Origin of the sequence: Bermanella marisrubri (assembly GCF_012295615.1) — a bacterium.
GTDB classification, from domain to species: Bacteria; Pseudomonadota; Gammaproteobacteria; order Pseudomonadales; family Oceanobacteraceae; genus Bermanella; species Bermanella marisrubri.
This window is the reverse complement of the sequence record NZ_CP051183.1, coordinates 1,608,700-1,666,370: the sequence shown is the minus strand read 5'-3', so window position 1 is coordinate 1,666,370 and position 57,671 is coordinate 1,608,700. Positions and strand designations below refer to the sequence as shown.

The window sequence follows — 57,671 nt, the reverse complement described above, 5'->3', positions numbered from 1 at the left end:
GCAACGTTAAATTCGACAGCTTGCAATCCAGTACTTAGTGTTAAACCGCTCATCATGCTTACTAATGAAAAAGCCAGTTTGGATCGATCTATGTTCGCCAAAATTTTTCTCCTCGCTCAAGCACCAATTGCATTGGCGCACTTTGTCTGGCGCGCGAGGATACATGATCTTTCAGAAATATCGAAAAGTATTGGGCTAAAATGTGAAACCCAAACAGCTTTGTCTAAATAATAAACACCTCTGCTTGGCTTTCGTACAAAGAAGTGAACGACTAGGCTATTGCGGATAACCTGTTATGCGTTTTATTTGCTTGTATAAGGGCTGCAAGCGCTTATACATTTTAAGATAAACACTTTTATAAAGTTCATTATATAAACGACTCGTGTTCAAATCTGGATAAAAAATGTCGCCCACTGAAGTCATTTTATCGATAGCAACATCATAGTTTTCGTAAAAACCCAACCCGACAGCAACATTGATTGCAGCACCCAATCCAGACGTTTCATAAGTACTTGGTCGCTCCGCAGGCAAATTAAAAATATCTGCTGTCAATTGCATCGCCGCATCACTTTGACTACCACCACCGCTAACCCTTAACTTAGTAATACGCGTTCCGCTACGTTTCTCGATACGCTCTTTACCCTCACGCAAGCCATAAGCCAACCCTTCAAGGATTGAACGGTACAGGTGTGCTCTTGTATGAACGTCTCCAAAACCGATAACAGAGCCCTTTGCTTCCGGACCAGGAATGCGAGTACCAGGCGACCAATACGGTTGCAACATTAACCCCATAGAACCAGCAGGCACTGAATCCACCAGCTCATCGAACAACATCTCCGGCGGCACACCTCGCTCTTCGGCAATTTGACGCTCGCGCAATCCAAACTGATTTTTAAACCAACTGACCATCCAAAAACCACGATAAATCATAACTTCCGTATTATATGACTCAGGAATGGCTGCAGGGTAAGGTGGAATAAATTTGACTGGCTCAATGTAACGCTTAGTGGTGGTATTGATGGTTGCCGTTGTGCCGTAGCTTAAACAAGCAATATGCGAATCATTTCCACCACTACCTATGACTTCGCATGCTTTATCAGACGCACAAGCGACGACGGGGACACCCGCTTTCAATCCCAAATGTTCAGCTGCGTGAGGCTCCAACTCTCCAACAACCTCACCCGGCTTCACTAGCTCCGGTAACATTTCTTTTCGGACATTGGCCACCTGCCACTTCCAATCATGACGACCTGCCCACGCATGCTTTTTATAGTCGAATGGCAAGTACCCTACTGTACTTCCGACGGAGTCTTTGTATTGTCCCGTCAAACGATAATTCAGATAGCCACTTAGCAACAAAAACTTATGCGTATTGCGCCAAACATCCGGCTGATTTTGCTCTATCCAAGCGGCTTGCGCTTTGCGCTGAAAGCCCTCAACAACATTGCGCAAACCTAACACTTTAAATAAAACGCCCCAAATGCCTTTAATGGGCTTTTCAATTTCTGCGTGACGCTGATCTAACCAAATAATTGCTGGCCGCAATGGTTTTCCATATTCGTCCACATTGACCACTGTTCCACGCTGGGTCGTAACACCTAAGCCAACAACTGTGTCTGCCGAATAGTCAGTACTACTCCAAAGTGCCTTACAGGCTTCTCCTGCACTTTTCCAATAATAATCTGGGTCTTGCTCAGCCCAGCCAGGGTGCTTTGAAAAATAAGGCTCTATTTCTACTTTACCCTTGGCCAGCAGATCGCCATTTAAACTGAATAACAAAGCACGTACGCTCTGAGTGCCATTATCAATGGTCAGGATGGTTTGTTTATGCATGATTTATAATTATTTTTCAGGTGTAACAGAATAATAGGCGTGCCAAATATCTTGATATCGTTGCCACTCTTGCTGCCATTGCTCTTCATTCCAAGGTAACTCAGACTGACAAATCATTTTAATTTGATCTTTAAAATCGCCACCGCCATTAGCAAGCAACAATCCAATTCGCGTACGTCTCAATAGAAGATCATCTAAATGCACTACAGATTCGTATCGACAGCTATATCGCAGTTGCGCCCATAAACTTTGGGTTCCAGGGATAACCGCCAATTCGCCGGGCTTTGCGCAGTCAAAAAAGCGATCTATGTGACATCCGTAAAACCCAACGAGACGTTTTTTCCAAAACCCATCAAGTTGTTCTAATTCTTCAGGCTCTTGCTCGAGATTAGTAAAAATTCGGGCACCTGTATCCTTGTATTGGATATCCGGCACATATTTTTTGAGCATCTTTAATACATCCAGAGCGATCAACCTAAAGGTGGTTAACTTGCCTCCACTAACACTAACCAACCCATTATCGTCCCAGATACTATGATCACGTTTTTCAGATGATGGATTCAGACTCTTGCCACTGGAAACAATGGGCCTAACCCCCGCCCAAGTTGCAATTACGTCTTCTTTTTCTAGCCTTGAACCCGGAAATAAGGCGTTCGCAGCTTTCAGTAAATAGTGTATTTCGAACTCATGAATATGAGGCTCTTTTAAATCCGCTTCAGGATGATCTAAGTCTGTGGTTCCTATCACAGTGGTCCCTTCCCAGGGATATATAAACATACTGCGATCATCTTCGGGGTGCTTGAGTGTTATGGCCTGAGCAACAGGAAATCGCCAATGAGGAATAACTAAATGACTTCCTCTCTGCGGACGTATTTTCTTTTTCGCTCCTTGATTTCGTCTTAGCTGATCAGCCCAGGCTCCGGTTGCACTGACAACCGCTTTAGCAAAAAACGAATAAGTTTTACCAGAGCACTCATCAACACATTGCACACCTTTAACCAATTCGTCTTGCTTAATTACATCAATCACGCGTGTGTAATTCAAACATACTGCGCCATCTGCTTTTGCCTCATCCATCACTCGCATTACCAAACGGGTATCATCAGTGACCGCATCTGCAAACTGAGTTGAGCCAATAAGCGCATCGCGACGGATATGAGGTAACACATAGCTGGTTTCTTCTGGCGATAAAAACTTACGATATTTTTTTCCAGCAAACATATCGTAAAGCGCCAATAGCGCATTAAAAATGAAAGGACCAGGGAATTGTTTTTTATAGTGCGGCCAACTGTAGGCCATCAAGTCTACCAAACCAGGCGCTTCATTCATTAGGCGCTCGCGTTCTTTCACGCTATGACTAGTGAGACGTAAGTTTCCAGAGGCCAAATACCGCAGCCCTCCGTGCACCATTTTTGATGACCGACTAGATGTTCCCCAAGCAAAATCCTTTTGCTCGAGCACAAGAACCCTCAATCCCTGCCTAGCAGCCTCTCTAGCAACCCCCATCCCGGTAATGCCTCCACCGATCACAACCAGATCCCATTGCTCGCTCAATTGCTCAATAGTTTGCTGGGGGGATTCAGAAATGGGTTGGTCTGACATAGCTGCCTGCAATTTCATTACGATTCCTTTTCTAGCATAGTACCTGGATTAAGTAGCTGCTTATCATCAAAATGCTCCACCATGCCTTTTATCACTGCCATGCCTATATCACCCTTTTCAGCTTTTAAGAATGGTGCATGATCTTTACCCACGCCATGCTGATGACTGATGGTCGCGTGGCCATTTGCAACAGATTCGCTAGCTGCTTGCTTAATGGCTTTCCAATAGGCCATAGTTTGTTGGTAGGTCTCACCATTTGGAAACACATAGGTGGTGTAAATACTGCAACCTTGAGCGTACATATGAGACAGGTGCGTATAAACATGCGGTGTAAAACCAAATTGCTCGCCAGCCATCTTTACAGCCGCTTCCATCGATTCCATTTGCGACGTTACTCGATGCCAATCAGTAGCCGTTTCGAATGTATCAACACAGTAGCCAGCCAACCATAAATTTTCTCTAAGATAAGGGAACTTAAATCGATTTTCGGCCCACTTCTTCCCCATCATCGCAGGCCCTTTTACCCCTCCAAACCGAGAGAAAACCGACATAGCTTGTTTCAGAGATAACGCATTTTGCTTTTTATTGCCTGTAACACCAAAGGTAATCAAGCATTTACCATCTTTGTTACCGCGAAATGATAAATAGCGTTCTAACCATTTAATTAATGATTCATGACCCGCCAAACGAAGCTGTGTTTCTGTTTCTAATGCATTACTAACACGCAGCATAGATAGTGGGATTTTATTCTGAACAATTTCTTTTACAGATTGCTTTGCGCTTTCAAAGTTTGGAACAAAAACAGCAAAAAAGCGCTCCTCCTTAGCAAGTGGTGTGACGCGCACTTGGACCTCACTGATCACACCCATACGACCTTCACTACCCAGCATCATCTCGCGTAAATCTGGACCTGCGGATGATGCCGGAATAGTAGGGATTTGCCATCGTCCTTTTGGTGTAACCATGATGCCGCCTGCAAACATTTGCTCTATACGCCCATAACGCAGCGATTGCTGTCCACTTGAACGTGATGCGACCCAGCCACCAATAGTGGATAATTCCCAGGACTGAGGAAAATGCCCCAGTGTATAACCATGAGCACGCAGTTGAGATTCCACCTCTGGACCAGGAGTACCAGCACCAAACGTAGCTATCTGACTATCCTCGTTCAAATCAAGCAAGCGACTCATGCGCCCCATATCAATGGTTAAAACTGGCTGAACGGACTGCAATGGATTGATATGCCCAGCTACACTGGTTCCCCCGCCATAAGGAATCACTTGATAATCATTCTTCCATGCATAATCGAGAAGAGTCTCTACTTGTTCTGTAGTCTCAGGAAAAGCAACGCCATCTGGAAATACGCCAAAGTCTCCGCTACGCATCGCCAACCAATCTGGCAAGCTTTGTCCTCGCGCATGACGCACTCGATCTGCATTATCTTTACTGACCAAAGGATGATCTTGAAGTCGACTCTCTGGAACCTGTTCACACACAGACGCAAAATCGGCATCCGGCAAGACAGGACCTGGTGTGAGCTTAGACTGTAAAAACTCCATACCAGATTCGGGTGTTGTCATGGAGAATGAATCATCCCCCCATCCGTTCCAACGACGCATATAGATCCCCTTCAATACTAATAGACGAAATTATTTTCTGTGATTATCATAGCCGTCAGTGTAACTTTGGCTCATTTGGATACACTGACCAAAAATGCCAATGCCAGATCAAATAAAGTCATAATAAACATAAGAGAGCTTTAATACACTATGGAGCATTTAGGCTTTGCTTCCTCAGGGGCGGTTTTACAATATTTAAAAACAGCAGCCGACTATGGGTTGGATGCTCGTGCACTGATTGCCCAAGTCGGTATCAACTCTGACCTTCTTGACAACAAACTAAAGCGCATTAGTGGCGAATCTTTTCAGGAATTGTTGGCGCTTTTAATTGAGAAAACTCAAGACCCATGTTTCGGTCTGAAGAGTTCTCGTTATGTCCAGCCGGGCTCATACAGCGTTCTAGGTTATATGTTAATGAACTGCAATGGGCTACAAGAAGCCTTAGAGAAAACCCCAACTTATGAGCGTTTAGTTGGCGATATGGGAACAAGCCAAATTAACCGTTTAGCGGACGACAATACAGAGATGCGCTGGATTTGTAATTACCCCAATCCAAAGGTTCGTCCACATATGATTGCGAACGTGCTAGGTTCGTGGGTTAATTTTGCTCGTTTTTTAGTTGACAAGCCAAATGGCAAGCCAAAGGCAGTGTATTTCGAATTTCCGCAGCCAGACGCCACAAGCCTGCGCCAGTTTCAATCCATGTTTAATTGCCCAATTTACTTTAACCAATCCAGCAGTGCCTTAATCATTGATGATCACTTACTATCGCTTCCAATGCGACAGCCCGATCAGCAATTACTCAAAACATTAGAGAATCATGCTGACATTTTAATGGCCGACATTAATGATAAGCAGCCGCTACCAATGCAAACAAAAAACGTAATTAGAGGCCTACTTCTTGAGGGGATTCCACGCAAAGAGATGGTGTCAAAGAGATTAGGATTGACCGAACGAACTTTACAAAGAAAACTTCAAGCATTTGAATGTAGCTATCAACAATTATTAGATGAGGTGAGAGAAGAACAAGCTAAAGAGCTACTTATTGAGAGTGAACTGTCTATACAAGATATTGCAGCTAGGCTTGGCTTTAGTGAACCTCGCTCTTTTCATCGAAGCTTCAAAAATTGGACAGGGATGACACCAGGGGAGTTCAGGCAGGCAAAATAAGTAAAACTCTTAAGAAGAGTTTTAGATTAATATCCTTTTCAAGGATTCATATAATTGAGTTTGATCCACTGGCTTACTTAGAAAATCGGCCATACCTTCGACGTAGCAACGCTGCTTATCTACATTGTCCGCATTGGCAGTCAAAGCAATAATAGGCACATCAAAGTCTGGAATCGCTTTTAGTGCCCGCGTGGATTGATAACCATCCATCACCGGCATCTGAATATCCATTAGAATCACATCAATGCTATTGTTTGACGATTCATATAAATCCACTGCTTCTTTTCCATTGTTGGCAAATATCACTTTACAGTGCGTATCCTCCAACAAACCCTCTATCACCATTTGATTCATACGATTATCTTCCGCAATCAATATGTTTTTGCCCGTAAAGTCTGGAATATTCAGCATTTTATTTGCAGGAAGCGCATTACTTTCAGATTTATATGGAATACTGACATAAAAGCACGACCCTTTACCAAGCTCGCTACTCACACTAATGCTGCCCGACATCCGCTCTGCTAACCCCTTACAAATGCTCAACCCAAGCCCAGTGCCTCCGTATTTTCTCGTCGTTGTGATATCGGCTTGAGAAAACGGGTCAAACAAATTGGACAGTTGATTTTCATCCAACCCACAGCCGGTATCACAGACAGATAACAGCAAAGACTCTTGTTGCTTTTTCGTTACGACAATAACTTCACCCTTCTCGGTGAATTTAATCGCATTACTCACAAGGTTGTTAATAATTTGGCGATACCTCACAGGATCAATAACAATCGCAATGTCATTGTCGAGTCGATTATCTACTTCAAAATGCAAACCTTTTTCACGAGCCGATTGCTCGTGCAGTGATTTTATTTCACATAAGAATTCATCGAAATTGACCGCTATCTCATCTAGATCTATTCGATCTGCATCTATTTTAGAAAAGTCTAAAATATCATCTACAATGCTCTTCAAATGAATACTCGCTTTATTGATACTTCGCATGTAATCTTGGGCTTTTACATGAGTTTCATTTGCAACTAATAGATTACTCAGTCCTACTAATGCATTGAGAGGCGTTCTAATTTCATGACTCATATTGGCGAGAAACATAGATTTCTGATCAGCTAATTCTTCAGCATCCGCTTTCGCTTGCCGCAATGACTCCTCTCTTGCGTACATATCTTTTATATCATGCCACTGCACTAACAAACGTTTTTTAGGGCCACCATTTAAGCGCACGATAAACACTCTTACATGAATTGGATTACCATCAATATCTTTATGGGTAAAATCAAATTGAACACGAGCATCTGATGCTTTTTCTACTGATTCATTCACTCGCTTAACTTTGCTTTCTGATCGCTCTCCATCTGGCTGATACTCTGGTGTAAAATGTTCTATCAAACGCATACCAATGAGATTCGTTCGGTTTTCTAGGCCGAGTATTTGAGCACCAGCGTCATTGCAGCTTGAAATAGCACCTACCTCATCAATGACAAAAAATGGATCCTGCGTTAGACTGAACAGAGCCTCGTAAAGACTTTGCAGCTCTCGAGTTTCGGTCACATCTCGACCAATAAACAGAATCCCTTTCACAATATTAAGATCACTAAAGACTGGCACCTTTACAATATCCAGGAGCACCCTTCTTCCATCACTAAGAGAAGATTCAGCTTTATAGAGGACTTGATCAAGCTCTCGAACAACCACAGAGTCTTTCTCTTCTAAAACGCTAAGGACTTCCTTTGAAAACACGCAGTCTTTTTCATCCGTGAGATCACCAACCCATTTTTCGAACATATGGTTATAGACAGAAATTATCAGGCGATCCTCTTGATACTCGCGATAAACAATAATATCTGGGCTACTATCAATAAGCTGAGAAAGTTTTTGGTTGCTCTCGTTAATCAAGCTATTCTGTGAGTTAAGTTGTTCAATCACACTTTTATAATCGGTAATATCTTGATACACACCCAACACACCAAGTACTTTGTCATTGATGCTTTTTAGGGGCATTTTTCGTGCTTGGACCCAAGAAACACCATCGACTCCGATTAACTTTCCTTCGAACGGGGACGAATCAAAACGACCAGCCAGAACCTCTTGATCTTGCTTCTGTATAGCTATTGCATCATCTCGCCAAGGCATATCCAAGTCTGACTTACCTACGATATCCTCAAAGCTCTCAAAGCCTGAGTCACGCAAAAATCGCTTATTGCAACCTAGAAAACGTAATCGATCATCTTTCCAATAAACACCAACAGGAATCAGATCAAGTACGCTTCTTAGTAAATCAGAACCCTCTAAAAGTCGTTGTCTTTCGCGAATATATTCTTTTTCTCGCTTCGTTTTTTTATATTGAAAGTAAACCAAGACAACAACGACAACCACCAAGATCAACACCACTAAGACGGCATATCGATATTTTTCATTCTGGCTTCTTTCAACAATATCCTGATAGTTAAAAATAAAGCCTTCAGACAACTGTCGATCAGAGACCACCCCTAAATCATATAAGTAGTCCTGTAGTTGCTGCCAACGATGAGGGTTACTATGACCCACTTCGGTCACTGGGTAGTTCATCAACAACCTAATTTGACCCGCACTGAATAGATTATATTCGTATGGATTGTCGTAAACCAAAACACGAGGATAGTTTTGCACAATAAAGCGCGAAATCTCTTCTGGATTCTCCAACGCGTATTCCCAGCCACGATTGGTTGCTTTATTAAAAGCGTCAACCATATGAGGGTCTGCTTCAATAGTTTTTGTCAGCGTGTAAAGTGTATCCCCATAAAAGTGAATACCATAATCTCCAGCCTCAATCATGTTTATTTTTAGGTCTTTTTCCTGCGCTGCCCAAATAGCAGAGATTTTATAATCAATAACTACAGGGCAACTACCATCTAGCAGGGAACTCAAAGCAAAACGAAAATCTTCAATGTGTAGATTCTCAATCGACAACCCTTCATTACGAAAAACCGTTTTTAGTTCCAACTCACCAAAGTCGTGAGAACTGCTAATACATGATTCATGAATATCCGTAATACCGGTTATATCATCACGAGAAAGTGAAACATAAACATAGGGGCTTTTCTGATAGTAACTGGCAACCACCGCAACCTGCTCCCCAGAGTCCAGTAGTTTTAAGACATCAGGACCTGCAACCGCAAATTGTGCTCTACCAGACTTAAGCTCGCCAAATGTATCCTTGAAACTGCCATCAGGGTTGATGCGCGGGACTAGTCGTACATCATAACCAGCCTCTTTGTAATAACCTTGTGATATAGCCGCATAGAAGCCCGCGAACTGGAACTGATGGTCCCACTTCAATTGAACCGTTATGGGTGTTAGAAGGTCGCCAAATACCCTAGCACTCGAAATAGCGAGCATGAAAACAAACAGAATTCGTTGCAATCACTTCTCCTAGGATTAATAACGTCTTATATTAATCCTAGACCAGATAGAAGACTCTATGATAGAAAATGGAGTATCAGAGGGTGTGAGTCGGGCGGTCAGAAGCCAATGCTCCTGCCAGATGAGTTTCAATCTTATTGCGCGCTGCATTATCGTCGGCAAATTGGACACCGATACCAGCCGCCTTATTGCCTTGAGCACCTTTAGGTGTGATCCAAATAACCTTCCCTGCCACAGGAATTTTCTCAGGCTCATCCATTAAATTAAGCAACATGAAAACTTCGTCACCCATTTTGTAAGATTTATTACTCGGAATAAACAAACCGCCATTCTTTATGAACGGCATATAAGCGGCGTACAGAACAGCTTTATCTTTGATGGTCAACGATAGAATACCGTTACCGGGACCAAACTTTGGAGGCATGAAACGACCTTCTTATTATTCCTAATGGTTTAACTTTGCCGCAACTGGCCTAACCAGTCAACGAGTAAACGCTCAATTAACAGTGTTGGATTGGGATTAGAGCCGCTCACCACCGCTTTTTTTGACTCATAAATGGCGCTCAAAATGCCGTCGGCTTCGGCGACACTCATGCGCTTAGAGACCAATTCAGTTTGCATGTTCAACTCAGGAATCAATCTATCTTGTACTCCTGACTTGCATCTTTGTACGTCCAAAAGCAGCCCATAAAACCAATCTAATAAATACTCAACAGACCAGTTTTTCCACTTCGATACAACACCCTGCCAGACAACAGAGTGGTTTGCGAGATCCTGCATATCTTGGCAAAACTGCATATATTGAACGTGGACATCTTGTTCGATCATTTCGATCACTTTCAATGGCGCGCCTTGCGCTAAGCGCAAAAGACTATCCAAACCTGATTCTTGCGAGTTTTGCTGAAGCCACATTAGACCATCTTGGAATTTAGGAGTCGGCGCTGAATATTGCTGACAACGACTTTTAATCGTGGCTAACAGCCGACTTGGTTGATGACTGTATAGCAACATGGTGACCTGACTGCTTGGCTCCTCAAGACTTTTCAACAGAGCATTACTTGCATTGATATTCATGACCTCTGCCGGACCCAACAACACCACCTTGCGTTGACCCTGGGAAGCGGTTGTATTAACAAAGTCTGTCACGCGACGAATTTGATCGATTTTAATAGCCTTGCCAGTCTCTTCCGGCTCCACTGTAATAAAGTCTGGATGATTACCTGCAGTAAACAAGCGACAAGAAGCGCACTCACCACACGGGGTTTGCTGTTCACCTTGATGACACAAAACAAGCTGGGCAAACTCTTTGAGGAAAACACGCTTACCGACCCCTTGCTGGCCGGTAAGTAAAACAGCATGACCTAATCGCTGACTCGATAGCTGCTGTGAGAGTGTTTGCCATTGGCTCTGCAACCATGGCAATGCTTGAGCTACTTTCATGAGGGTGCTCCAAGCTCAACAAGTACGGATTCTATTTGTTGCTGAACTTGCAGTAGATCTTGACTTGCATCTATCACTCTAAATCGATCATACAAAGACGCTCGATGCAGGAACGCATCGCGGACGCGATTAAAGAAGACAAGATCTTGGGATTCTATTCGATCACTGGCACTACGAGCCGCCGCTCGGGCTCGACCAATCTCTACCGGACAATCCAAAAGAAACGTAACATCTGGCTGCAATTCTTCTTGCACTAGGGTTTCTAACTGCCGAATCCATTCTGGATTCAATTGACGGCCACCACCTTGATAAGCAAATGTACTGTCCGTGAAGCGATCACAAAGCACCCAACGTCCTGCTGCTAACGCTGGCTTGATTACCTTTTCGATATGCTGTGAGCGTGCTGCAAACATCATCAACAATTCAGCTTTGTCGCTAACATCATCACCGTGAAGTAAAAGATTGCGTAAGGATTCTCCTAAATCTGTTCCGCCAGGTTCACGGGTCACCACATAGTCGATTCCCTGGTGCTGCAACCAGTTTTTTATATATTCGATATTGGTGGTCTTGCCGACACCCTCAACACCTTCAACAGTAATGAATAATCCTGCTTGCATTGTACTTCTCATAGTCATTGAACAGGGTTCAACTCAGGGGTAGATCGATATTCTTTTTCTCTTTTACGAATCTGATATTTTCGCACTGCAGCATTATGTTCCTGCAGCGTTTCTGAGAAATGGTGGTAGCCGTTGCCTTTCGCTACAAAATACAAAGTTTTGCCAGGGGCTGGATTAAGCGCCGCATGAATTGCCTCTCTACCAACAAGTGCAATAGGCGTCGGCGGCAAGCCATTTATTCGATAGGTATTGTACGCTGTTTTTTCCAGCAAGTGCTTGCGTCGAATATTCCCTTTGTATCGATCGCCCAAGCCATAAATAACTGTTGGGTCTGTTTGCAAACGCATGTTCTTTTGTAAGCGCCTAACAAAAACCCCCGCAATTTCATCACGCTCTTCGGGAACCGCGGTTTCCTTTTCGATAATGGAAGCCATAATTAATGCTTCGTATGGACTGTCATAGGGTAAGCCTTCTTGACGATCACGCCATTCCTCCGCCAGCACGGTTTCTAAGCGAATCTGAGCGCGCACTAAAATTTCAGAAGCTCGCGTACCTGAGTGAAAGAGATATGTATCAGGGAAAAAGCGTCCCTCTGGATGTCCTTCTAAACCTAAGTATTGCATCAAAGCATCTGGCTCGGCCGGTACATCTTGCTTGATTTGAGGATGAGCAGCTAAGCGTCTTAATGTTTGCTGCACGGTCTGGCCTTCTACTAGAGTTACACGGTATTCAACAGTGTCGCCAGCAACAAGTAAATTCAAAACATCCCATGATGTCATTTCGGGCGTCAGTTCATAATCTCCGGCTTTAGTTTTGCGCGCATCACCTGTCATCTTTGCAATGATCATAATGGGTCGCACATCCGCAATCACACCCTGTTCTTCTAAGCGCAAGAAAAACCATGATAACGGCTTGCCTTTGGGATAGGTCTTGACCATAGATTCAGCAAGATTAAGAGGACGCTCTAGTTGGTATATTCCATAAATGCAGACGCCCAAGAACCACATCATGAGCATCACTATCACTACACCTAAGCGTTTATTCATTTCCACCCCAAATACGAAACTGTTTTGCCATTTTGATAAGCGATTCATCAATTTCGAATATTTTTTCTTCGACTCGCTTTATCGGCACGACCCCAAGAATAGAATTACAGATAAAAGCCGCGTCCATAGTCTTAAGGTCTTCTTGGTGTATCTTACCAGCTTCCAATTGAAGTGACAGAGTAGAACTTTGATTCATGATGAACTGGCGCATTACACCAGCGACACCCGACTCATAGAGTTCCGGCGTGTACCAAACATCACCCTTACAAAAAAATACATTACTCATGGTACCTTCGATCACGAACCCATTTGCATCAAGCATCAAGCCTTCAAATGTACCGGCATTAACTACTTCTTGGCGCGCCAGTACATTCTCTAGGCGGTTAAGATGTTTGATACCCGCAAGCGTTGGTTGAATACTACAGTGCGTATTGCAATAAATGACATCTATGCCCGCTTCGTATATTGCTTTGTTTAGATTAGGAGGCGTCGACAGACTTACAATACTTTGAATCGGTGCACTAGCGTCATAAGCATAACCACGTGCTGAGGGCGCACGTGTCACCATGACCTTTACAATTCCTGTGGATTGCCTCGTGTGATGAAGAATTGCTGCCACTTTTTCTTCCAACCACTCCTCAGTGGTAACAGAGAGGCTATGCATACCCAGCGCAGCCATGCCTTTTTCTAATCGCTGCGCATGCAAATCACGCTTTAATACTTGGCCATCTTGAACTGAGAGTGTCTCAAACAAACCGTCACCGAACTGAGCAGCACGACTATAGTTTTCCACCTCACCTCTGTATTGATCATTTTCGAGCAACCACATGGATACCGTTTAAACCTTACTGAAAATCAAACTACCATTGGTCCCGCCGAAACCAAATGAATTACTAAGTACGTGGGCAAGCTCAACATCACGGGCAGTATTTGCTACATAATCTAACGCGCACTGATCATCCTGGTTTTCGATATTGATCGTTGGTGGTACAACATTGTGCGTCAAAGCCTGGATGCTGAAGACCGCTTCAATGGCGCCCGCTGCGCCCAACAAATGTCCTGTCATTGATTTGGTTGAGGACACTAATACGTCATTCCCGACAATGCTTTGAATGGCTCGAGTTTCCGCCACATCTCCTTGCGGTGTAGAAGTTCCATGAGCATTAATGTATTGAATATCACTGCCTACAAGCCCTGCATCTTTCAACGCATTGGCCATGGCTTTTGCAGCACCGGCACCATCTTCTGGCGGGCTCGTCATGTGGAAGGCATCATCACTCATACCAAAACCCGTAATCTCGGCTAGAATGTTCGCACCGCGTGCTTTGGCGTGTTCGTACTCCTCAATCACTAAAGCTCCAGCACCATCACCCAAGACGAAGCCATCTCGATCTTTATCCCATGGACGCGACGCGGCTTTAGGATCATCATTACGTGTCGACATCGCGCGTGCTGCACAGAAGCCTGCCATACCGCTAGGAGTACACGCCGCCTCAGCCCCACCGACAATCATCACATCTGCATCGCCATACGCAATCGTACGCGCACCATAGCCAATATTATGAGTACCTGTGGTACAAGCAGTAGAAATCGCAAAGTTTGGCCCTGTAAAACCCCATTTCATAGCTACATGGCCCGCAATCATATTTACGATGGAAGCAGGTATATAGAAAGGACTCACTCGTCGCGGACCAGAGTTAACCAATTGCGTATAATTGTGTTCGATTGTAGCTAAACCACCAATGCCAGAGCCCAAAGCACAACCTACGCGATTCAAATCAACGCTATTTCCATCCAAACCAGACTGCTCTATCGCTTCAGCGCAGGCAACCATGCCGTATTGGATAAACGTATCCATTTTCTTAGCGTCTTTGGCGGAAAGTACATCATCTAATTCGAAGTCTTTAATGGTACCGGCAAATTGCGTTGCGAGATTACTGGCGTCAAAGTGCGAGATAATATCAATACCACTTTGCCCCGAAATTAAACGCTGCCAAGTTTCTTTCGCATTATTGGCGAGCGGCGTTACCGCTCCGATACCTGTTACCACTACGCGACGTTTAGACATATTTATTCTCTCGCCAGTTAGATGTGTCACCAACAAAAAAGCCGCCTGTTTAGGGGCGGCTTTTTTGACTCATCACGCTCGATTAAAGGTGAGCGATGATATAGTCAATGGCTTCCTGAACTGTGGTTAGCTTTTCAGCATCCTCATCAGGAATTTCTGTTTCGAATTCTTCTTCTAGAGCCATTACTAGCTCAACTGTATCTAGAGAATCGGCTCCAAGATCTTCAACGAAGCGTGCAGTACCCTTGGCCTCTTCTTCTTTTACGCCAAGTTGTTCACAAACCACTTTCTTTACGCGTTCTTCAATGCTGCTCATAACTTATCCTGTTTATTATTCAGAGCCTCGGGCTCCCGTAAACGGGGCCATTATACTCCGACCACAATACGGGTAAACCCAACGGGCCAGCTAAATTCTGTACCCGTATTCTTGACATATTCAGCACAAAATCAAGGTATAGACTTCAGATTAATGAATTATTCACTAAAAATTCGACTAATTTCCAACATCATGGCCTAAATTAACCATTAACTGGTTAAAAATCAGCCCATAAATAGGCCGCCATTAACCTGTATGACCTGACCGGTTATGTAACTCGATGCATCAGAAGCTAAGAAAGAAACGGCTGCCGCCACTTCTTTTGCATCACCGTAACGGCCCAGTGGAATATTATTCAACATGACCTGACGTTGCTCATCACTCAGCTCTTCGGTCATATCTGTCGCAATAAAACCTGGGGCAACCGCATTTACAGTAATGTTACGAGAACCGATTTCTACAGCCAACGAGCGAGTAAACCCTTCAATTCCTGCTTTACTGGCGCAATAATTCGCCTGACCAGGGTTACCCATTGAACCAACAACAGAACTAATATTAATAATACGCCCGCCCCTCTGTTTCATTAGAGGCTTCAAGAAACCTTTACAGATGCGATAAACGCCGGATAAATTGGTATTTAAAACCGCATCCCAATCATCTTGTTTCATGCGCAGCATTAGATTATCGCGCGTGATGCCCGCATTATTAACCAACACTGAAACTGGACCCAACTCGGCCACCGCTTTTATGAAACCATCACAACTTTCAACATCATCCTGCCGCAATACGATAGCAGTTCCTTGATCGGCTAGTGCCTCTTTTACTTTATCGACACCAGACTCACTGGTTGCTGTCCCCACAACAAAAAAGCCATCTTCTTTTAACTGCTGGGCTATGGCGTGTCCAATGCCTCGGCTTGCGCCAGTGACAACCGCAATCTTTCGATCCACGATAATTTCTCCCTATGCCAAAATATTCGCGATAGATTCTGAATTGTTGATCACACTTGAAGATAAAGACTTGTCAATTCTCTTATTCAAGCCCGTCAGAACCTTGCCTGGACCCACTTCAAAAATTGATTCGACACCTTGCTCAGCTAACAACTCAACTGTCCTGGTCCAGTTAACAGGAGACGCTATCTGCGCTACGAGATTTGAACGGATACGTTTCGGATCTGTTTCAAGTTCTATACTAGCGTTTTGTAAAACAGGAACACTCGGGGTCTTAATATCAACTTCAGCAATAAAGCCAGCAAAGGCATCCGCCGCTGGTTGCATCAATGCACTATGAAAAGGTCCACTCACCGGCAAAATCATGGCCCGCTTCGCTCCAGCTTCTTTGCATTGTGCCGCGGCTTTTTCTACCGCATCAGCATGACCCGCAATCACCAATTGTCCGGGCCCATTGTAATTAGCAGGCTGCACAATTTTGTAGGATGAAAGCTGAGCACAAATGGCTTCTACTTGATCATCTTGCATACCCAGCACTGCTGCCATACCGCCTTCACCCGCAGGCACAGCCTCCTGCATTAACTGGCCACGGCGACGCACGAGTTTCAAAGCATCGCAAAAGGATAATGCTCCAGCGCAAACTAAAGCCGAATATTCACCTAAACTATGCCCCGCCATAATATCGGCTGCGAGCTTTTCATTTAGCGCTCGCCACAGAGCAACCTCTACCGCAACCAAAGCAGGCTGTGTATTTTCTGTGCTATTCAACTCGTCAGCTGGACCGCTTTCGATTAGGGTTTGTAAATCAAAACCCAGGACCTCATTCGCTTCCGACAATGTGTCTTTAGCAATAGCGTGTTGAGCTATGACATCAGAGATCATTCCAACCGATTGAGAACCCTGCCCGGGGAAGACAACTGCAACTTTAGACATATTTTGTTCCGATACTTCTTAACTTTATTGCTTTATAGCAGTGAGGCGCACTGCACACAAAGTGATGTTTTATTTTCTTACTGGCCATTACTTTATCTATTAGCCAAGGCCTTTAGATCACATCCTGTTCTATGCGACGAGATACTTTTTCTAGCAAAGCCTGCTCATGTAAAGTTAAGGCTTTCTCGATCGCACCTTGAAAAGCACGTTCATCCGCCTTGCCATGACTTTTCACAACCACTCCTTGTACTCCTAACAATACACCACCATTCTTCAACTCGGGCTCAAATTCCTTTTGCAATTTTTCTAATATAGGCAGTGCTAGGGCGCCTATTATTCTTCCATACCAGTTTTTCTCAAAAACCGTACGTATCATTTGCACGACATACAGTAACAAGCCTTCACTGGTTTTTAAGGCGACATTTCCCGTAAATCCATTAGCCACCACTACATCGGCGGTGCCGGTAAATAAATCATCCCCTTCAACATAGCCGATATAATGAACCGATTCAGAACTTTTCAAGTGAGCATTGGCCAAACGAATTTCTTCGTTGCCTTTTATCTCTTCGCTACCAATATTTAATAGCGCAACCGTAGGATTGGGCTTGCCATCCATCGCTTCTGCAAACGCCGAACCCATGATGGCAAACTGACAAAGATTGTCTGAGTCGCACTCTAGGTTTGCACCCAAGTCCATCAAGTAACTATGCCCTTTGGCATTAGGAATACTGGCAATTAACGCTGGCCGATCAATACCAAGCAAGGTTTTCAACACATAGCGGCTATTAGCAACAAGGGCGCCCGTATTTCCAGCACTCACCATTCCGCTGGCCTTGCCATCATGCACGGCATCTAATGCCAAACGCATGGAAGACTCTCGCTTACGCAACGAATTAGAAACTGAATCCGCACACGAAATTGCTTGCTCTGTATGCACGAGCTGAAGTCGACTACAGGTGTCGAATTGATCTAATACAGGATCGATTTTGGCTCGATCGCCAAAAAGAAGGATTTGAAGTTGAGGGTGATGCGATAAAACTGAGAGGACTGCGGGGACAGTCACGCGGGGACCGAAATCCCCGCCCATTGCATCAACAGCAATGGTGACCATGACTATTAATCGTCTTGACCGGCTACAACCTTGCGACCACGGTAGAAACCGTCAGCAGTCACATGGTGACGTAGGTGAGTTTCACCAGTAGTTGGGTCAATAGACAATGCGCGAGTAGTTAGCGCATCGTGAGAACGACGCATACCACGCTTAGAACGAGATTTTTTACTTTTTTGAACAGCCATCAGGGCTCTCCTACTGTTTCTTTAGTTGCTCCAGCACACTAAACGGATTGTTTTTAGGCGCTTCGATTTTTTCTGGCTCAGCTTCTTGGCCTTGTATACCCCTTGCGTGCTCACCACAATTCTCGTGATAGGCGTACATGGGCAGACTCAAGATCACTTCGTCTTCAATCACGTCCAATAACTCTAAGGAATCGTGATCGGCAATGACAGGCTCGTAACATTTAGGTAAATGCTTGGCTTGTTCATCACTGAAGACAATGCCTAACTCGAACTCAGTCTGCAGCTCAACCTCTACCGGCTGCATACAGCGCTGACACGTCATTTTGACCGGAGCTTGGCACTGACCACGAAGCAGAGAAATTCCCTGCTCATCTTGTCCAAATTGCAATGCAACCTGAACATCACCATTGGCATCCTGTAGAAAGTCTTGTAAACGCTCTAGCTTGGATATGGCAAGTGACCCTGAATATTCAGCCTGCTGTTCCACACTTTTGAGCGGATCGACCCGCACTGGAAGTAAACCTTGGTTCATAGTGGGCGCGATAATACTCATGCCTCCGCCGCTTGTCAAAGCCAAACACGTGATTTCCCTGCAAAATCAGGGACTCACGCGCTTTTTTAAGCAATTAGATTGCTGTGTAAGTTATTGTAGCTGAAATCCCATGCCATTCAGCCCCATCATGGACGCAATTCCTTTTCCGATTTGCGTTCCAAATCGACCAACCAAGGCCTCAAATGGCGTTGGTTGAGGCGTGAAATCGACGATGTCTTCAGCGCCGACAAGCTCACGAGCCACGTAACTGCTGCTGCCTAGGCCATCCACGAGACCCAAACCCAACGCCTGTTCACCTGTCCACACCAAACCACTGAACAATTTATCGTTGTCCACTAATCTATCGCCACGACCCTTTTTGACTTGCTCAATAAACTGATCATGAGTGGTTGATAAAACTTGCTCCCAGAACTGCTCTTCTTTCTTGTCAAGCGGTGAGAACGGATCCAAAAACGCTTTGTGCTCGCCCGCCGTAAAGAGGCGGCGTTCTACACCAAGCTTATCCATAGCATCAACAAAGCCAAAGCCAGAACCTACAACACCAATAGAACCGACTAAACTGGCCTTATCGGCATAAATTTCGTCCGCCGCCGCTGCCATATAATAGGCGCCTGAGGCACCAAGATCTGAAATCACGGCGTACACTGGTTTTTGGTGCAGCTCTTTTAAACGCATTATCTCGTCATACACGTAGCCCGATTGCACTGGAGATCCACCAGGACTATTAATACGCAAAATAACAGCCTGAGCGCCCTCCGCTTCAAAAGCGTTTCGTAAACCCGTCACAATAATATCAGCTGATGCCTCCTCTCCGTCAGCAATCACCCCCCTCACTTCGACTAGTGCGGTGAATTTTCCACTGGCGGCCAATTTCGAACTATCAACGTCCGACGGCATGAAAATTAAAATAGCAGCAAAAAGATAAACAAAAGTAAGCAGTTTAAAGAAGATACCCCATCGACGAGAGCGTCGCTGCTCAGCATTGACGTTCATGACCATTTTCTCAATGAGTTTCCACTCTTTATCCGAATCAGGTCGCTCAACCGGATCTTGATACATACCTTATTTCCTTATTTAAATAATTAAAACGGATATAACAATTAACCAATACTTAGCGCAAGCACTGATGCAATTCCTCGATAGAATGTACTACGTAGTCAGGTTCTGCTTGGGTCAGTTTTTCATGGGTATGCGCCCCATGAGTAATGGCAATGGTCGACATTCCCGCTCGCTTACCCATTTCGATATCAAACTGAGTATCGCCGACCATAACCATTTCGGAAACATCCAAACCCAAAACTTGCTGTAGCTCTTCCAGCATTAACGGGTGAGGCTTAGATCGCGTCTCATCTGCACAACGTGTTTCATGAAACGCATGACTCAAACCTGTTTCTTGCAATGCGCGAGTCAAACCTCGACGCGCCTTCCCCGTTGCCACCCCTAACTTGTGCTGTGTAGACCTCAAATCATCAATCATGTCAGTCACGCTATCGAACAAATTAATCGGCGGGCGCTTATCCGACATATAAAACTCAGCGTAAGCCCCCGCAACTTCAGATACTAATTTTTCATCACTTTCATGCTCGGGCCACAGTGTTTGAATTGCTTCTGCCAAACCAAGACCAATAATTTGCTGAATATCAAAATCGGATCGCGATGCGACTCTCAGCTTATTGGCAGCGTATTGCATCGCCATCACAATGCCGCCCGTAGAATCAGCCAGTGTTCCATCCCAATCAAAAATAACCGCTTTGTATCTCATTAATGTTTTGCATCCAAACTACTTAAAAACTGCTCAAAGGCTTCATCAAGCGGAGCTTGAATTGTCATTTTCTCGCCCGTCTCAGGATGTTTAAAACGCAAAGATTGCGCATGTAAAAACAACCTTCTAGCCCCCTGCTGCCTTGCCCCTTGCAACTCTTCATCCGTGGCATACTTTTCATCACCCACAATGTTATGACCCGAAAACTGGCAGTGAACACGTATCTGATGAGTGCGCCCAGTGACAGGCTCAGCATTAACCAAGGTATAACCTTTAAACTTACGCTCAATTGAGTAACGGGTGTGACTCGGCTTGCCATCCTGAGCAACTTTTACCAATCGCTCGCCAGACTTAAGCTCATTTTTCTTTAATGGCACTTCTACATCTTTGAGGTGCTTGGGCCAATTACCATAAACCAAAGCCAAATAGCGCTTTTGCATTCCCTGCTTTCGCTGCAACATTTTATGGAAGGCCACCAGAGCAGTGCGACGCTTGGCAACAAGGATCACTCCAGACGTATCTCGGTCGAGTCGATGGACCAACTCCAATCGCTTAGCTTTTGGCCGCAAATTACGCAGCACTTCGATTAACCCCAGACTAATACCACTACCACCGTGTACGGCCATGCCCCGGGGCTTATTCACCGCAAGAAAATAGTCATCTTCAAATAGAATACTTTGCTCAATTCCCTCAGCCATATCTTTACTGATTGGTGCTGCATCACCCTCAGCTTTCACCTTAACCGGCGGAATACGAACCACATCACCCAACTTAACCTTATACTCAGGTTTGATGCGGCCTTTATTGACACGAACCTCGCCTTTTCGAATGATTCGATAGACCAAGGATTTTGGCGCACCCTTGATGCGAGACATAAGAAAGTTATCTATGCGCTGGCCAACATAGTCCGCTGTTACTTCCTCAAACTGCACGCCACGCTTAGAATTTTCGGACATATAAAACTCGTACCTAAGAAAAACCGGTTTGACGATATGGCAATCTTTGCTATATTCAGCCATTCCGGTGAATACTCGGGGCAGTTCCCCGACTTAAGAAAGGCCGGAATGATAACGTAAACTGGGGGAGTTAGGTAAAAACTTCCCGGAATTTTGGATTTCAGTGGCCAAATTGCCACTGAAAACGAAGAAATATACGTTCTGATTACGCAAGAGGGTCTTGCAGAATCAGCTTATGTTTCGTGTTGGTGTCAGGCGCATAATAAAGATTAGACCTCACACCCCTGCGTGGAAGCAGTCGTTCTAAACACAATTGGTATAGATATCCACGCGAAGCACGCATAAATATTTTGATTAGGCTCAACCCCGCGTTTCAGACGCCAAACATGAGCTCTAGAAGTAAAAATGAAAAGAATGTTAATCAACGCGACTCAGTCAGAAGAGTTGCGCGTTGCGCTGGTTGATGGTCAGCGCTTATACGATTTAGATATAGAACCTACTACCCGTCAGCAGAAAAAAGCCAATATCTACAAAGGTAAAATCACCCGAGTAGAACCAAGCCTAGAAGCGGCTTTTGTCGATTTTGGTGCTGAACGTCACGGCTTTCTTCCACTTAAAGAAATCTCTCGCGAGTACTTCAAGCAAAGCACTTCTGGTCGCCCAAACATCAAAGACGTAATTGAAGAAGGCCAGGAAGTAGTTGTTCAGGTTGATAAAGAAGAGCGCGGCAACAAGGGAGCAGCACTGACCACCATGATCAGCCTTGCTGGTCGTTATCTTGTGCTTATGCCAAACAATGCTCGCGCGGGCGGCATTTCTCGCCGCATTGAAGGTGACGAGCGCAACCAAATTCGCGATGCCATGCGTGATGTTAATGTACCGAACAATATGGGCGTCATTGTACGCACAGCAGGTATCGGTCGCGCATCTGAAGAGCTGCAGTGGGATTTAGACTACCTTTGCCAACTTTGGGACGCCATTAAAGGTGCGTATGATCGTCGTGATGCACCTTGTTTATTACTACAAGAAAGCAATGTAGTTATCCGCGCTATTCGTGACTACCTGCGTCAAGACATCGGCGAAGTTCTGATTGATGATCCTGTGGTATATGACGAAGCCCTAAGCTTTGTGCAAGCTGTTATGCCTCAGTACGAGAATAAAATTAAGCTTTACCAAGACTCAACACCATTATTCAGCCGATACCAAATTGAAGCGCAAATCGAAACCGCTTATCAGCGCGAAGTAAAACTACCGTCTGGTGGCTCGATTGTTATTGATACCACAGAAGCACTTATCTCTATCGATATCAACTCCTCTCGCAGCACTAAAGGCAGCGACATTGAGGACACGGCACTTAATACAAACCTAGAAGCAGCCGACGAAATTGCTCGTCAGTTACGCTTGCGTGACATTGGTGGTTTGATCGTTATCGATTTTATCGACATGACATCAAACAAAAACCAACGTGAAGTTGAAAACCGCATGAAAGATGCCCTAGAAATTGATCGCGCGCGCGTTCAAGTAGGCCGCATCTCGCGCTTCGGTTTACTAGAAATGTCTCGTCAACGTCTACGCCCTTCTCTTGGCGAAACCAGCGGCCACGTATGTCCTCGCTGTGACGGAACGGGCACAATCCGCGACATGCGCTCTCTAGCTCTATCCCTACTTCGCTTAATCGAAGAGGAAGCAGCTAAAGAAAACACAGCCCAGGTACGTGCCGTGGTACCACTAGAAGTTAGCTCTTTCTTAAGCAATGATAAACGTCAAGACATCATTGCAATCGAGAGCCGCCATTCAGCGGAAATATCGATTATCCCGAACCCCAACTTCCAAACGCCGCATTTCGAAGTACTGCGCGTTCGTGAAGGTGAGAGTGTTGCTGATCAAGTTAGCTTTGAAATCATGTATGAAGAAGAGCTGGCTACAGAGGCGACTCCGCCAGTACGTGAAACGGCTGCAGTTAAGGCCGTTGCAACAACACGCGCGCCTTCACCAAAAGAAACCAAAGAACCCGGCTTGTTAAGCAAAATCGGCTCTGCGATCAGCGGTCTATTCAGCTCAGAAGAAGAGCCAAAGAAGAAGACCAGCAATAATCGTTCTAACTCGAACCGCAGCAATTCTGGCAATAAAAATCGCAACAACGGCAATCGTAACAATAATCGCCGCAACCAAAGCGATAACCGCAACCAGAGCAATGGTGGTCGCAACAACAATCAACGCAACGGTAAAACCAACAACCGTCGCCAAGAAAACACAAGCAAGCCTGACGCGGCCAACAAACAGGACAAAAAACCGAATAACAACTCGGAAAAATCCAACGACAAGCCAAAGCAACAGGCACGTCGTCGCAACCGCAGCAACAAGCAACAAGCGCCATTAGACGACAAGGTTGCTCGTAAAATTGAAGCAGTAGAACAGCCGAAATCAAGTACAAACAAAGTCGAAGAGCCGAAAGCAAAGGCGAAGCCTGACGCTAAAAAACAAAGTGAGGCCAAGCCTACAAACAAGGCCAACTCGACTCCGGAAAAAACGGAAAAGGTTGAGACTAAGCATTCGACACAGGTACAAACAGCCGAGCAGCCGAAAGCGGAAAAAGACTCAACAGCAAAGCCAGCAATTGAGAGTAATACGATCACTGACAACGTGGGTAGCGAGCAACCATTCGCGACCGAAGAGAGTTTCGTAAAAGAAGCCCCACAAGCAGAATCGACTATAGCAAGCCCCGCTCAAAGCATTGCAGATACAGCAACTACTGAGACGCCTAAAGCTAAGCAGGAAGAAGCACAGGTTGTTGAAAGCAAACCTGAACCTGTAGCGGCTGAAAAATCAGAAGCCCCAAAGGCTGAGCCAGTGCAAGAAAAATCAGAACCTAAGGTTGAGACTGAGCAAGTAGCAGCAGAAAAGCCAGACACAAATAGCGAGACGGAAACAAAAACTGCGGATACTGCACCGAAGCGCGCGCCAAACGATCCACGAGAAGTTCGTCGCCGTCAACTGGAAGCTCAAGCTCAAGCTCAGCAAGAAGCTGAAAGTTAAGCAAATATAGCGTGCAAGAACTTCTTGCATGCTTTATTTTACATAAAAAAAGGTGGGAAATTCCCACCTTTTTTATTTCCATAGCAAAGCACCAAATCCCTCAAAGATTAAGCAAACATCCTTGGTTCTTGCTCTAACTCAATACCGTATACCTGCTTAACTTTCTGCTTGATCTGCTTTGTCGCATTGGCAATATCTTCTGCCGTCCCACCCTGATTAATTAACACCAATGCTTGCTTGTCATGAATGCGAACATAACCAAAACTATGACCTTTCAATCCTAACTGATCGATTAACCAGCCGGCCGGAAGCTTCACTCCAACCTCCTGCACATAGTGAGGCATACTTGGATATTGTTGCTCTAAATCCCTGAACTTCTCATTACTCACGACTGGATTTTTAAAAAATGAACCGGCATTGGGTAGTTCACTGGGGTTAGGAAGCTTTTGATTGCGCACATCAATTACCCATTGCGCTAATTGCAATGGTGTTGGCAGCCCTTGTTCTTCAGTCATCTGATTAAGTGGTGCGTACTCTACTTTCACATCAGCTTGTTTATTCAATCGAAAAACCACATTAGCAATCACATAGTGACCATCACATTCATTTTTAAAGATGCTCTCTCGATAGGCAAACTGACACTCAGTACGATCAAACTCCTTCAATTCACCCGTTCTCAAATCAAATGCTTCTACTTTGCAGATAAAGCGTTCGACCTCAACACCATACGCACCAATGTTTTGAACCGGCGCAGCGCCAACGGAACCCGGTATCAAAGCCAAGTTTTCTAAACCATAATAGCCTTGGCTTAGCGACCACATGACAAACTCATGCCAATTTTCCCCTGCCGCTACTTTTAAATAAACCGACACATCATCTTGCTTTACAACATGAACACCTGCGCTATTTACCAAAAGCACCAAGCCTTGCACCCGTGATGACATAACCACGTTACTACCACCGCCCAATACCTTAATATCAAGGGATTTTTCTTGAGCATAGTCAATAGCATATTGAATATCTTCATCGCTTTCAGCCGAACAAAAATACTCAGCAACGGCATCTACCTGCAAGGTATTGTGCCGCTTCAGAGAAACATCACAGCGTACCTGCATTTTAGCGAGCCACCTTTTCAATTAAATCTGCACAAGCGTCTTCTAATAAGTCAATTACGTATTCAAAGCCCTGCTCTCCACCGTAATAAGGATCAGGGACCTCGCTATCATCAAATGAACCGAATTCAGTTAAAAACAAAAACAGCTTTGCTTTACCTTCTTCAGGCTGTAACGACTGAAGGTTTTCAAAATTCTGTCGATCCATGGCAAATACGTAGTCAAAATGATAGAAATCTTCTTGCGTCACTTGTCGCGCACGCTGGCCTTTCATGGAAATTCCGCGCTTGGCTGCAGCCATTTGCGAACGATCGTCTGGTGATTTACCAATATGATACGCTGCTGTACCCGCACTATCGATTTCCCAATCTAAGCCCTGCTGCTGACACATATGCCGCATAATGGCTTCGGCCGTGGGTGAACGACAAATATTCCCTAAGCAAACAAACAGTACCTTCATTGCCGCATTACCTCCAAATCTACGAACGGCTCCAAGCGCAAGCGGAAGAATCTTGCCTCTGCTGGAACACAAAACCACTAAATAAACCAATAAAGCCAAGATTTTAACGCATTGGCAAAGAATATGCTTTGCACCAAGTAACGAAACCTCAAGTATACGATCATGCAAGCAAAGCACGCCAACTTACATTCAGTATCGACATCCAAGTTTAACTTGAAAACCACCCAACCCAAAGAAGAGGGAAAAGCTCGCTTTTTAATGGGGTTAAACAATCGGGTAAGCAAGATGGATAAGCGACTTCATCGTGTAGAAGCGCATCTTTCAATTATGTATAAACAGCAGATAACCATGAAGCATTTAGCGCTGACCCTTGTATTAGCCCTACTCTGCTTCACCAGCGCCGCACTCGCCATAAGAGAGTTTATGCCACTTCAAATCTCAATACCCGCAACCAGTATTAGCGAAACTGAGGTAAAGCAGACAGAACAATTGGAGTCATTTTACTCATGGCCACTAGAAAAAACCAAGAACCTACAAGACGTTGAATATAATCGAGTCGGTAAGGGTATTTATATTCAAACAAAGCTAGGTGACCCTGTCGTAGCCGTGGCAGATGGTGAGATCATATATAGCGGCAAAGGCATTCAACATTTAGGTAATCTTATCTTAGTGAAGCACAAAGACAATTTGATCACAGTTTACGGAAACAATTATAGTAACTATGTTAAACAAGGACACAAGGTAAAGGCGGGGGATCTTATCGCCGCTGCTGGAGAACGCAAAGGTCGTAAAAGCGGGTTATATTTCGAAGTAAGACATAACGGCGAGGCACAAGATCCTTTCTTGTACCTGAAAAATTAATAAACCAACTAGCTTTTTGCGAGCTTTTCATCAACCGTCAGGGGTCTAGCTTCTTCTGCCAGCATGACGGGAATGCCATCTTTTATTTGATAAGCTACACCATCGAATTTACAAATAAGTTCTTGAGCGTCTTTATCATACTTTAACGCGCCCTTACACATTGGACACACCATAAGACTAATGAGTTTTTTATCCATCACAACCCCTTAACTGGGATAATTTTTCACTAAACCGAGTATAAAATACTAGATCCAATTTCGCATCAATTGATAACGCCCACATGTTCTCATGCGCAAAATTAGCGACCTTGACCGCATCTTTTTCTGTCATCAACACAACGGGTGCCAAATCACGAAAATCCGCCTCATTATAAGCGTGATGATCTGGAAAGGCTTTTGATTGAAACTCCACCCCTAACGCTTCAAGCGTGTTAAAAAATTTTTGCGGATTACCAATTCCAGCTATAGCGCTACACTGCCCCTGCAATTCCAACGAATCGACAGGACGCTCCTCATTGGTTTTCACATTAACCCAAGCTCGTGGATGAAAAGAGAATTGATATTCCACTTCTTTTACATGTCCGCTAGCCAGAACAAAATCAACGCTATTAATGCGTTCGTAAGGCTCTCGCAATGGCCCAACAGGCAAAACATTACCGTTCCCTAAACCTCGTACGCCATCCACTACGCAGATTTCAATATCCCTTGCCATGTCGTAATGCTGTAAACCGTCATCTGAGACAACAATATCCACCCCCTGCTCCATCAGCCGCTGAATTCCGCGAGTTCTAACAGGATCAATCACCACAGGCACCTGTAGGCTTTTTGCAAGCATGAAAGGCTCGTCACCTGTCCATGACACGGTATCATGCTGCTCAATCAGATGAGGAAACACATTACAGTCACCACCATAACCACGGGAAATAATCCCTGGTTGGTAGCCTTGTTTCTTGAGAAAACGCACTAGAGCTTGAACTATCGGTGTTTTCCCCGTACCACCAACAGTGATATTGCCGACCACAATCGTCGTAACCGGAGATGTTTTTTCTTGCTCCATCGCTTGGCGGCGTTTACGTTTCACAACCCAGGCGTACAACCAAGCCAAAGGCAGCAAACAGAGTGTCCATCGACTAGTGCCGTACCAGGCCTTGTTAAAAAGACGCTCAAGCATTAGGTAAATTGCATCTCATAAAGATTTTTATATGCACCGCCACGCGCTAGCAGCTCTTCATGACTACCTTGCTCGACGATTCGACCCTGATTAATAACCACAATAGAATCCACTTTCTCAATGGTACTTAATCGGTGTGCCACCACAATGCTCGTACGATCCTGCATGAGTGTTTCAAGCGCTTCTTGTATATAACGCTCAGACTGCGTATCCAAGGCACTAGTCGCTTCGTCCAAAATTAAGATCGGAGCGTCTTTCAAAATTGCTCGAGCAATGGCTAAACGCTGCCTCTGCCCACCAGACAACATTACACCGTCATCGCCGATAAGGGTTTGCATACCCTCAGGCATTTCCTCTATGAACTCCAAAGCATGAGCAGCTTTGGCAGCTGCGTATACCTCATCCTCAGTCTTGTTGGCTAGGTCTCCATAAGCAATATTGTTATAGACAGTATCATTAAATAGGGTAACTGATTGGCTCACTAAAGAGATCTGTTCACGTAAATTAGCCAAATCAAATTCATTTAAATCGCGACCGTCGAGTTTTATTTGCCCTTGATTGGCATCATAAAAACGCGTCAACAAACTTACAATCGTCGACTTCCCACTTCCAGACTGTCCAACCAAAGCAACGCTCTGCCCTGGTTTAATATGTAAGTCGATAGCGTTCAACACCTGTTCATCGCTATCTGGATAAGAAAAGCTCAACTTAGATATCTGCAACTCGCCATCCGCGCGGTTTACTCGATAACTACCATGGTCAGGTTCTGGTATTTCATCCAACACATCAAACATACTTTTTGCTGCCACGATGCCTTGCTGAATTAGAGAATTAATACTCGCAAGCGTACGCATAGGCTTGGCAAGCGTACTGGCTGCCGTAACAAAAGCCATAAAGTCACCAAAACTCATATCAGCAATAATTCGAGGATCGAGCGCAACCCAAATCAAGCTGGCAATTGCAAATGCCACAATCATCTGCATTACAGGAACACTTATCGCCTTTACACCTAAAAACTTAATGGTTTGCCGGCGATTTCCGTCACTTGCCTTAGCGAATCGGTTGCGTTCGTAGTCTTGACCAGAAAAGATTTTAATTTCTTGATAAGCATTAATAGACTCACCTGCGACCTGTGTCACTTTTCCCATGCTGCCCTGAACATTACGACTATAGCGCTTAAAATAACCATTGGCTTTGCTAACAACAAAAGCAATGAAAGGTGCAGCAATGAAAAAGACCATGGTGAGCTTCCAGTTCATCCAAAGCATATAAGCAAGCAAACCGATTACTGTTAAACCTTCTCGAATTAAACTGGTAACAGCGTTGGTAACTGAACCGAATACTTGTTCTGCATCAAAAGTGATTTTAGAAATTAAATGCCCTTTTGCATGCTTGTCATAAAAGTCATTTGGTAAAAGCAGATAATGGTTAAATACGTGAGTCCTCAGGTTGTGCACAACGGTTCGACCAACTTTCGCCAGAAAATAGTCTCCTAAGAAGCTACCAACACCACGAAACAAATAAATCCCAAGAATCATTAAAACCAATAAGAAACGCGACCACTCGGTTGGGTTGTGATAAGTCGCTTCAATGACCACCATTAGATGCGCCAACATGGGTGCACTTGATGCGTACAGTGCAAAACCAAAGATGGCTACAAAGAACATGAGTTTGTATTTTAAAACATATGAAAAGAGGCGCTTATAAAGCGCCCAATCTGAAGAGCTCGGGGTTTCAGTCATGACTATTTAGCTTGCTTACTGGTGATACTCAAACGGGAAAAGCCCAACTGCCCTGCCGCATCCATCGCTCTCACCACGGATTCATGAGGTGTCGATGCATCTGCAGTGATAATGAAAGGTATATCGCGATTGTCGCCCGCCATTTTCTGTACTGCCTGCTTAATGGTAACCAACTTATTGCTAAGTAGAGCTTGTCCATTGATGCTGTATTGACCACTTTTATCGATCACTACTTCAATCATCTTTTTAGGTGCCTCACTGGCCTCACCGCTGGCCTCCGGTAAGTTAATGGCCAAGTGGTTTTCTTTTGTGAAAGTGGTGGACACCATAAAGAAAATCAGCAGCAAAAAAACGATATCGATCAACGGCGTAAGATTAAGACTTAGCTCATCTTTGCTTTGGCGTTTAAAATTCACAGGCTACCCCTCAGCGGCCTCAGATACTTCACGATCACCGTGCAGCACATCCACCAGCTTCATGGCCTCTTGTTCCATAAACACAACTATTTCATCAATACGACGAGTAAAAATGCGATAACAAATCAGTGAAGGGATTGCCACTATCATACCTGCTGCCGTAGTAATCAGAGCTTCACTAATACCGCCCGCCAACACAGCGGCGTTGCCCGTTCCTTGTGCCATGATTTCGTTGAAAACGGAAATCATGCCTAACACAGTACCCAGCAACCCCATCAAAGGAGTAACAGCCGCAATAGTACCGAGCGCAGTCAAAAAACGCTCCATATCGTGAATCGACTGGGATGCTGCCTGCTCAATAGCTTCTTTAGTAATATCGCGACCATGCTTTGAATTGGTCAATCCTGCCACCAGCACGGAGCCAAGGTGACTTTCTTGCTTAATTTGCTTTAAGCGTGTTGGGGTCAATTCATTTTTCTTGATAAGAGCCCACATCTCAGCCAGCAAATGCTTGGGTGCGATATTACTTGGGCGCAAAGTCCAAAAACGTTCAATACAGATGGCAACTGCAAGCACTGAGGCCAACAACAGTGGCACCATCATCCAGCCACCAGCAAAAACTAACTCTTTCAATCTGAGCTCCTGAACTTCTTATTCGATGATTCTGTGGTAAGGGCGGTATGTTGAAACAATGTGGGCCGCTTGTCTAGGAGGAAAGTCCACTTCAATGGCTCCATGCGAGCCAGTATTCAAAACTTTGATGTTTTCTTGAGCAAATCGCTGCAGAACCTCTGCATGTGGATGCCCATATCTACTATGAACACCCGCCGAGATCAGGGCGATAGATGGCGAGACACGCGCAATGAACTCATCACTACTTGATGTTTTGCTGCCGTGATGAGGCACCATCAAAACCTCGGCCTTTAGATTCACCCCTGAAGCTAGTAGTGCTCTTTCGGCACTTTCTTCAATATCACCTGTGAACAATAGTCGATCACCGCCTGCCGCCTTAACACTGAGCAAACAAGACCCGTCATTGCCTTGTTTATGATTCGGGGATTGAAACTGCTGAAAGGATACTCCATCCCAAACCCACTCTTCAGCAGCGCAACTCTGTTGCCTAACGACTTGATCACTACGACGCTTTATATGACTCACCCCACCATTATGATCATTATCCTCATGCGTGATGTGCAACCTGTCCAATTGATCAATACCGCGCTGCCGTAAAAAAGGTAATACCACGTAGTCAGCCATGGACATACCATTTGCAAATGAAGCGCCCGTATCTATTAGCACAGCATGATCTTTAGTTTGCACCAGAGCGGAACTACCCTGCCCCACATCCAACATGGTTAACTTAAAACCACCTTGATCAGGCGAAGACGCAGGCATGCTCAAAGCAACTACCATGACTGCAGCAGCGAAGCACCTCAGATGAAACACGCGTGGAAATAACAATAATGAGAGAGCAACAATCATTAACCACTTGTTATCAGCGTGAATGTTTGGCCACCAATCCACCCACTCACGATTTACATGTAGGCAATACAATACCCAATGCATGGCCTCCTCCACATAAATGATTCCTTGGATATTGCCCAACGACGCAGCCAACAACGCGAGAAACGAGCACGGTAAAATCACAAAACTAAAGATTGGGATAAGTATTAAGTTAATTAAAACCCCTGATACGGAAACATACTGATTGAAAAAGACAAGAACGATTGCCCCTGCCAAAAAAGCCAATTTCTGACTTCTTATCAGAGCCCGCCAAAAGCTCACTGTTCCACTACCCGCAAAGCCTATGATCAAAGCCAAGACGATAGAAAAAGAAAGCCAAGTACCCAAAAGATAAAACTGTAGAGGATAGAAAATAGCCACCAAGACAGCCGCACATAGCCATGCATCCAGTGGTGATCGTTTTCCAGGCCAATACCAAAAAACGAGAGCAAGCATAAGCATCATAGCCGCTCGCAATGCTGGTACCGCAAATCCAGAGATCCAAGCATATGAAACCCCTGCTAATACAGCCACTGCAATGCCAATCCATCGATATGAATAGCCGCCAATCAATAAAAACACCCTCGAAAGCAAAGCGGTAAGTCCCATCAAAAACAGTGCTAACATACCTACGTGCAACCCTGATACGACAAACAAGTGGCTTATCCCTGCATCAAATAACGTTCTTTTTTGCCACGCATCTAAATAATCTCGATCACCTAACACTAACGCATTCAGCAGCGGAAAATCTTGCCCTGGCAGCAGACGCCTAAGTGTTACCTGCATAGAATCACCACCGGCGACTGAGCGTTTATTAGCAAGCGACTTAGTGGAAATATAGCCTTTCCCATGAAACCCTTGTGCAAGCATCCAGTTTCGATAATCAAAACCCTGTGGATTATGAAAGCTGACAATAGGCTTCAGACGCACGTCCAGTTGCCATCGATCTCCAACAGAAAATTCATAGGGGCACTGATAACAATTCACCTGATATTGCTTACCGTTATCGGTCTGCAGGTTGATCCTACTGAAATTATCTTTGCGAAAAACGGCATCAATCTCGGCTATGATGGTTGCCTCAACTTGGCGTACAGAAATTGATAAAGCATCGTGCTCCACACAAAACCAAGCGATTGCAGACCAAGACCAGCCTAGCGTGAGAGACACCACAAGAGGACGTGTTTGAACGAGAGGAATAGACACCAGCCAGCAAAAAGGGGCTAGCAATAGCACCAAGCCAAACGTCAAGGCCCCAGAAGCAACCCCCAAAACAAAACCGAGCGACACTACACGCAGTGAAAAAGCCTTATTGGACACCGGATATTCCCTATCTTGGTTTCACAATACCGTCACTAGGCTAATCTATTGTAATAATTGGTAGGTTGGCCCCGCGACTAGTCACGAGTGCACAATATAGGCATAATTGCGCGCCATAGCAGCATCGCCATGCAGAGATTAATGCGTTGTTACCAGGAAGGTTTCAACAAAATGAGTTTAAAATGTCATGCCCAAGAAGATATTACAAAAATACTTCCCCAATCCTCAGACTATAAAAGACAACCAGTCTCTGAAATTCTTGGGCGATAAAATTCACGAACCCAACCTTTGGCACTTAAATCGCCGCAGTGTCTCACGAGCGTTTATGGTTGGAGTCTTTTTTGCGTTTATGCCTATGCCATTTCAGATGGTAGCTGCGGCCATCGTAGGTATTTGGGTAAACAGTAATTTACCCATTTCTATTGGCTTAGTGTGGATTAGCAATCCAATCACCATTCCCCCAATCTTTTATTTTACTTATAAAGTAGGAACGGTGATTTTGGGACTGCCCACTAGATCGTTTCAAATAGAATTATCCATGGAATGGGTCATGACAGAATTGGGGGCTATTTGGCAGCCTTTACTGCTCGGCTCATTGATTTGCGGCGTTTTGTTTTCAGCAATGGGCTACGTGGGTATGCGCCTCTTTTGGCGTTGGCACGTCGTGCATAATTGGAAAAAGCGTCAACTAAAACGACAGCAAGCTCATCACTGAGCTTGCAACTGACCGTTCATAAGCACGTATTGCTGGGACGCTTTTGCTGCAAACGTTAAATCGTGTGTTACAACGACAAAAGCCGTTCCTAAGTCACGATTTAATTCTGCTATCAAGCTCTGTACGTCTTGAGCCGTGTGTTCATCTAGATTACCTGTTGGCTCATCCAATAGAACCAACTTCGGTTTGCCAACAAGCGCTCGCGCTAGAGCTACCCGCTGGCGTTCACCACCAGACAACTCTGCGGGTTTATGGTCATAGCGGTGGGATAAACCGACTTTATCAAGTATGTTTTTTGCTGCAGCTAATGCGTCAGCCTGCTTGGTTCTACCGATCAATAAAGGCATTGCAACATTTTCTAGCGCAGTAAACTCAGCCAATAAATGGTGAAACTGATACACGAACCCTAGATACTGATTGCGCAATGCATCCAACTGCTTTCGGTTTAACTTGAATATATCTTGCTCCCCCCACAATACGCTGCCCGTTGAGGGATCATCTAAACCACCTAACATATTCAGTAAGGTAGTTTTACCCGAGCCAGAAGCACCGACGATGGAAATCCAGTCACCTTCATTCAACTGCAACTGTAAATCCTGAATAACCGAAACAGACTCTGGACCTACCTTGTAGGCTTTATTTAAATCGATACAAGATAAAACGGCTTTAGATGTCATAACGTAAGGCCTCCGCTGGATTCACTTTTGAGGCACGATAAGCTGGGTACAAAGTCGCCAAAAAACTCAACAATAAGCCACTGGTTGTCACAATCACCACATCCATCCATCGAAGCTCAGATGGCAAATAACTAATGAAATAGACATTGGCGTTTAAAAACTGAATACCCAAAATTTGTTCGACCCACGCAATAATATCGCTAACAGTAAGTGCCAATAAAATCCCCAGTAGTGTGCCCACAACGATCCCTACGACACCAATCACAGATCCTTGCACCATGAAAACGCCCATGATCTTGCTCTGCGACATACCCATCGTCCGCAGAATCGCTATATCACCCTGCTTATCGGTTACCACCATCACCAAAGTACTAACAATATTAAAAGCGGCGACAGCAACAATAATAAGCAACAACAAGCCGATCATGGTTTTTTCCATTTTAATAGCTTGGAATAAGTTGCCATGTGTACGCGTCCAATCGGAAGCACCATAAATGCCGTCCAAATCCATGCGTAAGTCCCAAACAATTTTAGGGGCTTTAAACAGATCATCGGTCAATAGGCGAATACCTTGTGCTCCATCGGTTCGCGTCAAGCGGGCCGCGTCTTGCATATTGATGTATGCAAAATTGGCATCAACTTCAGCGCCGACTGCGAACACGCCTGTTACTTCAAAACGCTTCAAACGCGGCATTAAACCGGCTGGCGTTAAACTGGCTTCGGGCATAATGAGAGTGACCTTGTCTCCAAGCGTAACCCCTAATTTGCGAGCCAATAATTCGCCCATCACAACACCATAATCACCAGGTTGAAGCGAATAAAAATCTCCTTGCTCTATGAAATCAGGCAGTATTGAAACCCGTTCTTCCCACTCAGGTTCGATACCTGTAACCATCACTCCAGAAACGCGCCCCCGATAACTCATCATGCCTTGAATTTGGATAAAAGGAGCTGTGGCTAGTACATCGTCGCGATCTGCTATCTGAGCTGCCACGTCCTGCCAGTTAGATATACCTTGCTTCTCTCCCATTACAGCTGCATGGGGTACCATTCCTAGGATGCGTTGACGCAATTCACGATCAAAGCCATTCATCACCGAGAGTACCAAGATAAGAACAGCAACGCCTAAAGTAAGACCCGCCATGGATATAGCAGAGATAAAGCTGATAAAGTGATTGCGCCGCTTCGCTCGCGTGTATCGCAGTCCAATTGCAATGGGAAGATTTTTCAACATAGATAGGCTACATATTTATAAAACGCGTATAGCCTAAAGAAAAGCGCTATCAAAGGAAATGGTGTTCATCACTTTTTGACGCTAAACTGAGTGTAAAAACAGGCTTTTGGTTCTTAATCATGCAAATCAAGCAATTATTCATATTAACAATCGCACTCTGCCTGAGCTTAGTTGCAGCAGCAGACAATCATCCAGCGTCAGAAATAAACACAGGCACGACCATTAAAATGCCCCTGTCAAACAAAGCCAGCCTCCACGCGAAAGATTTACCTCAGCGCGGAGCGACCAAAATGACCGTTGAGAAGCGATTTGGTGTGCCGATTAAGAAACACCCAGCAAAAGGAACACCTCCAATCGAGCGCTGGGATTACGAAAACTTCTCTGTATATTTTGAAACCAATGCAGTCATTCACAGCGTAGATAAACGTAATAAGTAAAAACATCGCCTAGCAGGCTTAGGCCTTGGCGATAAAGTTACTGGGAATAGTTGCCACCACACACTGAGGACCACAACATGAAACAGTATATTTTAGTCATTATGACTCTATACAGCGTGAATGCATTGGCCCAAGTTGAGGAGCTCAGTAACAGTGAAATGACAGAAGCTTATATTAAAGATGGCAATATCGTAGTAAAACAAAAGCCCGTCAAAAATACTCCCCAGCCAAAACAACCCTTGAATTTCAAAGTAGGCCCAGGTGAGCCAATCATTGCAGAAAACGAGAAAGAGCAGCAGCAAACTCAGCAACAATATCAACAACGATTGATTATTGAACAAGAACTACCCAATACAGCCAATGACCAACTCACCAACTATGAGTTGCAAAATAGTTCCGTGTTAGCCATACCCACGTTTGAAAATGAAGCAGCGCGACAACAAAGAGAGTACGCACAAAACTTGGTCCGTGAGGGGTTAAATCTACCGGCTGATGCCACAATAACAAATCAGCATATGGCTCAATATTTGAACACGTTTCAAGGTCAAAGCTCTGGAAGTCTAATGGGGCCTCAACAGACAATCACCGCTGATGGGTTTGAATTCATTATTCCAAATCCGGGTAACTACCCTACTGGTGTTTATTCTTCAGGCAACGGGACTGTAGAACTCGAAAGCACCAACCAACAATTGATTTTCAAACTACTCTACCCAAAAACCGTGGATTAAAATTAATACACGACGGATCAACCAAACAAATCAAAACTCGGGCCTGAGGCAGAATCAGCGGTACCTTGATCTAGCCACAACTTGGGCTTACTGAACGTCTGCTCCATTAAGCGAGCCAAACTGTCGGAAATCTTTTTGCCATTTGGTGACAAAATAGACGCTATTTCTGACTCCTCTCGACCTAAGCACAAAGCAAACTCAATCTCGTCAAGCGCGTTTTCTTTCATGATGGCGATAGCATTGGTGCGCCGCGTCTCTATTAACGTCATCTTCGTTATCCAAAACAAAAACACAAATTATACAACAGGCCGTACAGAGCCCGAAATCCTTTCTTTTCAGGTACTTCTATTCCGATTTTCAGACGATTTGCCCGAGGATTTCACAGATTTTATTCTAATGCTGAAAATTCCGGCTTTAGGTTGCTGTATTTCTTTAGAATGTCTGTTATAACAGATTGATATTTGGCTCCGAACACCAGCCAGCTCTAATCGTCAACCATTTTTACTAGTGCCTATTCGATATGTCGCAATACGATACTGATCAATTATTCCAAATAGCTGAAAAACTCAGCCAAGACTTTTCCCTGTTTCCAGAGCAAGACGGTAAAGCCAATTCCATCTCAGGCCTCGTGAGTCCAGATAAAATAGAAGAGACTCGCGAAAATTTGCGTTCCCTTGGAATCGACGAATATATTCAAGAAGTAGTCAGTCCAAGTGAATCGAGTACTCGCTTGAACGCTCGACAACTATTACACAAGCTAACCCATCGGTTTATTAGCGAACAAGAATGGGGACCACTTTATGTAGCCGAAGTAGAGCTGCCTTTTGGTAAGCAATATCGGCGCGTGGGTTTTATTTGTCAAAACCGCGCAGAACGTAACGGCGCTTGGCTACCGGAACACCATAAACAAGCAATCAAAGCAGTGCATCAATTCTCACGTCATGCCATTCCAATCGTGACGTTTATCGATACTCCAGGAGCAGACGCCAGCGAAGAAGCTAACTTAAACAATCAAGCCCATAGCATCTCCCATCTCATCGCGGAAATGACCAATACTGATGTGCCAACAGTTGGTGTCATATTAGGTGCAGGTTACTCTGGTGGCGCGATTCCGCTTGCTGCCACAAATATTTTGCTAAGTGTACGTGATGGCATTTTCAACACCATCCAACCGCAAGGCTTGGCCAGCATCGCTCGTAAGTACAATTTGTCATGGCAAGAATGCGCGAAATACGTGGGTGTTTCAGCTTATGAATTACTAGAAAAGCATGCTATCGACGGCATTATTGATTATGCACCTAGTGACCGCATCGACAAAGTACAGAACCTGCTGAAGGCTATCACATCAAGCATTAGTGGAATTGAGACGAGCGTACTTAATTTCGCGAAAGAGAATCCATACCTATTTGACCACTACAAACGCAGTGTTGAGCGCTTCCTAAATCCCTCAGACAAATTGTCTGCCATAGAGCGTACTTCAAGCCTAGTATTAGCGAGTAGTCCGACGGAACATCACAATCTTTTCCGCATGACCTATCGTTATATGCGCTATCTAACCTTGCGCTCACGAATTTCTTCTAAAACGAAAGGTGCTTACAGTCGCCTTGCCGAAGTTGAAATCCCCAAAGGTAAGCTTAACGAGCGTATTGCTGAAGAGAAGCGGAAAAATTTCCAACAATGGCTTCAAGCACCTGATCAATTGCGTTACGACGATGAACTCAACAAGTTATGGAAAAACTATTGTCAGAAGTTCAAAGAACGCGATGAAGAACGCGGCTCTATTTCCAAGCTATTTTTTGGTGAACCGGAAGATAACTACATCAAAGCCAAGCAAGAGCTGAGCTTTGCTTTGGGCTTATATCTATTTAATCGCTGGAAAGCAGATGCGTCGGTTAATTTTAAAGAGCTAATTGATTACCTCTCTAACTACGAAGAAAGTCGATTCCTCATTAAACGAAAAGACCTGACCGATGCCCAAGCGATTATTGGATTTATTAAAAAAGGCGAGCATCCTTTAGCAACATTTATACATCAGTCACTTGATTACGATACTCAAGCATTGCTTGCAGATTATACAAATGAAAAAGAAACAAGTGCCGATCTCACTTCTGGCCTGACCGAGGCATTCAATCGAATCATCAGTCAAGAGCCCATTCCGGAGAGTGTGTATGGTGAAATTAAGCTGAAGGAAGTAACGCAGCAATTAGTGCACAATGTAGCAGCAAGCTATATGGAAGCGAATCGTCGGATTATCGAGGACGCGCTGGCACCTTATATATCCATTAAGACCGACGAAATTCTAGAAGACAACAATCAAGATGCCAATGTCTTGGATGCGATACTCATGGACGATTTACGCACCGACTTCATAGGCATCTGCCAAAATCTCATCATGTTTGGCAGCCTCTATGACTATGTTATTGCGAATCTTGTGACGGTTGCAAAAGAAGCTAAAGAAACCCATAGCTTATCTGTAAACGCTGTAAAACAATTGCTTGAAGGTGGTCTGGAGCATGCCAACAAACTCAGTATTGCAGATGACCACCATGAAGAGTTCGCCAATTGGTTCCAATATTTCATTAACTCCAACAGCAAAGCCGAATTCTTAAAACAAGTTGAAGAATGGAAAAAGCACAGCTTCCCTCGGCTGAGTGATACGCTCTTTGTTATCGTGACATTCTTCTTCGAAAAGTTACTACCCGAATACTACCAAGCGAAAGACGGCAAAGAATATAATGGTCGAATTAATCCTTACAGCATAGGTCGTAAAAAGGACTTCTGGAACCGCTTGACAATCGCCTACTTTGATTTGTTGATTCAAGACGTTTTGGACGATGTCAAACGCCAAAAGACAACCTCAGTGCAGGCCATCATTGATCAATTCTTCCACGACTTTGAAGAAATCAATGAGCATCTTATTACTGCAGATCCGGTTAATTTCCCTGGTTTCCGCAGCTCTATCGAAAAAGCGTTAAGCAATGATCAAACCCCATGTGGCGTGGTGACAGGCTTCGGTACTATTACTATTGGCGATGAAAGTCGTCGAGTGGGCACTCTTATTTCCAACTTGGATTTCCAAGCTGGCGCCTTCGACATGGCTAGTGCAGAGAAATTCTGTAAGCTATTGGTTGAATGTGCTCGCCACAATTATCCAATTGTTTGCTTTGTATCCTCAGGTGGAATGCAAACAAAAGAAGGCGCCTCTGCCCTTTTCTCCATGCCGATTGTAAACGACCGCATAACTCGCTTCGTACGCGATAATGATTTACCCGTGGTTGTCTTTGGTTATGGTGACTGTACAGGTGGTGCTCAGGCCAGTTTCGTTACACACCCAATGGTGCAAACATTTTATTTCTCTGGCACAAATATGCCATTCGCTGGACAAATTGTTGTGCCGTCTTACCTGCCTTCCACGTCAACACTGTCGAACTATTTGTCGAATAACCAAGGCGCCATGGCAGACCTCGTTAAGCATCCATTCGTTGAAGATTTGGACTCTCGCCTGCGTGCGATCGACCCTGCTATCCCAGTTGCACACAAAACCGTCAATGAAGTACTGCAACGCATCTTGAAAGGTTATGTGACTCCAGCAAAAGCAAAACCTCAAGAACAAAATGAAGGATTGAACAAAAAGCTATTCAATCCTGTCAAGAAAGTACTTATTCATGCTCGCGGCTGTACAGCTGACAAACTCGTGAAAAAAGCTCAAGACAACAATATCAGTGTTGTCCTAGTCCAATCAGACCCAGATATGAACAGCACAGCGGCTGATCGTTTGAGCAGTAAGGATCGCCTAGTGTGTATTGGCGGAAATACACCAGACGAAAGTTATTTGAACGCACAAAGTGTTATTCGTATTGCACAACTAGAAAAAGTAGATGGCCTACACCCAGGAATCGGTTTCCTATCTGAAAGTGCTCAATTCGCAGCTTTCTGTGAAAACAATAACATCAACTTTATTGGCCCCCGCGTTAGCTCAATGGAAACAATGGGTAACAAATCCAACGCGATCAATACCGCCATCAGTGTTGATGTACCGGTTGTGCCAGGCAGCCACGGTATCGTCACCACCTCGGCTAAAGCCGCGAAGGTAGCTGATAAAATTGGCTACCCTGTACTATTGAAGGCGGTCCACGGTGGTGGCGGTAAAGGCATCCAAGTCGTGCGTGAACCGGGCGAAATTCACGAACTATTCCACCAGATTTCCACCGAAGCACGTAGCGCTTTCGGTAACGGTGATGTTTATCTAGAGAAATTTGTTACCTCATTACGTCATATAGAGGTACAGGTTCTTCGCGATGGCCATGGCAACTGTAAAGTACTTGGCTTGCGCGACTGCTCTGTGCAGCGCAACAACCAAAAAATTATTGAAGAATCGGGTTCCGTTACGCTGCCCGATACTCTCGAGAAAAAAGTTTACGATTATGCACGTAAGCTTGCAGACGCTGTTGATTATGTTGGCGCGGGCACAGTGGAATTCATCTATGACCTAGACGCAAATGATGTTTACTTCATGGAAATGAACACTCGTTTACAAGTAGAACACCCTGTTACTGAATTAGTAACTGGCGTCGATATTGTGTCTGAGCAATTTAACATTGCCAGCGGTGGCAATATTGAAAAGCTGACATTTAAAGAAAAAGGCTACGCTATGGAACTGCGTATTAACGCAGAGAAGGCGCGTCAAAGCGGTGATGACGTTACTTTCGTACCGAACGCGGGCAAGATTACGGCATTCAACCTACCGGAAGCGGGCCACATTCAAATCATCAAAGCAATTGATGAAAATAAAGAGGTGACGCCTTTCTACGACAGCATGGTTGTTCAGCTGATTTGCTACGGTAAAGACCGTAACGATACCATCAAGAAACTGCTCGCTTATCTTGATGATGTAGTAATCGAAGGCGTAAGTACAAATATCCCACTACTTAAGCGCATTCTCGCAGATGACGTGTTTGTGAAAGGGGTGTATGACACAAACTACTTGCCACAATTCCTGCAGCGCATTGATCAAACCGCGTTAATTGAAGAAATTGATGCCAGTGCAGGTGCAGCCAGTGCTGCACTTACTGTTGATGCACTGAAGATTGATGGCTCGTCTGAACTAAAAGTATTGGCACCTAGTAGCTCTATTTACTACTCTGCCCCATCGCCTAGCGAACCCTCGTATATCAAAGAAGGAGACGTTATCTCCACCAATCAGACGCTATGTTTGATGGAGGCAATGAAAATGTTCAGTCCACTGACACTGCGTTCATTTAACAACCAAGGTAGTAAACTGTATGACACAGAACAAAACTATCAAGTGGTACGCATCCAAAATAGTGATGGTCAGCAAGTTAACCAAGGTGATTTACTTTTTGTAATTCGACCGGTTACACACTAGCCAGATCTTAAATAGCCTAAAGCCCAGAGACTAATTTAGTCGATGGGCTTTTTTTATCTGTTTATAGCTTATTCAAAAAAGAATCTGGTGGCGCGCATAAGCCAGAGGGACCTCTAAACAAAACAGCTGTCTTTGCTGTTGCAACAGATTCGCCAGACTGGTTTGTAAATTGATAGTACAAGTCAAAGCCATACTTGTTTTGCTCTCCGAGGAATAAAACGCCAGTTAGCACCTCGCCAGCAAAAGCTTCTGCTTGAAACTGAATAGCCGCATCAGCTAGCACTATATTGCAGCCGTCTATATCCAGCTCAGAAAATCCTAGTAACGAAAACCAAGCGCTACGAAGCTCTTGAGCATAAGCGAGAATACGATCATTGCCCAAGTGGTTTGCATAATTCATATCCGTGGAACGAACTTGGATTTCCGTACTCAAAAGCTTAGTGTTTGGTATTTGCAGTTTGATTCGCATGTAACCCACATGAAAGTTATGATTGCTTAGGCTATTATGGCATTAATAATAGATAGATTGTGCCATATTTGCCGCTTTTCACAGCGGATAATGCTATAAATACTTGTGTGGTTGTAAATTTTTCCGGCGAGTTAAGGAAACCCGATTTAATGTTTCAAAATAAAAAGATCCATGGACTAGCCATCGTTCTGTTCAGTGGCCTCTTATCAAGCAACCTGTTTGCCGCCAACCTAGAGCCCAAGCCTGAACATGCTTTAACCAACCGTGCTGTGGTACATCACCTTTATCAACATCACTACTCCCGAAAATATTTAAATGATGAGTTTTCTCAGAAGGTTTTCGATCGTTATTTAAAAATTCTCGACAATACCCGTTCCTATTTCACTCAGGCAGATATTAACGAGTTCCTCAAATACAAAACAAAGCTAGATGATTCAATCAAAACCAATGATTTAAAACCTGGTTTTGAAATCTATAATCGCTATCAAGACCGTGCGATAGAACGCCTGAACTACGCCATCAATCTATTAAAAGGCGGCATGAAACAGTTTAACTTTGACAAAGACGAATCTCTGGACCTTGACCGAGAAAATGCGCCTTGGGCGGCGTCCACGGCCGAGCTTGATGACCTTTGGCGCAAACGCATTAAAAACACCATACTTAATTTGAAACTCGCAGGCAAAGAAGACAAGGACATCATTGATTTGCTTGAGCGCCGCTACACAAGCCAGCTAAGCCGGATAGAACAAATCAACTCTGAAGACGCATTTCAAAGCTACATGAATGCTGTTACTCATACATTTGACCCACATACGCAATACATGTCGCCGCGCAACAGCGAGAATTTCAACATTAATATGAGTTTATCACTGCAAGGTATCGGTGCGGTACTTCGTAGCGAAAACGAAAACACCATAGTTGAGCGTCTCGTGACGGGCGGCCCTGCTGACAAAGCGGGCGAACTTAAGCCGAGCGACAAAATTATTGGCGTCGCTCAAGACGAAGGCCCAATGGAAGACGTAATTGGTTGGCGATTAGATGAAGTGGTTGATCGTATTCGCGGCCCTAAAGACAGTATTGTCCGCCTAGAAATTATCACAGGCAGCGGCCAAACAGAGAAACATAAAATTATCTCTATCACCCGTGACGAAGTAAAACTAGAAGATCGTGCTGCTCAAAAAGAAATCATCAAAGTCGAAAGAGACGGTAAAAAGCACAATATTGGCGTGATCGACATTCCAGCATTCTACTCAGACTTCGAAGCTAAAAATGCGAATGACCCTAACTACCGCAGCACAACTCGTGATACCGCCAACCTAATTAAAGAACTTAAGAAAGAAGGTATTGAAGGCTTGGTGATTGACCTTCGCAATAACGGCGGCGGTTCATTGTCAGAGGTTCGCGATCTAGTCGGTCTATTTATTCCTCAAGGGCCCACTGTACAGATTCGCAATACTCGCGGCATGACCCACGTTCTAAGCGATCAAGATCCTGATGTGCTATATGACGGCCCACTAGTTGTACTGACAAATCGTTTGAGCGCAAGCGCTTCAGAAATCTTTGCAGGCGCCATTCAAGATTATGGTCGTGGACTCGTATTAGGTAGCCAAACCTTTGGTAAAGGAACAGTACAAACACTGATCCCCCTTTTCCGCGGACAAATGAAAGTTACCAACGCGAAGTTCTACCGAATTAGCGGTGAAAGTACGCAACATCGTGGCGTTATCCCTGATATTAACTTCCCTGAAATATATGATGTCGACAAAATTGGTGAAAGCGCCCTAGAGGAGGCTTTACCTTGGGATAAGATCAAACCAAGTAAATACAAAACCTTTACCGCAATAAACCCATTACTTGATGAGCTTAAATCCAAGCACAGCAAGCGCATTGCAAATAACCCTGACTTTATCTATTTAAACAAACAGACAGAGTTTTTAGAGGAACTGCGCAATGACACGGTAGTATCGCTTAACTTAAAAACGCGTGACCAAGAGCGCGAAGCTACCAAGGAAAAACGTTTAAAGCTTGAGAACGAGCGCCGCGTTGCGAAAGGCATGGAGCCATTAAAAGACATTAGTGATGATGAGGAAGACGTAACGGAAGAAGATGAGGAGGAAGGCAACACTACCGCTGACGCCCTACTTGAAGAAGGCGGCCAAATTCTTCTAGATTACGTAAAACTTACGTCTTAAAACAAAAAAGGGCTCTTTCTATAAAGAGCCCTTTTTAAATTTCTAACATTTCTATGTAAACCAGATCTGCTTATCGCGCTCAAATACTATCCTCTCTCTTGAGTTTTACTACTCATCCACCATGTTAGTTAAGGTCTAAAGAAGCAGGATAGCCTTCTTATTACGGTTTTAAATTTGTACTTTCTTTTAAAATATCCACATCCATTGCCATCACTTTTACGGGCTTTGACTTGAACTCACGTCGATATAAAACCACCACAACCCAAGTTGTTGCTCCGATAAATATCAAAGGATGAATAAACCAAGCAATGGACGCTAATGCGTAGTAATAAGCCCGCAGACCATAATTAAAACTATGCGCCGCTTGGTCCAATACTTTAGCTGTTGAATATGCATATTCTTTGCGTTGAGTAGCATTAAACTCATCTTGCTCTGGATCCGGAGCTGCCCCCATTAACACACTGCCAAAACCGTATTGGCGAAGCGACCAAGTAAAACTAAAGAATGCGTAAACCATAATCACAAGCAACAATAACACCTTGTATTGATTTGATACTGGGCCTTCATACTGCTGCATAAACTGCCATTGCCAAGCCGATGTCAGTGCGGTTAACAATGCAGCTATAATGATCATGGTGGTCGAAGCAAAGAAATTGACATTGCGCTCGAGGTTAGCGAGGAGCGCACTGTCAGCCACGCGATTTTCACGTAATAACATGCGCTGCATCCACCAAACACGATGAATACTTAATATTGACGCAAGGCAATATGTGCGTTTCGCCATGTATTTCGAGAAGTAACCATACCCCATCCATAAAACAAGAAGATAAGGTACGACCAAATAGTCCCAAATAGGATGATTGAGCACAAACTCTAGACTCATTGACATCCTACTTTAAGAAATTAACGATTTCGTTATTGCTGAATATACTTTCAATCAGGTTCACTAAAAGCTCATCCGCCAACTTTTGATTGTATTTAGCATTTGGCGCGGTTGCGACCTCCTGCTTTTTCTCCGCCGAAAACTTTTTTTCTAGGCTGGTTTTGCCGCGCTTGATTTCAACCGTTACCGTAGCGTTAAGATTCACTTCGCTGACCCAATCTTCATTTGGCGACCAATAGCGAAACTCATTTACGATCACTTTCACTTGCGTTAGCGGTTCTGGACCCTTTGACATAACTATGCCCTGCTGCTGCATAGCTTCCTGTATGGATTGACCAAGAGTAGATGCTAAGGATACGTTTAAACTAATAGGCGCATCATTGCGAGCACGACGATATCCTATAATATTTGTATCTTCACGCTCATCCACAATAACCAATTCGATTGGTATCTTGACACCATCTAACTTGGCAAACTCGTAGCTAGGCGATAGATCAATAGATTGCGGACCTGGTGCAGTACATGCGGCAAGCACCCACACCAAAGATAAAATAGATACAATTTTTATCATGTCTGAAACTTTCATAAACTTCCCTCTTATTGAATCTTAACTATTAATTAGTGTAGCCAAGATAACGCGATCAATGTGTGACCTATTGATCAGCTTCGTCTCGGATAAACACCCATTCGTTACCTTTTGAATGTGTCTCACTAAAACGATACCCTGCAACATCAAAGTTTTTAATATCTTCAACATCTTTGATACGATTTTTAATGATATAAGCAGCCATCATTCCGCGCGCTTTCTTTGCATAAAAGCTAATCACCTTGTATTGGCCATTTTTCTCATCCTTAAAGTTCGGTGTGATAATTTCCGCGTTCAAATCTTTCTTTTTCACCGACTTAAAGTATTCGTTTGAGGCCAGGTTAACGATGGTTTTCGATTTACCTAGGTGCGCATTAATCAAATCCGTGATCTGACTTCCCCAGAACTCATATAGGTTTTTACCTTTTGCATTTTCGAATTTTGTACCCATCTCTAACCGATATGGTTGCATCAGGTCTAGTGGTTTTAACAAGCCATACAAACCAGACAGAATGCGAAGATGCTTTTGCGCAAAATTCATATCAGATTTTTTAAATGAATATGCATCAAGACCAGTGTAAACATCGCCTTTAAATGCATAGATAGCAGGACGAGCGTTGCTTGGCTTGAATGGACGCTTCCAATGCTGAAAACGAGTAACATTTAAATGCGCCAATTTGTCGCTAAGGCCCATCAAATCAGCCACTTCAGAAGGTGTCAGTTCTTTTAGTTCTTTGATTAACTGACCCGCTTCATCTAATAGCTCAGGCTCACTGTAATCATCAATAGGCAATTCTGTCTCATAGTCCAGCGTCTTCGCTGGGGACACCAACATCAACATAATCAATCATCCCAAAGCAATATTAATAGGCTTGTATCATAAAGTTTCCGCAATCTAATAAAAAGCTCCTCGTACATAGATTCTAACTATAGATGTGATTACACTCATGTCATGCTTGAACTCGACATCCAAATCTACCTGAGCATTGCTGCACTTTTAACCAGTTTCTTGGCTGGGGTCATCGGCCAAGGAGGCGGAATGATCCTTATGGCAATTTTAGCGCCTTCCATACCCGCTATGGCTGTTGCTTCCATAATAGGTTCAAAACTCGGAACGCTGTCTAAAAACCGCCTTCCTCTGGGCCCTCTCACATTTGTTTTTAAATGCGTACTCACCTTACTAAGCCTGAATATGGTTAAACTGGGCATTGAAGGTCTTCTGTAGCTGTCACATCATTGTCACAACGCTCTGTAAATATTGCTCGCATGAGCAAACTCCAACTTATGACCCAGACATTTCCCTTTGAACTGATAACAAATAGCGTTATGCTACAAGCTAATATAGATAACGGTATAAATTGAAATGTCCGTCAGCGATCTCGTTGCCTTGTTCGACGAACTGGTCGACACCAGTCATCATTTTTGTCAGTCACTTAGTGAACAGCGTAATCCATGCTGGTTGCCACTAAATGAAACCGAAAAGTCGTTAGGCTGGCACCCTCTTGATAAAGCTAAACATTTTTTTCAAGATTTCTGGTATCTAGATGGTCAAGATGGCCGCGAAACCCGCAGCTGCTTTGGGATGATCACAATTGACGATGAGCAGCTAGCGCTGGTCACACAGATCAACAACCTGAAGCTCGATTTTAAAAAAGCCATTGATCAATTGAAGCGCAGCCAGAGACAAGCGTGGACGGATGTACGCAAAGACCTAGGACAACGTCATCCGCTACTGCGTGAACAACTCCACTACTCTGGCCTGACCCGTTTACATCTCAAACAAACTTGGCGCACCCTGCCAGTTATAGACCGATCTATCACACGTATTGGTTTCAATTGGTACCAATCAGGTCGAAGCATTCAAAAAATTACCGTACAACAAGCGTATGATGCTCTGAGTAAGATGGATACAGGTAGCCGTCATATACAAACCCAGCTAAATCAACTTGGCCGCTTGCCCAGTACTACTCCCTTGGCCAAAGTACAAACATTGGCACCCGTCATGCGTGCCAATATATTTTATGAAACAGCACCGCTTCGTCAGGCAATGAACGTGTCCTTACCTTTGTTAATTCATGGAAATACAGGTCTTCCGCCGCACAATATTCCCGACATGGAACCCCCAGCGGAACGCCAACGTGCACGTCGCAGTGATTTTAAAATTGAAGAACAAGCCTTTCTTCCAAGTATACGCGTACACAGATACGTACTAACCTCCAAAGAAGAGACCCAATAGGATTCACACAATGTTGATATACGGTCACCGCGGTGCAAAAGGTGTCGCCATGGAAAATAGCCTACAGGGCTTCCAATTAGCAGCATCACAAGGCATTGAATACTTCGAACTGGATGTTCGCCTTAGCTCGGATAATCACTTAGTAGTGGTTCATGACGAGCAATTAAAGCGCTTGGCAAACAGCAAGCTTAGAGTGAGTAAATCAACCCAACAAATCCTCTCTAATACTCACCTTAAAGGGACCAACCAAGGCATACCAACGCTGGAACAAGTGGTTTTGGCTTGTCCGTATGTCAAACATTGGCAGTTCGAAATTAAAACTGATCGCACCAACCTTAATTTCGTCGCGCCGATGCTTGCATTAATTGATAAACATAATCTTGCTGACAAAGTGACGATTACCAGCAAACATGTTGGAATTTTAAGAGCCTTTAAAAATGCGCGTTCTACCATTCCTCGTGGTTACGTGCAGGAATGGCCTTTACCCCACGGTTTGCATGTGGCCAAACAACTAAAATGCAGCATGCTCGTTTTGAACAAATCGCTGGCCCGTAAGAGCTATGTAAAGCGTGCGCAAAAGAAGGGGCTACATGTGAGCGTTTGGACAGTAAACGATGCGGATGACATGGCGCGCCTATTTCGAGTTCAAGCGGACAGTATAATTAGTGATTATCCGCAAGCAGCTAGAGAGGTCATAGGCCACTTATCTCATGACCCTAACGCACCCCAAGCACCACAATCCGTTAGCGCATTACAAAAAACGCAATGAACAAAGAAAACACACTATTCATTACCGGCGCGGGTATTAGCGCTGAAAGCGGCATACCGACATTTCGTGGAGAAGACGGGTTCTGGACGATTGGCAGTAGAAATTATACTCCGATGGAAATGGCAACCCGCCATATGTATCAGCAGCAGCCAGAGCAATTTCTTGCTTGGTATTACAATCGCTTCATCACCTATCGCCATCATGCGGAAAATGATGTACACCGATGGCTAGCCGATAAGAACCTAATCACACAAAATATTGATGGTTTAGATGGCAAAGCAGGGAATAAAAACTACATTGCTATTCACGGACGCATCGACAAAATGACGCTTTACCATACACAGGGCGAACCCGTTGAAGTAATCGATGCGCCTTGGGATCAAGTTGATGACCAAAGACTAAACCAGTCTTTGATGCACCTATTTAATATTAAAAATACGCCAACACTGAACGAAAGCTATAAGCCCTTCGTTTTGTTATTTGATGAATACTATACCGACCTGTATCGCATTGATGAGGCGTTGTCCCGTATGGAGCAAGCCGACAAAATGGTATTCATGGGCACCTCATTTAGTGTCAACATTACCAATATGGCCATGGACATCGCTATGCGGAACGAAATCCCAGTAGAGGTAGTTGATCCCGATCCAGTAATTTTACCGTATGCTAAGGTCAAGTATCATAAAATGCGTGCAACGGATTACATACAACATCATGATTAAAGCCAATACTCTCACACTAGCGGTCGCAACCCTATTTCTACTCACGGCGGGATGCGCCGGAAGCAAACCCAATAATCTAGGCTTAAACGGCGGCCAGTTCGCCCCGTGCCCAAGTACACCAAACTGTGTGTCGAGCTTTGCTGAGCCATCTACGGATGCCTACATTGCCCCACTACAAAAAACCAACAATACTTGGACCCGGCTTCGTGAGCTTCTGGTAAATACAGATAACGCCACAATTACCCAGCAAACCCCTATCTACATCCACGCGGAGTTCGAATCCGACTTCATGGGATTTGTGGATGATGTTGAATTTAAGCAACAAGATGACATCATCCACGTGCGTAGCGCCTCCCGCTTAGGTTACAGCGATTTAGGTGTGAACCGCGAGCGCATCGAAGGCATCCGCCAGCAGTTGGATCAATGAAGTCCAGCGCATCGCACTTTTTTGCGTGGTCGCCCCCTGCTATAATCCGCCACCCTTTTTGAAAACATCGCAGCGGAGCGCCCATGAGCCAGCAAGATATTCCTGCATTATATCGAGATCACGATCAGCTACTTTCTGAATCGGGGTTTGCAACCGGCAACACTTGGTATCACGGTACAGCCTCTGGCCTTGTTGAAAGCATCAAGCAAAACGGTCTTATCCGTTCAGGCGATAAAGAGCTTAACAGCGCCATAAAACAAACCATGGCGACCATCGGCAATAGCTACAAAGAAAACAAGCAACCTGTTTTCATCACTCAAAGCAAATCCCTCGCATATTACTGGGCAGAACACAAAACACGTTCTCGTAATATCCAGCTAGCGGAAAAGAATGAAGGTCAAGAAACCCCCGTGGTTGTTCAGATTGATATGCCTGAAGAACTTCGTAGCGAAGTTAAACCTGATGTTGGCGCAGCGGCGTTCATTCTCACGGGTAATGACGCGTACATGGATTTTGTTAATGATCTATACACAGAATTGAAATTCGACGCTCCGCAAATCGACCCGATTAAAGCGGACCGCATGGAGTATCAAGATAAGCTTGGCATGGTGTATATCAACAAAGACATCCCCGCAAACAACGTAAGCATTGTAGAAAAGAAAGCGTAATAGAGAGCTTAATAGAAAGTCTAGTAAGGCTCTATTCACACCATAAAAAAACGGCTTTGAAAGCCGTTTTTTTATGGTTTCGCTGTGGTGTTTTTTAGTTCAATTTAACAAACACGGTTCAAACCATTCAAAGCAGCGATACGATACGCTTCTGCCATAGTCGGATAATTAAAGGTATTACCCACAAAATACTTAACCGTATTTCCGCCATTTTTTTGCTTCATGATAGCTTGACCGATGTGAATGATCTCGGACGCTTGGTCACCAAAGCAATGGATACCCAAGATCTCAAACGTCTCTCTGTGGAATAATAATTTAAGCATACCCACGTTTTCGCCAGTAATTTGTGCTCGGGCAATACTCTTAAAGAACGCCTGACCTACTTCATACGGCACCTTTTCGTTGGTCAGCTCACGTTCGGTTTTACCAACAGAGCTGATTTCCGGAATGGTATAAATACCAGTAGGCACATCCTCAACAAACCAAAAATCATCATCGCCAGCCATGTATGCTGCAACACTTCGACCTTGGTCATAAGCAGCACTGGCCAGACTTGGCCAACCCACAACATCACCCACTGCGTAAACATGGTCTGCTTGAGTTTTGTAATGGTCATCAACTTCTAACTGACCCCGGCCATTTGGTGTCAGGCCAACATGCTCCAGGCCAAGGTTCTGCGTATTACCTGAACGACCAGCAGCCCAAAACATCGCATCGGCTTTGATGACTTTACCTGACTGGAAATACACTTTAACGCTGTGCTCGTCTGCTTCCACACGATCGAACAATTCATTGTGTCGAATCAGCACACCGTTGTTGCGCAAGTGGTAACTTAACGCATCACTTATCTCGTCATCTAAGAACGGTAATAGACGCTCACCTGGATTAATCAAATCCACCTTTACACCCAAACCGCTAAAGATTGACGCGTATTCAGAGCCAATAACACCCGCGCCATAAATCACCATGGTGCGTGGAGTATGTTCTAATTTGAGAATCGTATCCGAGTCATAGATTCGCTCGTGATTGAAATCTACCGTTGGCGGGCGAAACGGACTAGAACCTGTGGCTATCACCACCTGCTCAGCGTGTAAGCGGGTGCCAGACGCGGGTCCGTCAAAAATCTCAATACAATGACTGTCTACAAATTGGCCATGACCGTGATACAAATGCACGCGGTTGCGACTGTAAAATTCGGTACGTAGTTTCACCTGCTTCGCGATAACACGCTCAGCGGTTTTCAGCACACGAGGAAAACTGAACCAGCGCGGTTCACCGATATCACGGAACATTGGGTTCGTGTTGTAGGAAATAATCTGCTTAACCGAATGGCGTAATGCTTTTGAAGGGATGGTGCCCCAATGAGTACAGTTACCACCCACCAATGGAGCTTCTTCTACCACAGCCACCTTTTTGCCTTTCTTAGCGGCGTTCATGGCAGCACCTTCACCCGAAGGCCCTGTTCCCAATACGATTACGTCATAATGGTAATCTGCCATATAGCTTCCTTATTTATTGTTTCCGGTTGCATCATAAGCCAAGTCAGATGGATCGCTTTGTTTGGCCTTTTTAATCTCGGTATCGCATTTCGTTTTATCGCCACCACAAACATCACATGCGGTCTCCATGCCGATCGCACTCATACCACCGCAAGAACCTGTAATGGGCTTTTTGGCCACAATGACGCCTATGGCCATCATAGCCATTATCACTAGCATAAACGCAAAGACCACCAACATCATTTCCATAATGGCACCTCAAATAAAAGATTATTAGTTAAATCGTGTTTTCCAGGCTTCAGAGTATTGCTCTTGGAAGCCATTATCTGTGCGAACTATAAAATAGGCCGCAATATTATGTTCTTTCGCCAATGCCAGTGCTTTTTCAGTCCCCATTACAAGCATAGCAGTGGCAATGGCATCCGCACGGGCACAAGTATCGGCTATTACGGTAACAGATCCAAGGCTATGAGCACTTGGCATGCCGGTAAACGGATCGATTGTATGGCTATAGCGCGTTCCATCCACTTCAAAAAAGTTGCGATAATCACCGCTGGTGGCCATACCAGCATCGGTTAAATTGAGAATTTTTTGTACACTGCGCGCACCAAGGGCAGCGTCGGTTTCCGGTGTTTCCACCGCAAGCTTCCACTCTTGCTGACTAGGCTTCATGCCTGAGACACGGATCTCTCCACCTATTTCCACCAAGTAATTGTGTGCACCTTTCGCCTCAAGCAACTGCGCGACAAGATCGACACCGAAACCCTTGGCAATAGCACTTAGATCCACATACCTGTGTGCCGACTTGGATAGAGACAATGTTAGCTTGTCTAGTTTGATGGCATCCATCCCCGTTTTTTCAAGGGCTGCTTGGACTTCTTGTTCAGAAGGCGGATTTACCGGGCGACCATCAGGCCCAAATCCCCATAAGTTGACCAATGGCCCCACTGTGACATCAAAATACCCGCCCGTCATTTCATAAAGCTGCTGAGACAAAAACACAACATCAGCAAATTCGGCACTGATCTTTTGTTCATAGGGCGCATTTTGCTGATTAAACTGGCTGATTTCACTTCGACCTTGGTAGGTAGACATTTGGCGATTCACTTCAACCAACAAGATATCAACTTCTTGTTTTAATTCATCACTGGAAACGCCAATATCATCGTAATAGCGCACACTGTAGGTCGTACCCATGGTATTTCCCTGAATGACGCTCGGTGAGTTCGGTGTTTCAGAACAGGCGGCTAAAAAAAGAACAGCGACAACAGCTGTAAGGTATGCTTTTAAGGGGAACATCTGTCCTCGTTTCTATCTTGGTAGTAACATTTTATGTAGTTTACTCTCACCCGCTTGAGTGAGCTGCCAATAATTACGTAAACCACTCTGTTCACTTGCGACATTTTCTATGACGCCAGCGCCTTTTAAGAACGCTTTCAAACGCTGAAACTCAATGTCATTACAACGCACGTCAGCAAGTGCATGGGCATCGGGCACAGCAACCATAAAATCATCTCGATAGTATTCAGCAACAAAGTCCTCGAGAATGCTGCGCATACGCTCTTCTGTTACCGGAGCCGTCATCACACTTGCAAGGTTTACATAGGTACTTTCCCATGTAAGGCTGATTTGTTTAGCTATTTCATGGCAATTGCCATGTGCAAAAACCTTCGCGGAAAAGCGAATAGGATAACTCTGCATATCCATCAAAGTATCAACTATCGCCTCTTTCACTTGCGGAATCGTAGCCTCGTCTGTCACAGCCACTTTGATCTGTGGCTTTAGATGCTCTCGCAAGACTTGTCGCGCGACCAACAATAATTCTTCCTGACCGTTCCAGTATTTAAATACACCGGACATCATCAAGCGATGAAGAGAACGTAAACGCTCGATTCCCTGCTGGCTAAGATGCTTCAGTTCTGTATTCTTTAGCAATGCAACAATGGTCTTTTGCTTGCTCTTGGCGTAAACCGCTTCGCGATGAATGTAGCTTTCACCGCTCTCGCTTTGTGTGCCATAGCCGTCGCCGACCAAAAGAATATAAACATCACATTCGTCAATTGCCTTGCGTACCAGTGTCCAGTCGTAATCGCCACTTTTCTTAGAAAAATAGGTTTGCACTGGCCAAGCGCCTAACTGAAGAATCACGCGATTCAGCGTGTAGATTGCATCCCCGGTATTCTCCGGATCTGCACTGATGTAAACCACTGGCCGTTGCGAAGGCATAATTTATAAATCCATTTTAAATCAAGGCTACTTAAATTAGGGCTAAAAGATGCAGCCCGTATAACCATAAACTCACTGAAAGCAGCGCAAAAAGTGTACTAATAACTATAATATTAGAAGCTAATACGTGATTTCCGCCAATACTGCGTACCATGACAAAACTGGCTGTCGCCGTTGGGCTCGCGAACATCACCGCTATGCATCCCAATTCGACACTATGGTACCCCATAAAGTAGGCTGCCATTATGGCGAATACTGGAACAAAAACCAATTTTACGAAGACAATCGAGAGGCTTAAACCACTGGTTTGCCGAAACTCCGACAAACTCATAGACGCACCAATCACTAGCAGCGCTAATGGTAAAGTCATATCCGCCAAATATGAAAGCGCATCATAAGCGATCACGGGTAGAGTTACATTGGCCCAGTTGGCAATAAAACCCAGCAATATAGCGATAATCAGCGGGTTCTTAACAGTATCAAGCAACGCTTTGCCAAACACTCCATGGCTCTCTTTCTTTAGGGACTGATTTAACCCCCAAATACTCAGTACATTAAACACTGGCGTGACCACTGCCAACATTACAGCGCCCAATGCTAGCCCCGCTTGACCGAAAGCATTCTCACATAACGCCAAACCAATGATACCTAAATTACTGCGAAACGCGCCTTGTACCGCCACGCCTCGGTCCTTGGCCTCAACCCAAAGCATCGATGCCCACCAGATCACGACAAAGGAAATCAGAGCCAATAGCATACACGTCAGGATAAAATGCCACTGCTCATCCACATTAATTGGGTTATCAAGCATGGCGACAAAAATCAAAAACGGTAAACACCAGTTAAACACCAAACGCGAAGCCATGGTGACAAAATCAGAGTTGAGCTGACCTTTAAGCTTTAGAAACAGTCCAAAGAAGATAATAATGAAAACAGGCGCCGTCACCGCTAGGGTCGCGCTTAATGCAGAGAAATAATCCAATTTTAACCAATATACTGTGGAATTTTCAGGGATTATATCAGACATGAGACAAATTAAGGGCACCTCTAACAAGTCACTTTAAACCTCTGGCCTTGATCGTGTTTCAAGATCAAGGCGTGGTATTGAAGGTCTAACGGGTTAAATCGATATGCCACAACACAGAGATTGGAACACGAGCAAGGCCCCGAAGGGCAAGGCCTGTAGCACTTTCCTTCGGTGTCAGGCTTCTGGGAAAGGACTCGTCATTACGCGGCGAAGCCTTCCTTGAATGAAAGCACGACAGGCGTCTTGCAGAGTCAAATTGACTTATTGGAGGTGCCCTTAGGGCACCTCTAACAAGTCACTTTAAACCTCTGGCCTTGATCGTGTTTCAAGATCACGGCGTGGTATTGAAGGTCTAACGGGTTAAATCGAAATGCCACAACACAGAGATTGGAACACAAGCAAGGCCCCGAAGGGCAAGGCCTGTAGCACTTTTCTTCGGTGTCAGGCTTCTGGGAAAGGACTCGTCATTACGCGGCGAAGCCTTCCTTGAATGAAAGCACAACAGGCGTCTTGCAGAGTCAAATTGACTTATTAGAGGTGCCCTTAAGTCAATTGTCTACAAAACAACCAATTTCAAACGCATTCATTTGTGATAGAATGCGCGGCCAAAATTGAGACGGTGTGAGCGGCCTCCCCTGACACCATCGCCAAACATGCAACACTATAGGTGCCGTACATGTCTCGCAAAAAGAAAGCGCGCTCAATAAAGCGCATAGCCGGTATCAAAACCGGTACAAAAGAGCGTACAAAGTTAGAAAATAAGCAGCGCAAAGAACGCAAAAAAGCGGCTTCTAAGGCCAAGCCAACGCGTCAACGCTCAATCTTCCAGCAGTTTTTGGATAAGACACAAACGGTCGATCCTGAATTTAGTGGTCAACCGCAAAAACCTCGTGCTGAAGAAGAAGCAGTTGCAGTAGAGCAACCCGTTGCGACTGAGCACGATCGCCAAGCAGACGAGCCAAAAGAGCAAAGCCTTTGGGATCAATTAGAGCGTCCAAAAAACACGGACACGTTCTAAGCCTTTTCTCACTGCCAACCTTTTAGTTACACCGCTACAAGGAAACTCGCTAAGCGCTTCATGGACACACTCAACATTGCAGGCCGCACACTAAAACTGGTGCGGCCTGGCACACCAGCAAAGCTGCCACTTCGCCCTTGGGATGCAGCGGACGAATACATCATTAACGAAGCGCAGGACCTAGCCAAAATCACTATCATCAACGATGGCTTTGGTGCACTGGGCTGTGTGCTTTCTGACCATATAGATCATTGGATCAGTGATAGTGCTTGCGCAAGCGATGCTCTCAACAGTAACTTAAATCGCAATGGCATTACTGCTCAGTTCCACATACTCTCTCCCATGCAGATGCAAAACGCTAACGGTGAGGTTGCTGCTATCAAGCTGCCACGCAATGCGAGCTACAATCACTATTTAATTGAACAGCTGATTCACCAAGGATACCGTGAAATATGGTTTGCGGGCATGATGAAGCACCTGCCCAAAAACTTGTTAAGCTTCCTACAACAGTTCGGCAATGTTCAGCGCTTACCGTTTGTGAAGAAAGCAACCATCTTCAAACTTGCTGTCGACACACCCAATGTCA

The 57,671-nt window shown here is 44.6% G+C and carries 56 protein-coding genes (2 of these 56 only partly in view); 16 read left to right on the top strand and 40 right to left on the bottom strand.

The annotated features are described in order from the left end of the window. From HF888_RS07595 to HF888_RS07580, 4 genes are all read right to left on the bottom strand, one after another. Positions 1-101: the start of a DUF1302 domain-containing protein gene (locus HF888_RS07595; RefSeq protein WP_040297692.1), read on the bottom strand. Its footprint begins 1,645 nt before the window's first position; 101 of the gene's 1,746 nt are visible here — the first part of the coding sequence; the start codon lies at positions 99-101; the stop codon falls past the left edge of the window. A gap of 175 nt (positions 102-276) precedes the next feature. Next, positions 277-1,833: an FGGY-family carbohydrate kinase gene (locus HF888_RS07590; RefSeq protein WP_007017725.1), complete on the bottom strand. Its 1,557-nt coding sequence runs from the start codon at positions 1,831-1,833 to the stop codon at positions 277-279. A gap of 9 nt (positions 1,834-1,842) precedes the next feature. After that, on the bottom strand, positions 1,843-3,453 hold the full coding sequence (locus HF888_RS07585) for a glycerol-3-phosphate dehydrogenase/oxidase (protein ID WP_007017724.1): 1,611 nt from the start codon (positions 3,451-3,453) through the stop codon (positions 1,843-1,845). After that, entirely contained in the window at positions 3,453-5,054 is a 1,602-nt protein-coding gene (locus tag HF888_RS07580; RefSeq protein ID WP_007017723.1) for an FAD-binding oxidoreductase, read from the bottom strand. Before HF888_RS07580 ends, HF888_RS07585 begins: the two co-directional genes overlap by 1 nt. 150 nt (positions 5,055-5,204) lie before the next feature. Here HF888_RS07580 and HF888_RS07575 point away from each other — a divergent pair, with 150 nt between their 5' ends. Then, positions 5,205-6,224, top strand: coding sequence for an AraC family transcriptional regulator (locus tag HF888_RS07575; protein WP_007017722.1), 1,020 nt, complete (start codon positions 5,205-5,207; stop codon positions 6,222-6,224). A 21-nt stretch (positions 6,225-6,245) separates the two neighbouring features. Here HF888_RS07575 and HF888_RS07570 read toward each other — a convergent pair whose 3' ends face one another. The 16 genes from HF888_RS07570 to rluC all read right to left on the bottom strand — a co-directional run bounded on the left by HF888_RS07570 (position 6,246) and on the right by rluC (position 21,569). Further along, complete coding sequence (locus HF888_RS07570) at positions 6,246-9,632, bottom strand: ABC transporter substrate-binding protein (protein ID WP_133308458.1); 3,387 nt, start codon at positions 9,630-9,632, stop codon at positions 6,246-6,248. A 76-nt stretch (positions 9,633-9,708) separates the two neighbouring features. Next, positions 9,709-10,056 (bottom strand): PilZ domain-containing protein, encoded by a 348-nt coding sequence (locus tag HF888_RS07565; RefSeq protein ID WP_007017720.1) that lies wholly within the window; start codon positions 10,054-10,056, stop codon positions 9,709-9,711. Between the two features lie 29 nt (positions 10,057-10,085). Then, complete coding sequence (locus tag HF888_RS07560; protein ID WP_007017719.1) at positions 10,086-11,072, bottom strand: DNA polymerase III subunit delta'; 987 nt, start codon at positions 11,070-11,072, stop codon at positions 10,086-10,088. After that, complete coding sequence (gene tmk / locus HF888_RS07555) at positions 11,069-11,689, bottom strand: dTMP kinase (protein WP_007017718.1); 621 nt, start codon at positions 11,687-11,689, stop codon at positions 11,069-11,071. Before tmk ends, HF888_RS07560 begins: the two co-directional genes overlap by 4 nt. Before the next feature lie 14 nt (positions 11,690-11,703). Further along, positions 11,704-12,735: an endolytic transglycosylase MltG gene (gene mltG, locus HF888_RS07550; protein ID WP_007017717.1), complete on the bottom strand. Its 1,032-nt coding sequence runs from the start codon at positions 12,733-12,735 to the stop codon at positions 11,704-11,706. Then, entirely contained in the window at positions 12,728-13,564 is an 837-nt protein-coding gene (gene pabC / locus HF888_RS07545; RefSeq protein ID WP_007017716.1) for an aminodeoxychorismate lyase, read from the bottom strand. Before pabC ends, mltG begins: the two co-directional genes overlap by 8 nt. 9 nt (positions 13,565-13,573) lie before the next feature. Beyond that, entirely contained in the window at positions 13,574-14,803 is a 1,230-nt protein-coding gene (gene fabF / locus HF888_RS07540) for a beta-ketoacyl-ACP synthase II (RefSeq protein WP_007017715.1), read from the bottom strand. 82 nt (positions 14,804-14,885) lie between these two features. Beyond that, complete coding sequence (gene acpP / locus HF888_RS07535; protein ID WP_007017714.1) at positions 14,886-15,119, bottom strand: acyl carrier protein; 234 nt, start codon at positions 15,117-15,119, stop codon at positions 14,886-14,888. 224 nt (positions 15,120-15,343) lie between these two features. Next, positions 15,344-16,075, bottom strand: coding sequence for a 3-oxoacyl-ACP reductase FabG (gene fabG, locus HF888_RS07530; RefSeq protein ID WP_133308457.1), 732 nt, complete (start codon positions 16,073-16,075; stop codon positions 15,344-15,346). A gap of 6 nt (positions 16,076-16,081) precedes the next feature. Then, the gene (gene fabD / locus HF888_RS07525) at positions 16,082-17,002 is read right to left on the bottom strand and encodes an ACP S-malonyltransferase (RefSeq protein WP_007017712.1); all 921 of its coding nucleotides are present in this window, start codon (positions 17,000-17,002) and stop codon (positions 16,082-16,084) included. Positions 17,003-17,114: 112 nt separating this feature from the next. Next, the gene (gene plsX / locus HF888_RS07520) at positions 17,115-18,113 is read right to left on the bottom strand and encodes a phosphate acyltransferase PlsX (protein WP_007017711.1); all 999 of its coding nucleotides are present in this window, start codon (positions 18,111-18,113) and stop codon (positions 17,115-17,117) included. A gap of 5 nt (positions 18,114-18,118) precedes the next feature. Then, the gene (gene rpmF / locus HF888_RS07515) at positions 18,119-18,298 is read right to left on the bottom strand and encodes a 50S ribosomal protein L32 (RefSeq protein ID WP_007017710.1); all 180 of its coding nucleotides are present in this window, start codon (positions 18,296-18,298) and stop codon (positions 18,119-18,121) included. Between the two features lie 10 nt (positions 18,299-18,308). Further along, on the bottom strand, positions 18,309-18,851 hold the full coding sequence (locus HF888_RS07510; protein ID WP_007017709.1) for a YceD family protein: 543 nt from the start codon (positions 18,849-18,851) through the stop codon (positions 18,309-18,311). Between the two features lie 90 nt (positions 18,852-18,941). Further along, positions 18,942-19,910 carry a S49 family peptidase gene (locus HF888_RS07505; protein ID WP_007017708.1) on the bottom strand — a complete coding sequence of 323 codons (969 nt, stop codon included), beginning with the start codon at positions 19,908-19,910 and terminating at the stop codon, positions 18,942-18,944. 52 nt (positions 19,911-19,962) lie between these two features. After that, on the bottom strand, positions 19,963-20,613 hold the full coding sequence (locus tag HF888_RS07500) for an HAD family hydrolase (RefSeq protein ID WP_007017707.1): 651 nt from the start codon (positions 20,611-20,613) through the stop codon (positions 19,963-19,965). After that, the gene (gene rluC, locus HF888_RS07495; RefSeq protein WP_007017706.1) at positions 20,613-21,569 is read right to left on the bottom strand and encodes a 23S rRNA pseudouridine(955/2504/2580) synthase RluC; all 957 of its coding nucleotides are present in this window, start codon (positions 21,567-21,569) and stop codon (positions 20,613-20,615) included. Before rluC ends, HF888_RS07500 begins: the two co-directional genes overlap by 1 nt. Positions 21,570-21,983: 414 nt before the next feature. Between rluC and rne the strand changes: the two genes are divergently transcribed. Next, positions 21,984-24,605: a ribonuclease E gene (gene rne / locus HF888_RS07490; RefSeq protein ID WP_007017705.1), complete on the top strand. Its 2,622-nt coding sequence runs from the start codon at positions 21,984-21,986 to the stop codon at positions 24,603-24,605. Positions 24,606-24,712: 107 nt separating this feature from the next. Here the strand turns inward: rne and murB are convergent, their stop codons facing one another. Together murB and HF888_RS07480 are read right to left on the bottom strand one after the other, a co-directional pair. Then, on the bottom strand, positions 24,713-25,720 hold the full coding sequence (gene murB / locus HF888_RS07485) for a UDP-N-acetylmuramate dehydrogenase (RefSeq protein ID WP_007017704.1): 1,008 nt from the start codon (positions 25,718-25,720) through the stop codon (positions 24,713-24,715). Between the two features lies 1 nt (position 25,721). Further along, entirely contained in the window at positions 25,722-26,177 is a 456-nt protein-coding gene (locus HF888_RS07480) for a low molecular weight protein-tyrosine-phosphatase (RefSeq protein WP_040297744.1), read from the bottom strand. Positions 26,178-26,339: 162 nt separating this feature from the next. On the opposite strand from HF888_RS07480, the gene HF888_RS07475 reads away from it, so the two are divergent. Beyond that, positions 26,340-27,038: a murein hydrolase activator EnvC family protein gene (locus tag HF888_RS07475; protein ID WP_007017702.1), complete on the top strand. Its 699-nt coding sequence runs from the start codon at positions 26,340-26,342 to the stop codon at positions 27,036-27,038. 8 nt (positions 27,039-27,046) lie between these two features. Here the strand turns inward: HF888_RS07475 and HF888_RS07470 are convergent, their stop codons facing one another. From HF888_RS07470 to HF888_RS07445, 6 genes are read right to left on the bottom strand one after another with little or no spacing between them, the layout of a single operon-like run. Further along, positions 27,047-27,235, bottom strand: a complete 189-nt coding sequence (locus HF888_RS07470) for a Trm112 family protein (RefSeq protein ID WP_007017701.1) — start codon at positions 27,233-27,235, stop codon at positions 27,047-27,049. Next, on the bottom strand, positions 27,228-28,208 hold the full coding sequence (gene lpxK, locus HF888_RS07465; RefSeq protein WP_007017700.1) for a tetraacyldisaccharide 4'-kinase: 981 nt from the start codon (positions 28,206-28,208) through the stop codon (positions 27,228-27,230). The genes HF888_RS07470 and lpxK overlap by 8 nt, the downstream gene beginning before the upstream one ends. After that, positions 28,208-29,950, bottom strand: a complete 1,743-nt coding sequence (msbA, locus tag HF888_RS07460) for a lipid A export permease/ATP-binding protein MsbA (protein ID WP_007017699.1) — start codon at positions 29,948-29,950, stop codon at positions 28,208-28,210. Before msbA ends, lpxK begins: the two co-directional genes overlap by 1 nt. 2 nt (positions 29,951-29,952) lie before the next feature. After that, positions 29,953-30,366, bottom strand: coding sequence for an ExbD/TolR family protein (locus HF888_RS07455; RefSeq protein WP_007017698.1), 414 nt, complete (start codon positions 30,364-30,366; stop codon positions 29,953-29,955). A 3-nt stretch (positions 30,367-30,369) separates the two neighbouring features. Further along, positions 30,370-30,999, bottom strand: coding sequence for a MotA/TolQ/ExbB proton channel family protein (locus HF888_RS07450; protein ID WP_007017697.1), 630 nt, complete (start codon positions 30,997-30,999; stop codon positions 30,370-30,372). An 18-nt stretch (positions 31,000-31,017) separates the two neighbouring features. Beyond that, positions 31,018-33,186, bottom strand: coding sequence for a DNA internalization-related competence protein ComEC/Rec2 (locus tag HF888_RS07445; RefSeq protein ID WP_007017696.1), 2,169 nt, complete (start codon positions 33,184-33,186; stop codon positions 31,018-31,020). A 187-nt stretch (positions 33,187-33,373) separates the two neighbouring features. Here HF888_RS07445 and HF888_RS07440 point away from each other — a divergent pair, with 187 nt between their 5' ends. After that, positions 33,374-33,901, top strand: a complete 528-nt coding sequence (locus HF888_RS07440) for a DUF2062 domain-containing protein (protein ID WP_007017695.1) — start codon at positions 33,374-33,376, stop codon at positions 33,899-33,901. Here HF888_RS07440 and HF888_RS07435 read toward each other — a convergent pair. After that, positions 33,895-34,578 carry an ABC transporter ATP-binding protein gene (locus HF888_RS07435; protein ID WP_007017694.1) on the bottom strand — a complete coding sequence of 228 codons (684 nt, stop codon included), beginning with the start codon at positions 34,576-34,578 and terminating at the stop codon, positions 33,895-33,897. The genes HF888_RS07440 and HF888_RS07435 overlap by 7 nt on opposite strands. Beyond that, positions 34,568-35,812, bottom strand: a complete 1,245-nt coding sequence (locus tag HF888_RS07430; RefSeq protein WP_007017693.1) for a lipoprotein-releasing ABC transporter permease subunit — start codon at positions 35,810-35,812, stop codon at positions 34,568-34,570. The genes HF888_RS07435 and HF888_RS07430 overlap by 11 nt, the downstream gene beginning before the upstream one ends. A 119-nt stretch (positions 35,813-35,931) precedes the next feature. Here HF888_RS07430 and HF888_RS07425 point away from each other — a divergent pair, with 119 nt between their 5' ends. Beyond that, a complete protein-coding gene (locus tag HF888_RS07425) occupies positions 35,932-36,249 on the top strand; it encodes a hypothetical protein (RefSeq protein WP_007017692.1) in 318 nt (105 codons plus the stop codon). A gap of 77 nt (positions 36,250-36,326) precedes the next feature. Then, positions 36,327-36,977: a hypothetical protein gene (locus HF888_RS07420; protein WP_007017691.1), complete on the top strand. Its 651-nt coding sequence runs from the start codon at positions 36,327-36,329 to the stop codon at positions 36,975-36,977. Positions 36,978-36,994: 17 nt separating this feature from the next. Here HF888_RS07420 and HF888_RS07415 read toward each other — a convergent pair whose 3' ends face one another. Then, positions 36,995-37,246, bottom strand: coding sequence for a hypothetical protein (locus HF888_RS07415; RefSeq protein WP_007017690.1), 252 nt, complete (start codon positions 37,244-37,246; stop codon positions 36,995-36,997). Positions 37,247-37,497: 251 nt separating this feature from the next. Between HF888_RS07415 and HF888_RS07410 the strand changes: the two genes are divergently transcribed. Beyond that, on the top strand, positions 37,498-42,363 hold the full coding sequence (locus tag HF888_RS07410) for an ATP-binding protein (protein WP_007017689.1): 4,866 nt from the start codon (positions 37,498-37,500) through the stop codon (positions 42,361-42,363). Positions 42,364-42,424: 61 nt separating this feature from the next. Here HF888_RS07410 and HF888_RS07405 read toward each other — a convergent pair whose 3' ends face one another. Further along, complete coding sequence (locus HF888_RS07405) at positions 42,425-42,832, bottom strand: acyl-CoA thioesterase (RefSeq protein ID WP_007017688.1); 408 nt, start codon at positions 42,830-42,832, stop codon at positions 42,425-42,427. A gap of 149 nt (positions 42,833-42,981) precedes the next feature. On the opposite strand from HF888_RS07405, the gene HF888_RS07400 reads away from it, so the two are divergent. Then, entirely contained in the window at positions 42,982-45,024 is a 2,043-nt protein-coding gene (locus HF888_RS07400) for a carboxy terminal-processing peptidase (protein ID WP_007017687.1), read from the top strand. A gap of 160 nt (positions 45,025-45,184) precedes the next feature. Here the strand turns inward: HF888_RS07400 and HF888_RS07395 are convergent, their stop codons facing one another. The 3 genes from HF888_RS07395 to yaaA all read right to left on the bottom strand — a co-directional run bounded on the left by HF888_RS07395 (position 45,185) and on the right by yaaA (position 47,334). Then, entirely contained in the window at positions 45,185-45,907 is a 723-nt protein-coding gene (locus tag HF888_RS07395; RefSeq protein WP_007017686.1) for a DUF599 domain-containing protein, read from the bottom strand. Between the two features lie 7 nt (positions 45,908-45,914). Further along, the gene (locus HF888_RS07390) at positions 45,915-46,493 is read right to left on the bottom strand and encodes a YajG family lipoprotein (protein WP_007017685.1); all 579 of its coding nucleotides are present in this window, start codon (positions 46,491-46,493) and stop codon (positions 45,915-45,917) included. Positions 46,494-46,560: 67 nt separating this feature from the next. Then, positions 46,561-47,334 carry a peroxide stress protein YaaA gene (yaaA, locus tag HF888_RS07385; protein WP_007017684.1) on the bottom strand — a complete coding sequence of 258 codons (774 nt, stop codon included), beginning with the start codon at positions 47,332-47,334 and terminating at the stop codon, positions 46,561-46,563. Between the two features lie 111 nt (positions 47,335-47,445). Here yaaA and HF888_RS07380 point away from each other — a divergent pair, with 111 nt between their 5' ends. From HF888_RS07380 to HF888_RS07355, 6 genes are all read left to right on the top strand, one after another. After that, positions 47,446-47,718 carry a hypothetical protein gene (locus HF888_RS07380; RefSeq protein WP_007017683.1) on the top strand — a complete coding sequence of 91 codons (273 nt, stop codon included), beginning with the start codon at positions 47,446-47,448 and terminating at the stop codon, positions 47,716-47,718. 138 nt (positions 47,719-47,856) lie between these two features. Then, positions 47,857-48,729, top strand: coding sequence for a hypothetical protein (locus HF888_RS07375; RefSeq protein WP_007017682.1), 873 nt, complete (start codon positions 47,857-47,859; stop codon positions 48,727-48,729). Between the two features lie 10 nt (positions 48,730-48,739). Next, positions 48,740-49,498 (top strand): glycerophosphodiester phosphodiesterase, encoded by a 759-nt coding sequence (locus HF888_RS07370; protein ID WP_007017681.1) that lies wholly within the window; start codon positions 48,740-48,742, stop codon positions 49,496-49,498. Then, on the top strand, positions 49,495-50,220 hold the full coding sequence (locus HF888_RS07365; protein WP_007017680.1) for an SIR2 family NAD-dependent protein deacylase: 726 nt from the start codon (positions 49,495-49,497) through the stop codon (positions 50,218-50,220). The genes HF888_RS07370 and HF888_RS07365 overlap by 4 nt, the downstream gene beginning before the upstream one ends. Further along, positions 50,189-50,647 (top strand): DUF1499 domain-containing protein, encoded by a 459-nt coding sequence (locus HF888_RS07360; RefSeq protein ID WP_243469379.1) that lies wholly within the window; start codon positions 50,189-50,191, stop codon positions 50,645-50,647. The genes HF888_RS07365 and HF888_RS07360 overlap by 32 nt, the downstream gene beginning before the upstream one ends. An 83-nt stretch (positions 50,648-50,730) precedes the next feature. Further along, the gene (locus tag HF888_RS07355; protein ID WP_007017678.1) at positions 50,731-51,315 is read left to right on the top strand and encodes a hypothetical protein; all 585 of its coding nucleotides are present in this window, start codon (positions 50,731-50,733) and stop codon (positions 51,313-51,315) included. Positions 51,316-51,419: 104 nt separating this feature from the next. Here the strand turns inward: HF888_RS07355 and sthA are convergent, their stop codons facing one another. From sthA to HF888_RS07330, 5 genes are all read right to left on the bottom strand, one after another. Beyond that, positions 51,420-52,814, bottom strand: a complete 1,395-nt coding sequence (sthA, locus tag HF888_RS07350; RefSeq protein ID WP_007017677.1) for a Si-specific NAD(P)(+) transhydrogenase — start codon at positions 52,812-52,814, stop codon at positions 51,420-51,422. Positions 52,815-52,823: 9 nt separating this feature from the next. Then, complete coding sequence (gene nqrM / locus HF888_RS07345; protein WP_007017676.1) at positions 52,824-53,063, bottom strand: (Na+)-NQR maturation NqrM; 240 nt, start codon at positions 53,061-53,063, stop codon at positions 52,824-52,826. A gap of 24 nt (positions 53,064-53,087) precedes the next feature. Further along, the gene (locus HF888_RS07340; protein WP_165837032.1) at positions 53,088-54,011 is read right to left on the bottom strand and encodes an FAD:protein FMN transferase; all 924 of its coding nucleotides are present in this window, start codon (positions 54,009-54,011) and stop codon (positions 53,088-53,090) included. Between the two features lie 114 nt (positions 54,012-54,125). Beyond that, a complete protein-coding gene (locus HF888_RS07335) occupies positions 54,126-55,040 on the bottom strand; it encodes a DUF4062 domain-containing protein (protein ID WP_007017674.1) in 915 nt (304 codons plus the stop codon). A gap of 31 nt (positions 55,041-55,071) precedes the next feature. Further along, positions 55,072-56,067 carry an AEC family transporter gene (locus HF888_RS07330; RefSeq protein WP_007017673.1) on the bottom strand — a complete coding sequence of 332 codons (996 nt, stop codon included), beginning with the start codon at positions 56,065-56,067 and terminating at the stop codon, positions 55,072-55,074. 676 nt (positions 56,068-56,743) lie between these two features. Between HF888_RS07330 and HF888_RS07325 the strand changes: the two genes are divergently transcribed. Next, a complete protein-coding gene (locus tag HF888_RS07325; RefSeq protein ID WP_007017672.1) occupies positions 56,744-57,085 on the top strand; it encodes a hypothetical protein in 342 nt (113 codons plus the stop codon). Positions 57,086-57,145: 60 nt separating this feature from the next. Continuing rightward, positions 57,146-57,671, top strand: partial view of a class I SAM-dependent methyltransferase gene (locus tag HF888_RS07320; protein ID WP_007017671.1) — the beginning only. 575 nt of this gene lie beyond the right edge of the window; the window shows 526 of its 1,101 coding nt (coding positions 1-526); it begins with the start codon at positions 57,146-57,148; its stop codon lies off the right edge, out of view.

What these genes read in the sequence shown, in the direction of transcription:
- yaaA (WP_007017684.1), bottom strand. Translation starts at nt 47,334, where the DNA reads ATGTTGATGTTGGTGTCCCCAGCGAAGACGCTGGACTATGAGACAGAA.
- HF888_RS07365 (WP_007017680.1), top strand. Translation starts at nt 49,495, where the DNA reads ATGAACAAAGAAAACACACTATTCATTACCGGCGCGGGTATTAGCGCT.
- HF888_RS07560 (WP_007017719.1), bottom strand. Translation starts at nt 11,072, where the DNA reads ATGAAAGTAGCTCAAGCATTGCCATGGTTGCAGAGCCAATGGCAAACA.
- HF888_RS07380 (WP_007017683.1), top strand. Translation starts at nt 47,446, where the DNA reads ATGCTTGAACTCGACATCCAAATCTACCTGAGCATTGCTGCACTTTTA.
- HF888_RS07580 (WP_007017723.1), bottom strand. Translation starts at nt 5,054, where the DNA reads ATGCGTCGTTGGAACGGATGGGGGGATGATTCATTCTCCATGACAACA.
- HF888_RS07390 (WP_007017685.1), bottom strand. Translation starts at nt 46,493, where the DNA reads ATGAAAGTTTCAGACATGATAAAAATTGTATCTATTTTATCTTTGGTG.
- plsX (WP_007017711.1), bottom strand. Translation starts at nt 18,113, where the DNA reads ATGGTCACCATTGCTGTTGATGCAATGGGCGGGGATTTCGGTCCCCGC.
- HF888_RS07440 (WP_007017695.1), top strand. Translation starts at nt 33,374, where the DNA reads ATGCCCAAGAAGATATTACAAAAATACTTCCCCAATCCTCAGACTATA.
- mltG (WP_007017717.1), bottom strand. Translation starts at nt 12,735, where the DNA reads ATGAATAAACGCTTAGGTGTAGTGATAGTGATGCTCATGATGTGGTTC.
- HF888_RS07400 (WP_007017687.1), top strand. Translation starts at nt 42,982, where the DNA reads ATGTTTCAAAATAAAAAGATCCATGGACTAGCCATCGTTCTGTTCAGT.
- fabD (WP_007017712.1), bottom strand. Translation starts at nt 17,002, where the DNA reads ATGTCTAAAGTTGCAGTTGTCTTCCCCGGGCAGGGTTCTCAATCGGTT.
- HF888_RS07575 (WP_007017722.1), top strand. Translation starts at nt 5,205, where the DNA reads ATGGAGCATTTAGGCTTTGCTTCCTCAGGGGCGGTTTTACAATATTTA.
- tmk (WP_007017718.1), bottom strand. Translation starts at nt 11,689, where the DNA reads ATGCAAGCAGGATTATTCATTACTGTTGAAGGTGTTGAGGGTGTCGGC.
- HF888_RS07435 (WP_007017694.1), bottom strand. Translation starts at nt 34,578, where the DNA reads ATGACATCTAAAGCCGTTTTATCTTGTATCGATTTAAATAAAGCCTAC.
- sthA (WP_007017677.1), bottom strand. Translation starts at nt 52,814, where the DNA reads ATGGCAGATTACCATTATGACGTAATCGTATTGGGAACAGGGCCTTCG.
- HF888_RS07585 (WP_007017724.1), bottom strand. Translation starts at nt 3,453, where the DNA reads ATGAAATTGCAGGCAGCTATGTCAGACCAACCCATTTCTGAATCCCCC.
- HF888_RS07370 (WP_007017681.1), top strand. Translation starts at nt 48,740, where the DNA reads ATGTTGATATACGGTCACCGCGGTGCAAAAGGTGTCGCCATGGAAAAT.
- HF888_RS07415 (WP_007017690.1), bottom strand. Translation starts at nt 37,246, where the DNA reads ATGACGTTAATAGAGACGCGGCGCACCAATGCTATCGCCATCATGAAA.
- rpmF (WP_007017710.1), bottom strand. Translation starts at nt 18,298, where the DNA reads ATGGCTGTTCAAAAAAGTAAAAAATCTCGTTCTAAGCGTGGTATGCGT.
- msbA (WP_007017699.1), bottom strand. Translation starts at nt 29,950, where the DNA reads ATGACTGAAACCCCGAGCTCTTCAGATTGGGCGCTTTATAAGCGCCTC.
- HF888_RS07330 (WP_007017673.1), bottom strand. Translation starts at nt 56,067, where the DNA reads ATGTCTGATATAATCCCTGAAAATTCCACAGTATATTGGTTAAAATTG.
- HF888_RS07405 (WP_007017688.1), bottom strand. Translation starts at nt 42,832, where the DNA reads ATGCGAATCAAACTGCAAATACCAAACACTAAGCTTTTGAGTACGGAA.
- pabC (WP_007017716.1), bottom strand. Translation starts at nt 13,564, where the DNA reads ATGTGGTTGCTCGAAAATGATCAATACAGAGGTGAGGTGGAAAACTAT.
- HF888_RS07480 (WP_040297744.1), bottom strand. Translation starts at nt 26,177, where the DNA reads ATGAAGGTACTGTTTGTTTGCTTAGGGAATATTTGTCGTTCACCCACG.
- HF888_RS07470 (WP_007017701.1), bottom strand. Translation starts at nt 27,235, where the DNA reads ATGGATAAAAAACTCATTAGTCTTATGGTGTGTCCAATGTGTAAGGGC.
- rne (WP_007017705.1), top strand. Translation starts at nt 21,984, where the DNA reads ATGTTAATCAACGCGACTCAGTCAGAAGAGTTGCGCGTTGCGCTGGTT.
- HF888_RS07425 (WP_007017692.1), top strand. Translation starts at nt 35,932, where the DNA reads ATGCAAATCAAGCAATTATTCATATTAACAATCGCACTCTGCCTGAGC.
- HF888_RS07325 (WP_007017672.1), top strand. Translation starts at nt 56,744, where the DNA reads ATGTCTCGCAAAAAGAAAGCGCGCTCAATAAAGCGCATAGCCGGTATC.
- murB (WP_007017704.1), bottom strand. Translation starts at nt 25,720, where the DNA reads ATGCAGGTACGCTGTGATGTTTCTCTGAAGCGGCACAATACCTTGCAG.
- HF888_RS07410 (WP_007017689.1), top strand. Translation starts at nt 37,498, where the DNA reads ATGTCGCAATACGATACTGATCAATTATTCCAAATAGCTGAAAAACTC.
- nqrM (WP_007017676.1), bottom strand. Translation starts at nt 53,063, where the DNA reads ATGGAAATGATGTTGGTGGTCTTTGCGTTTATGCTAGTGATAATGGCT.
- HF888_RS07510 (WP_007017709.1), bottom strand. Translation starts at nt 18,851, where the DNA reads ATGAGTATTATCGCGCCCACTATGAACCAAGGTTTACTTCCAGTGCGG.
- HF888_RS07355 (WP_007017678.1), top strand. Translation starts at nt 50,731, where the DNA reads ATGAGCCAGCAAGATATTCCTGCATTATATCGAGATCACGATCAGCTA.
- HF888_RS07500 (WP_007017707.1), bottom strand. Translation starts at nt 20,613, where the DNA reads ATGAGATACAAAGCGGTTATTTTTGATTGGGATGGAACACTGGCTGAT.
- HF888_RS07475 (WP_007017702.1), top strand. Translation starts at nt 26,340, where the DNA reads ATGCAAGCAAAGCACGCCAACTTACATTCAGTATCGACATCCAAGTTT.
- HF888_RS07590 (WP_007017725.1), bottom strand. Translation starts at nt 1,833, where the DNA reads ATGCATAAACAAACCATCCTGACCATTGATAATGGCACTCAGAGCGTA.
- rluC (WP_007017706.1), bottom strand. Translation starts at nt 21,569, where the DNA reads ATGTCCGAAAATTCTAAGCGTGGCGTGCAGTTTGAGGAAGTAACAGCG.
- HF888_RS07430 (WP_007017693.1), bottom strand. Translation starts at nt 35,812, where the DNA reads ATGTTGAAAAATCTTCCCATTGCAATTGGACTGCGATACACGCGAGCG.
- HF888_RS07335 (WP_007017674.1), bottom strand. Translation starts at nt 55,040, where the DNA reads ATGCCTTCGCAACGGCCAGTGGTTTACATCAGTGCAGATCCGGAGAAT.
- HF888_RS07340 (WP_165837032.1), bottom strand. Translation starts at nt 54,011, where the DNA reads ATGGGTACGACCTACAGTGTGCGCTATTACGATGATATTGGCGTTTCC.
- HF888_RS07565 (WP_007017720.1), bottom strand. Translation starts at nt 10,056, where the DNA reads ATGCCTCCAAAGTTTGGTCCCGGTAACGGTATTCTATCGTTGACCATC.
- HF888_RS07505 (WP_007017708.1), bottom strand. Translation starts at nt 19,910, where the DNA reads ATGTATCAAGATCCGGTTGAGCGACCTGATTCGGATAAAGAGTGGAAA.
- fabF (WP_007017715.1), bottom strand. Translation starts at nt 14,803, where the DNA reads ATGTCTAAACGTCGCGTAGTGGTAACAGGTATCGGAGCGGTAACGCCG.
- acpP (WP_007017714.1), bottom strand. Translation starts at nt 15,119, where the DNA reads ATGAGCAGCATTGAAGAACGCGTAAAGAAAGTGGTTTGTGAACAACTT.
- HF888_RS07375 (WP_007017682.1), top strand. Translation starts at nt 47,857, where the DNA reads ATGTCCGTCAGCGATCTCGTTGCCTTGTTCGACGAACTGGTCGACACC.
- HF888_RS07395 (WP_007017686.1), bottom strand. Translation starts at nt 45,907, where the DNA reads ATGAGTCTAGAGTTTGTGCTCAATCATCCTATTTGGGACTATTTGGTC.
- lpxK (WP_007017700.1), bottom strand. Translation starts at nt 28,208, where the DNA reads ATGCTTGAGCGTCTTTTTAACAAGGCCTGGTACGGCACTAGTCGATGG.
- HF888_RS07420 (WP_007017691.1), top strand. Translation starts at nt 36,327, where the DNA reads ATGAAACAGTATATTTTAGTCATTATGACTCTATACAGCGTGAATGCA.